This is a genomic window from Streptomyces sp. NPDC059994, assembly GCF_042737755.1.
Taxonomy (GTDB): domain Bacteria; phylum Actinomycetota; class Actinomycetes; order Streptomycetales; family Streptomycetaceae; genus Streptomyces.
Genome location: NZ_JBHWUR010000028.1, coordinates 1 through 56277 on the forward strand (window position 1 = coordinate 1; position 56277 = coordinate 56277).

51 protein-coding genes, 1 rRNA gene and 2 pseudogenes (1 of these 54 only partly in view) are annotated in these 56277 nt (G+C 71.9%); 30 read left to right on the forward strand and 24 right to left on the reverse strand.

The window, feature by feature from the left end; translation table 11 throughout:
• From rrf to ACFWA7_RS16610, 9 genes are all read left to right on the forward strand, one after another.
• A 5S ribosomal RNA gene (gene rrf / locus ACFWA7_RS16570) occupies positions 1 to 93 on the forward strand; the annotation flags it as partial.
• A 74-nt stretch (positions 94 to 167) separates the two neighbouring features.
• Entirely contained in the window at positions 168 to 812 is a 645-nt protein-coding gene (locus ACFWA7_RS16575; RefSeq protein ID WP_385548202.1) for an HAD family hydrolase, read from the forward strand.
• 43 nt (positions 813 to 855) lie between these two features.
• Positions 856 to 2085 carry an MFS transporter gene (locus ACFWA7_RS16580; RefSeq protein WP_385823551.1) on the forward strand — a complete coding sequence of 410 codons (1230 nt, stop codon included), beginning with the start codon at positions 856 to 858 and terminating at the stop codon, positions 2083 to 2085.
• Positions 2054 to 3217 carry an acetoin utilization protein AcuC gene (locus tag ACFWA7_RS16585; RefSeq protein ID WP_385548208.1) on the forward strand — a complete coding sequence of 388 codons (1164 nt, stop codon included), beginning with the start codon at positions 2054 to 2056 and terminating at the stop codon, positions 3215 to 3217. The genes ACFWA7_RS16580 and ACFWA7_RS16585 overlap by 32 nt, the downstream gene beginning before the upstream one ends.
• A gap of 137 nt (positions 3218 to 3354) precedes the next feature.
• Positions 3355 to 4170: a phosphatase gene (locus tag ACFWA7_RS16590; protein WP_385548211.1), complete on the forward strand. Its 816-nt coding sequence runs from the start codon at positions 3355 to 3357 to the stop codon at positions 4168 to 4170.
• Positions 4171 to 4298: 128 nt separating this feature from the next.
• Complete coding sequence (locus ACFWA7_RS16595; protein ID WP_159047648.1) at positions 4299 to 4508, forward strand: helix-turn-helix domain-containing protein; 210 nt, start codon at positions 4299 to 4301, stop codon at positions 4506 to 4508.
• A 109-nt stretch (positions 4509 to 4617) separates the two neighbouring features.
• On the forward strand, positions 4618 to 4716 hold the full coding sequence (locus tag ACFWA7_RS16600; protein WP_003948845.1) for a 30S ribosomal protein bS22: 99 nt from the start codon (positions 4618 to 4620) through the stop codon (positions 4714 to 4716).
• 240 nt (positions 4717 to 4956) lie between these two features.
• Positions 4957 to 6039: an NAD-dependent epimerase/dehydratase family protein gene (locus ACFWA7_RS16605; RefSeq protein ID WP_385548215.1), complete on the forward strand. Its 1083-nt coding sequence runs from the start codon at positions 4957 to 4959 to the stop codon at positions 6037 to 6039.
• Positions 6040 to 6053: 14 nt separating this feature from the next.
• Entirely contained in the window at positions 6054 to 7172 is a 1119-nt protein-coding gene (locus ACFWA7_RS16610; RefSeq protein WP_385823553.1) for a lysophospholipid acyltransferase family protein, read from the forward strand.
• A 98-nt stretch (positions 7173 to 7270) separates the two neighbouring features.
• Here ACFWA7_RS16610 and ACFWA7_RS16615 read toward each other — a convergent pair whose 3' ends face one another.
• From ACFWA7_RS16615 to ACFWA7_RS16625, 3 genes are all read right to left on the reverse strand, one after another.
• On the reverse strand, positions 7271 to 8449 hold the full coding sequence (locus ACFWA7_RS16615) for a DUF5667 domain-containing protein (protein WP_385548221.1): 1179 nt from the start codon (positions 8447 to 8449) through the stop codon (positions 7271 to 7273).
• 291 nt (positions 8450 to 8740) lie between these two features.
• Entirely contained in the window at positions 8741 to 9529 is a 789-nt protein-coding gene (locus ACFWA7_RS16620) for an ECF subfamily RNA polymerase sigma factor, BldN family (protein WP_371654038.1), read from the reverse strand.
• A gap of 969 nt (positions 9530 to 10498) precedes the next feature.
• Entirely contained in the window at positions 10499 to 11461 is a 963-nt protein-coding gene (locus ACFWA7_RS16625) for an HAD family hydrolase (RefSeq protein WP_385548226.1), read from the reverse strand.
• A gap of 160 nt (positions 11462 to 11621) precedes the next feature.
• Here ACFWA7_RS16625 and ACFWA7_RS16630 point away from each other — a divergent pair, with 160 nt between their 5' ends.
• From ACFWA7_RS16630 to ACFWA7_RS16660, 7 genes are all read left to right on the forward strand, one after another.
• Positions 11622 to 11912 carry a glutaredoxin family protein gene (locus ACFWA7_RS16630; RefSeq protein WP_385548229.1) on the forward strand — a complete coding sequence of 97 codons (291 nt, stop codon included), beginning with the start codon at positions 11622 to 11624 and terminating at the stop codon, positions 11910 to 11912.
• Between the two features lie 342 nt (positions 11913 to 12254).
• On the forward strand, positions 12255 to 13025 hold the full coding sequence (locus ACFWA7_RS16635; RefSeq protein WP_385823556.1) for a redox-sensing transcriptional repressor Rex: 771 nt from the start codon (positions 12255 to 12257) through the stop codon (positions 13023 to 13025).
• Positions 13022 to 14629, forward strand: coding sequence for a glutamyl-tRNA reductase (locus ACFWA7_RS16640; protein ID WP_385823558.1), 1608 nt, complete (start codon positions 13022 to 13024; stop codon positions 14627 to 14629). The genes ACFWA7_RS16635 and ACFWA7_RS16640 overlap by 4 nt, the downstream gene beginning before the upstream one ends.
• A complete protein-coding gene (gene hemC / locus ACFWA7_RS16645; protein ID WP_385548238.1) occupies positions 14626 to 15600 on the forward strand; it encodes a hydroxymethylbilane synthase in 975 nt (324 codons plus the stop codon). The genes ACFWA7_RS16640 and hemC overlap by 4 nt, the downstream gene beginning before the upstream one ends.
• Positions 15597 to 17261, forward strand: coding sequence for a uroporphyrinogen-III synthase (locus tag ACFWA7_RS16650; protein WP_385548241.1), 1665 nt, complete (start codon positions 15597 to 15599; stop codon positions 17259 to 17261). The genes hemC and ACFWA7_RS16650 overlap by 4 nt, the downstream gene beginning before the upstream one ends.
• A 444-nt stretch (positions 17262 to 17705) precedes the next feature.
• A complete protein-coding gene (gene hemB / locus ACFWA7_RS16655; RefSeq protein ID WP_385546687.1) occupies positions 17706 to 18692 on the forward strand; it encodes a porphobilinogen synthase in 987 nt (328 codons plus the stop codon).
• 21 nt (positions 18693 to 18713) lie between these two features.
• Positions 18714 to 19691 carry a molybdopterin-dependent oxidoreductase gene (locus tag ACFWA7_RS16660; protein ID WP_385823560.1) on the forward strand — a complete coding sequence of 326 codons (978 nt, stop codon included), beginning with the start codon at positions 18714 to 18716 and terminating at the stop codon, positions 19689 to 19691.
• On the opposite strand, the gene ACFWA7_RS16665 is transcribed toward ACFWA7_RS16660, so the two are convergent.
• Entirely contained in the window at positions 19666 to 20583 is a 918-nt protein-coding gene (locus ACFWA7_RS16665; protein WP_385823562.1) for a hypothetical protein, read from the reverse strand. The genes ACFWA7_RS16660 and ACFWA7_RS16665 overlap by 26 nt on opposite strands.
• A gap of 214 nt (positions 20584 to 20797) precedes the next feature.
• On the opposite strand from ACFWA7_RS16665, the gene ACFWA7_RS16670 reads away from it, so the two are divergent.
• Positions 20798 to 22006, forward strand: a complete 1209-nt coding sequence (locus ACFWA7_RS16670; protein ID WP_385546696.1) for a PLP-dependent aminotransferase family protein — start codon at positions 20798 to 20800, stop codon at positions 22004 to 22006.
• Positions 22007 to 22015: 9 nt separating this feature from the next.
• On the opposite strand, the gene ACFWA7_RS16675 is transcribed toward ACFWA7_RS16670, so the two are convergent.
• The gene (locus ACFWA7_RS16675; RefSeq protein ID WP_385823564.1) at positions 22016 to 22759 is read right to left on the reverse strand and encodes a DUF4232 domain-containing protein; all 744 of its coding nucleotides are present in this window, start codon (positions 22757 to 22759) and stop codon (positions 22016 to 22018) included.
• A 340-nt stretch (positions 22760 to 23099) separates the two neighbouring features.
• Here ACFWA7_RS16675 and ACFWA7_RS16680 point away from each other — a divergent pair, with 340 nt between their 5' ends.
• Positions 23100 to 24509: a helix-turn-helix domain-containing protein gene (locus ACFWA7_RS16680; RefSeq protein WP_385823566.1), complete on the forward strand. Its 1410-nt coding sequence runs from the start codon at positions 23100 to 23102 to the stop codon at positions 24507 to 24509.
• 22 nt (positions 24510 to 24531) lie between these two features.
• Here the strand turns inward: ACFWA7_RS16680 and argS are convergent, their stop codons facing one another.
• Positions 24532 to 26295 (reverse strand): arginine--tRNA ligase, encoded by a 1764-nt coding sequence (gene argS, locus ACFWA7_RS16685; protein WP_385823568.1) that lies wholly within the window; start codon positions 26293 to 26295, stop codon positions 24532 to 24534.
• A 191-nt stretch (positions 26296 to 26486) separates the two neighbouring features.
• On the opposite strand from argS, the gene lysS reads away from it, so the two are divergent.
• Positions 26487 to 28223 (forward strand): lysine--tRNA ligase, encoded by a 1737-nt coding sequence (gene lysS / locus ACFWA7_RS16690; protein WP_385823570.1) that lies wholly within the window; start codon positions 26487 to 26489, stop codon positions 28221 to 28223.
• Between the two features lie 119 nt (positions 28224 to 28342).
• Here lysS and ACFWA7_RS16695 read toward each other — a convergent pair whose 3' ends face one another.
• The 3 genes from ACFWA7_RS16695 to ACFWA7_RS16705 form a co-directional block, all read right to left on the reverse strand.
• Positions 28343 to 29635, reverse strand: coding sequence for a DUF2637 domain-containing protein (locus tag ACFWA7_RS16695; RefSeq protein ID WP_385823572.1), 1293 nt, complete (start codon positions 29633 to 29635; stop codon positions 28343 to 28345).
• Positions 29636 to 29768: 133 nt separating this feature from the next.
• Positions 29769 to 30521 (reverse strand): DUF3558 family protein, encoded by a 753-nt coding sequence (locus ACFWA7_RS16700; protein ID WP_385823574.1) that lies wholly within the window; start codon positions 30519 to 30521, stop codon positions 29769 to 29771.
• Positions 30522 to 30592: 71 nt separating this feature from the next.
• On the reverse strand, positions 30593 to 31573 hold the full coding sequence (locus tag ACFWA7_RS16705) for a DUF3558 domain-containing protein (protein ID WP_385823576.1): 981 nt from the start codon (positions 31571 to 31573) through the stop codon (positions 30593 to 30595).
• A 235-nt stretch (positions 31574 to 31808) separates the two neighbouring features.
• On the opposite strand from ACFWA7_RS16705, the gene ACFWA7_RS16710 reads away from it, so the two are divergent.
• Positions 31809 to 33002 carry an RtcB family protein gene (locus ACFWA7_RS16710; RefSeq protein ID WP_385823578.1) on the forward strand — a complete coding sequence of 398 codons (1194 nt, stop codon included), beginning with the start codon at positions 31809 to 31811 and terminating at the stop codon, positions 33000 to 33002.
• Positions 33003 to 33054: 52 nt separating this feature from the next.
• Here the strand turns inward: ACFWA7_RS16710 and ACFWA7_RS16715 are convergent, their stop codons facing one another.
• Both ACFWA7_RS16715 and ACFWA7_RS16720 read right to left on the reverse strand, forming a co-directional pair.
• A complete protein-coding gene (locus ACFWA7_RS16715) occupies positions 33055 to 33819 on the reverse strand; it encodes an SDR family NAD(P)-dependent oxidoreductase (RefSeq protein WP_385546722.1) in 765 nt (254 codons plus the stop codon).
• A gap of 128 nt (positions 33820 to 33947) precedes the next feature.
• Complete coding sequence (locus tag ACFWA7_RS16720) at positions 33948 to 34283, reverse strand: YnfA family protein (protein WP_385823580.1); 336 nt, start codon at positions 34281 to 34283, stop codon at positions 33948 to 33950.
• 160 nt (positions 34284 to 34443) lie between these two features.
• Between ACFWA7_RS16720 and ACFWA7_RS16725 the strand changes: the two genes are divergently transcribed.
• Complete coding sequence (locus ACFWA7_RS16725; RefSeq protein WP_385823582.1) at positions 34444 to 35115, forward strand: hypothetical protein; 672 nt, start codon at positions 34444 to 34446, stop codon at positions 35113 to 35115.
• 72 nt (positions 35116 to 35187) lie between these two features.
• On the opposite strand, the gene ACFWA7_RS16730 is transcribed toward ACFWA7_RS16725, so the two are convergent.
• On the reverse strand, positions 35188 to 36708 hold the full coding sequence (locus tag ACFWA7_RS16730) for an FAD-dependent monooxygenase (RefSeq protein ID WP_385823584.1): 1521 nt from the start codon (positions 36706 to 36708) through the stop codon (positions 35188 to 35190).
• A gap of 101 nt (positions 36709 to 36809) precedes the next feature.
• Between ACFWA7_RS16730 and ACFWA7_RS16735 the strand changes: the two genes are divergently transcribed.
• Both ACFWA7_RS16735 and ACFWA7_RS16740 read left to right on the forward strand, forming a co-directional pair.
• Complete coding sequence (locus tag ACFWA7_RS16735) at positions 36810 to 37388, forward strand: TetR family transcriptional regulator (protein WP_385546735.1); 579 nt, start codon at positions 36810 to 36812, stop codon at positions 37386 to 37388.
• Positions 37389 to 37484: 96 nt separating this feature from the next.
• Complete coding sequence (locus ACFWA7_RS16740; protein ID WP_385546737.1) at positions 37485 to 37964, forward strand: MarR family winged helix-turn-helix transcriptional regulator; 480 nt, start codon at positions 37485 to 37487, stop codon at positions 37962 to 37964.
• Positions 37965 to 38092: 128 nt separating this feature from the next.
• Here ACFWA7_RS16740 and ACFWA7_RS16745 read toward each other — a convergent pair whose 3' ends face one another.
• The 3 genes from ACFWA7_RS16745 to ACFWA7_RS16755 form a co-directional block, all read right to left on the reverse strand.
• The gene (locus tag ACFWA7_RS16745) at positions 38093 to 38836 is read right to left on the reverse strand and encodes a Mut7-C RNAse domain-containing protein (RefSeq protein ID WP_385546739.1); all 744 of its coding nucleotides are present in this window, start codon (positions 38834 to 38836) and stop codon (positions 38093 to 38095) included.
• A 72-nt stretch (positions 38837 to 38908) separates the two neighbouring features.
• On the reverse strand, positions 38909 to 39748 hold the full coding sequence (locus ACFWA7_RS16750; protein WP_385546742.1) for an NAD(P)H-binding protein: 840 nt from the start codon (positions 39746 to 39748) through the stop codon (positions 38909 to 38911).
• A gap of 210 nt (positions 39749 to 39958) precedes the next feature.
• Positions 39959 to 40747: a phosphodiesterase gene (locus tag ACFWA7_RS16755; protein WP_385546745.1), complete on the reverse strand. Its 789-nt coding sequence runs from the start codon at positions 40745 to 40747 to the stop codon at positions 39959 to 39961.
• Positions 40748 to 40920: 173 nt separating this feature from the next.
• On the opposite strand from ACFWA7_RS16755, the gene ACFWA7_RS16760 reads away from it, so the two are divergent.
• Positions 40921 to 41352 (forward strand): GNAT family N-acetyltransferase, encoded by a 432-nt coding sequence (locus tag ACFWA7_RS16760; protein WP_385546748.1) that lies wholly within the window; start codon positions 40921 to 40923, stop codon positions 41350 to 41352.
• Between the two features lie 15 nt (positions 41353 to 41367).
• Here the strand turns inward: ACFWA7_RS16760 and ACFWA7_RS16765 are convergent, their stop codons facing one another.
• The 9 genes and pseudogenes from ACFWA7_RS16765 to ACFWA7_RS16805 all read right to left on the reverse strand — a co-directional run bounded on the left by ACFWA7_RS16765 (position 41368) and on the right by ACFWA7_RS16805 (position 49885).
• Entirely contained in the window at positions 41368 to 41907 is a 540-nt protein-coding gene (locus tag ACFWA7_RS16765) for a GNAT family N-acetyltransferase (protein ID WP_385546751.1), read from the reverse strand.
• A 408-nt stretch (positions 41908 to 42315) separates the two neighbouring features.
• On the reverse strand, positions 42316 to 44091 hold the full coding sequence (locus tag ACFWA7_RS16770) for an HAD-IC family P-type ATPase (RefSeq protein WP_385823610.1): 1776 nt from the start codon (positions 44089 to 44091) through the stop codon (positions 42316 to 42318).
• Between the two features lie 130 nt (positions 44092 to 44221).
• Positions 44222 to 44395 (reverse strand): annotated as a pseudogene (locus tag ACFWA7_RS16775) (hypothetical protein); the annotation flags it as partial.
• A pseudogene (locus tag ACFWA7_RS16780) lies at positions 44377 to 44991 on the reverse strand (cation-transporting P-type ATPase); the annotation flags it as partial. The pseudogenes ACFWA7_RS16780 and ACFWA7_RS16775, both read right to left, overlap by 19 nt.
• Positions 44975 to 45361, reverse strand: a complete 387-nt coding sequence (locus tag ACFWA7_RS16785; RefSeq protein WP_385823612.1) for an ArsR/SmtB family transcription factor — start codon at positions 45359 to 45361, stop codon at positions 44975 to 44977. The pseudogene ACFWA7_RS16780 and the gene ACFWA7_RS16785, both read right to left, overlap by 17 nt.
• Positions 45362 to 45562: 201 nt before the next feature.
• Entirely contained in the window at positions 45563 to 47560 is a 1998-nt protein-coding gene (locus ACFWA7_RS16790) for an ABC transporter permease (RefSeq protein ID WP_385823586.1), read from the reverse strand.
• A gap of 108 nt (positions 47561 to 47668) precedes the next feature.
• Positions 47669 to 48481, reverse strand: a complete 813-nt coding sequence (gene modA, locus ACFWA7_RS16795) for a molybdate ABC transporter substrate-binding protein (RefSeq protein ID WP_385823588.1) — start codon at positions 48479 to 48481, stop codon at positions 47669 to 47671.
• A gap of 120 nt (positions 48482 to 48601) precedes the next feature.
• On the reverse strand, positions 48602 to 48997 hold the full coding sequence (locus ACFWA7_RS16800) for a molybdopterin-binding protein (RefSeq protein ID WP_385823590.1): 396 nt from the start codon (positions 48995 to 48997) through the stop codon (positions 48602 to 48604).
• Between the two features lie 306 nt (positions 48998 to 49303).
• Positions 49304 to 49885: a hypothetical protein gene (locus ACFWA7_RS16805; protein ID WP_079125728.1), complete on the reverse strand. Its 582-nt coding sequence runs from the start codon at positions 49883 to 49885 to the stop codon at positions 49304 to 49306.
• Positions 49886 to 50027: 142 nt separating this feature from the next.
• Here ACFWA7_RS16805 and hemL point away from each other — a divergent pair, with 142 nt between their 5' ends.
• The 6 genes from hemL to ACFWA7_RS16835 all read left to right on the forward strand — a co-directional run.
• A complete protein-coding gene (gene hemL / locus ACFWA7_RS16810) occupies positions 50028 to 51350 on the forward strand; it encodes a glutamate-1-semialdehyde 2,1-aminomutase (protein WP_385823592.1) in 1323 nt (440 codons plus the stop codon).
• Positions 51347 to 52033, forward strand: coding sequence for a histidine phosphatase family protein (locus ACFWA7_RS16815; protein WP_385537926.1), 687 nt, complete (start codon positions 51347 to 51349; stop codon positions 52031 to 52033). Before hemL ends, ACFWA7_RS16815 begins: the two co-directional genes overlap by 4 nt.
• A gap of 316 nt (positions 52034 to 52349) precedes the next feature.
• Positions 52350 to 53588, forward strand: a complete 1239-nt coding sequence (locus ACFWA7_RS16820; RefSeq protein ID WP_385537928.1) for a hypothetical protein — start codon at positions 52350 to 52352, stop codon at positions 53586 to 53588.
• Between the two features lie 101 nt (positions 53589 to 53689).
• On the forward strand, positions 53690 to 54298 hold the full coding sequence (locus tag ACFWA7_RS16825) for a TlpA family protein disulfide reductase (RefSeq protein ID WP_385537931.1): 609 nt from the start codon (positions 53690 to 53692) through the stop codon (positions 54296 to 54298).
• Positions 54299 to 54302: 4 nt separating this feature from the next.
• Complete coding sequence (locus tag ACFWA7_RS16830) at positions 54303 to 55103, forward strand: cytochrome c biogenesis CcdA family protein (RefSeq protein ID WP_385537933.1); 801 nt, start codon at positions 54303 to 54305, stop codon at positions 55101 to 55103.
• Positions 55104 to 55105: 2 nt separating this feature from the next.
• Positions 55106 to 56277, forward strand: partial view of a cytochrome c biogenesis protein ResB gene (locus ACFWA7_RS16835; RefSeq protein ID WP_385537936.1) — the 5' portion only. 613 nt of this gene lie beyond the right edge of the window; the window shows 1172 of its 1785 coding nt (coding positions 1-1172); it begins with the start codon at positions 55106 to 55108; the stop codon falls past the right edge of the window.

Genomic DNA, 56277 nt, shown 5'->3' on the forward strand with positions numbered 1-56277 from the left:
ACGCCCGGTTACATTCCGAACCCGGAAGCTAAGCCTTTCAGCGCCGATGGTACTGCAGGGGGGACCCTGTGGGAGAGTAGGACACCGCCGAACAAATTTTGAGAAAAGCCCCGTACCGGGATCCGGTACGGGGCTTTTCTGCGTTTACCGGCGTTTAGGGTCTAGCCATGCGCTATGACCTCATCATCTTCGACAACGACGGCGTGCTCGTCGACAGCGAACCGATCTCGAACACCATCCTCGCGGAGCACCTCACGGAGCTGGGCTTCCCCACCTCGTACGAGGAATCCATTCGCGACTACATGGGCTCCGCCATGCACCGCATCCACGAGCTGATCCAGGAGCGGACCGGGCAGGCGCTGCCCGCCGACTTCGACGACGCGTTCCACGCCCGCGTCTTCACCGCCTTCGAGCGGGAGCTCCAGCCGATGGCCGGGGCCACCGACGTACTCGCGAAGCTGGTGGCGGACGGGGTGCCGTACTGCGTCGCCTCGTCCGGGAGCCATGAGCGGATCCGGGTGGGGCACCGCAAGACCGGGCTGGACGAGTGGTTCGAGGAGGAGTGGGTGTTCTCCTCGCAGGACGTCGGGCGCGGGAAGCCGGCGCCGGATCTGTTCCTGTACGCCGCCGAGCGCATGGGCGTCGCGCCGGAGCGGTGTGCCGTCGTCGAGGACAGCCCGCTCGGGGTGGAGGCCGCGCGGGCCGCCGGGATGGACGTCTACGGGTTCACCGCCATGACGCCCGAGGAGCGGCTCCAGGGCTGCACGGCTCTCTTCTCCGACATGGCACAACTGCGCGAATTGCTGGGGTGATCCGTCTACCCAGGAGTAGCTTGCGGGCCTAAGCTCTGCGGCCATGACAGACGTACGCCTGCGGCGGGGCCGGGCGTCCCTGGCGCTCAGCTTCTGTGCGCAGGGCATCGCCTTCGCCCTCCTGGTGACCCGCATCCCCGCGCTCCAGGACCAGTACGGGATATCCGACGGCCTGTTGCCGGCGTTCCTCGCGGGCGTGCCGATCCTGGCCGGGGCCGGCAGCGTCACCACCGAGCACCTGGTGAAGCGGGTGGCGCCCAGTGTGGTGCTGCGGTGGGTGCAGCCGCTCGTGCTGCTCGCGCTGGTCGGCGTCGCGGCCGGGGACCGGATGTGGCAGGCGGCCGTCTCGCTCGGGGCGTTCGGGCTGGCCGTCGGCGGGCTCGACGCATGCATGAACATGCTGGGGATCAGTCTTCAGCGCGCGTACGGGCGCAGCATCATCCTGGGTTTCCACGCCGCGTTCAGCCTCGGCGGGATCGTGGGCGCCTCGCTCGCGTGGGTGGGGGCGCACTGGGACCTGTCGCTGCTCGCCTCGTATCTGCCGGTCGTCCTCGTGCTGCTGCCGCTGTGTCTGGCCGGGAGCCGGTGGTACGTGGACGGGGAGCCGGCCGTCGCCTCGGAAGTCGCTTCCGAAGGCTCCGAAGCTTCCGAAGGCGGCGCCGCGAGCGGCAAGTCCGTTGCCTTCCGGCTGCTGCTGCCGCTCTGCCTGGTGATGGCCTTCGCGTACATCGGCGACTCGACCGTCTCCAACTGGAGCGCGAAGTACCTCCAGGACGTGCTCGGCAGCTCCGAGCAGCTGTCGACCGTCCCGTACAACGTCTACATGGTCACCACCCTGCTGGGGCGGGCGGCCGGGGACCACGGTGTGCGGCGGTTCGGGGCCGTGGCCGTGGTGCGGGGCGGGGCCGTGCTCGCGAGCGCCGGGTTCGCGGTGGTCGCGGTGGCGCCGGGGCCGTGGATCGGGATGCTCGGGTTCACCATGCTGGGGTTCGGGCTGTGTGTGATCGTGCCGCAGACGTACGCGGCGGCGGGGCGGCTGTTCCCGCACGCCTCGGACGCGGCGATCGCGCGGCTCAACGTCTTCAACTACGTGGGCTACCTCTTCGGGTCGCCGCTGGTCGGCGGGATCGGCGGTGCGTGGAGCTATCGCGGCGCCATGCTCATACCGATGGTGCTGGTTCTGCTGACGCTCGTGTACGCCCGGTCGTTCGGCGCGGAGGGCGCCCGATACGGTGGCGGGCATGAGCGGCCGCGCACTGTTGATGTGGGATGACGCTGTCACGGCGTACGACTTCGGACCGAGCCATCCGATGGATCCGGTACGGCTCTCGCTGACCATGGGGTTGGTGCGGGCGTACGGGCTGGACAAGGTGCTCGACGTGGTGGCCGCGCCCGCGGCCGGGGACTCGACGCTGCGGCTCGTCCACCGCGAGGACTACGTGGCGGCCGTACGGGACGCCTCGGCGGATCCGGGCGCCGCGGACCAGGCGTACGGCCTGGGGACCGTGGACGACCCCGCGTTCGCCGGGATGCACGAGGCGGCAGCGCTGATCGCCGGGCAGTCCGTGGGGGCCGCCGAGGCGGTGTGGCGCGGGGACGCGGCGCACGCGGTGAACTTCGCGGGCGGCCTGCACCACGCGATGCCGGGCGGGGCCGCGGGGTTCTGCATCTACAACGACGCGGCGCTCGCGATCGCCCGGCTCCTTGAGCTGGGGGCGGAGCGGGTCGCGTACGTGGATGTGGACGTGCACCACGGGGACGGGGTGCAGACGGCGTTCTGGGACGACCCCAGGGTGCTGACGATCTCGCTCCACGAGCATCCCCGGCTGCTGTTCCCCGGGACGGGGTGGCCGGAGGAGACGGATGCCGACGGGACGGCCGTGAACGTGGCGCTGCCGGCCGGGACCGGGGACGAGGGGTGGCTGCGGGCGTTCCACTCCGTGGTGCCGGACCTGCTGGCCGAGTTCCGCCCCCAGGTGCTGGTGACGCAGCACGGCGCCGACACGCACTTCGAGGATCCGCTGGCGCATCTGGCGGTCTCGCTGGACGCCCAGCGGGCGGTCCAGGAGGCGTGCCACGCGCTGGCGCACGAGCATGTGGCGGGCGGGAAGTGGGTGGCCCTCGGGGGCGGGGGATACGCGGTGGTGGACGTGGTGCCGCGCTCGTGGACGCATCTGGTGGGGGTGGCGGGGCACGCGCCGGTGGATCCGGAGTCGGTGATCCCGGCGTCGTGGCGGGACGAAGTGTTCGCCCGTACACGTCAGTTGGGGCCGGGGCGGATGACGGACGGGCGTACGGTGCTGTGGCGTGACTGGGAGTCGGGCTACGACCCGGCGGACCGCCTGGACCAGGCGGTCCTGGCGACTCGGCGGGCGGTGTATCCGCTGCGGGGGCTGCTGGCGTAGCGAAGCCCGCGGCTCTGTGCGGGGCTTCGCCGCCCCCTGTACCCCACTGCACCCCGCTGCTTCGATCCGTTACGCCAACTGTGCGTACTCTGTCCGGTTTCGGCCCCCGGGGCGCCCTACTGCGGGAGCATCGGGGGGTGTTGAGCACCGGGGCGCTGCGGGCGCATCTGTTGGCTGCGCGGCTGGCCGGGCCTGTGGCCACCTCGCGGGAGGAGAGCCTGCGCAGCTATCGGCTGTTCGCGGCCCGGGACCCTCGGGTCACGCTCGGTCTCGACCCCGAATGGGGATGGGGCGAGCGGGACTTACTGCGGCTCATGGCCGACAAGTGCGGGGTGAGTCCGGATCCGGCGCATGTGACGGGGCCGGATGTCATCGATCCGGAGCGGACGCTCGCCGGGCTCGACGCGCTGGCCGCGAGGATCCGCGACGTGGCCGCGCGGCGCGGCGCCGTACTCTTCGGAACCGGGCATCCGCACCGGCTGCTCGCCTTCTACGCCGCCCTCGCGGACGCTTTGTCGGCGGCCGGATGTGATGTTCTCACCCCCGCGCAGGGGCGATGTGTCGACATAACGACCCGGTTCGGGGTACGCACGTACAACCTTGACTACGTACGAGGAGTCGCGCTGGTGCGTGAACCCGGCGCGCGGGGTCCCGCCAGTGAAACCGGCGCACATACCCATTCGCCGCTGCCGGTTCGGGTCGCCCTGGGGGTCGCGGCGAGCCTTCGCGGGCGGCTTCCGGACCTGGTCGTCGGAGATCACGGATGGGTCTGCGGGGCAGGTCAGCTGGGTATCGAGGCGGTCGGTCTGGCCGATACGGATGATCCCGCGCTGTTCGTCGGAGAGGCCGAGGGGCGGGTGTCCGTGGCCGTTCCGCTTGATGACGCTGTGCGGTCTGATTACTACCGGCCGCTTACACGCTATGTACTCAATCGAGCGTGTCTGTCACGGTAGGCGGCCATCAGCAGCTCCTCTTCCCCACTCGCACCACCCGCCCCTAGTCTGGGGAGTGAGCGCACAGCGACGAAGAGTCACCGGAGGGGAAGCCGGTGCGCGTCGGGTGCGGAAGGTACAGGTGGGTCATGGCTGCTGATCAGAGGCCTCTGAACGAGGTCGTGTTCCTGACCGTGGCGGAAGTCGCCTCGGTGATGCGAGTGTCGAAGATGACCGTGTACCGCTTGGTGCACAGCGGTCATCTGCCGGCGATCCGGGTGGGCAGGTCCTTCAGGGTCCCGGAGCAGGCGGTTCAGGAGTACCTCCGAGAGTCCTTCGTGGGGGTGGAGACAGCCTGACGGCGCCCTCGGTTACGACCTCTGCGCTCAGGCGGGTAGGCTAGCCCCTCGTAGGTCGTGTGGGCCCAGACGCCCCGCACCGAGTGAAGAGAAGTGAGCGAGGGTAGTCGTGGGCTCTGTTATCAAGAAGCGGCGCAAGCGGATGGCTAAGAAGAAGCACCGCAAGCTGCTCAAGCGCACCCGCGTTCAGCGTCGCAACAAGAAGTAAGCGACAGCTGTACGTGAACTCGCAGCCCTTCCGCCGTCCTGGTGGGAGGGCTGCGGTGCGTTTACCGGCCGCATATCCCGCACGCCCTTCCGGTATCCCGGAAGCCGTGCCGCGTGCTTTCCGGCGGGCCCTTCGGCGCCGGTTTATCGGCCACGCGCGACCACGCGGTCATCACCGGGCGACATCCAGCCGCTACGGTGGCGCCAAGAGTGCACCTCAGGCCAAAGGAAGGCGCTGATCTTGGGGAAGGTCGTGCTCGTCACCGGAGTGGCCCGGCAGCTCGGAGGCCGTCTCGTACGGCGCATCCAGCGTGATCCGGAAGTGGACCGGGTGATCGGCGTGGACGCCGTGCCGCCCGGCCACCATCTGGGCGGAGCCGATTTCGTACGGGCGGACATACGGCAGCCCGCCATCGCCCGCGTGCTGGCCGAGCACGCCGTGGACACCGTCGTGCACATGGACGTGACCGGCACGCCGCTGGGCGCAGGCGGGCGGACGTCCGTGAAGGAAACGAACGTCATCGGCACCATGCAGCTGCTCGGCGCGTGCCAGAAGTCGCCTTCGGTGCGGCGCCTGGTGGTGAAGTCGAGCACCAGCGTGTACGGGTCGGCGCCGCGCGATCCGGCCGTTTTCACCGAGACGACCCCGCCCAAGTCGCTGCCGAGCGGCGGCTTCGCCAAGGACGCCGTCGAGGTCGAGGGGTACGTACGCGGCTTCGCGCGGCGCCGGCCCGATGTGGCGGTGTGTGTGCTGCGGTTCGCGAACATCCTGGGGCCGGGCGCGGACTCGCCGCTCGCCGAGTACTTCTCGCTGCCGGTGCTGCCGACCGTGTTCGGCTACGACCCCCGGCTGCAGTTCGTCCACGAGGACGACGTCATCGACGTGCTGCGCATCGCCTCGCACGAGCCCCGTCGCGGGACGCTCAACAGCGGCACCTTCAACGTGGCCGGGGAGGGCGTACTGCTGCTGTCGCAGTGCTCGCGGCGGCTGGGCAGGCCGACCGTGCCGGTGCTGCTGCCGGCGGTCCGCTGGGTGGGCTCGGCGCTGCGCTCGGTCGGCGTGAGCGACTTCTCGCCCGAGCAGATCAGACTGCTCACCCACGGCAGGGTGGTGAGCACCGCGCAGATGCGGGAGACGCTGGGGTTCGAGCCGAAGTACACGACGGCGGAGGCTTTCGCCGACTTCGCGCGCAGCCGGGGCCCCGGGCTGCTGCCGCCGGACGCCCTGGCGAGGGCCGTGGACGGGGTGGCGGCGCTGCCCTTCCGGCCGTTCGCCGGGGGTGCTCCGGCCACTTCCACCTTGTCCACTCCCGGCGCGGAATGAGGAGCTCAACCACGATGGCGGACGCCAAGGTCATTCCGTTCGACGACGACCGCTCGCGCGGCGGTGCGCAGCGCCCGGGGCGCCGCCGCTCCGGCGGGCGGCGGGGTACGGCCCCGGAGGCGGCTCCCGCCCCGGTGAGCGCCCTGCCGGGCCAGCAGACCGTCTCCCAGGGCCCGGAGGGCCGCCAGGGGCCGCAGGGGGCCGCTGACGCCGCCGTCCCGCAGCAGGACGCCTCGCGGGACGGTTCCCCGAGGGATGCCGGGCAGCCGGGCGAGGAGGTGGGGGAGCCGGGTGGCGGCTGGGACCGGCGGGTCGCGGGCGGGCTCGCGTTCCTGCGGCGGCGGATCACCGGCGAGTACGAGGTCGACGAGTTCGGCTACGACCAGGAGCTCACCGACCAGGTCCTGATGTCCCTGATCCGCCCCTTCTACGAGAAGTACTTCCGGGTGGAGGTGAAGGGCGTCGAGAACATCCCGGCCGAGGGCGGGGCGCTGGTCGTCGCCAACCACTCCGGGACGCTGCCGCTGGACGGGCTGATGATGCAGGTGGCGGTGCACGACCACCATCCGGCGGGGCGGCACCTGCGGCTGCTCGCTGCGGACCTGGTGTTCATGCTGCCGGTCGTCAACGAGCTGGCCCGCAAGGCCGGGCACACCCTGGCCTGCGCGGAGGACGCCCAGGCGCTCCTGGAGCGGGGCGAGGTCGTCGGGGTGATGCCGGAGGGCTTCAAGGGCATCGGGAAGCCGTTCAGCGAGCGGTACAAGCTCCAGCGGTTCGGGCGGGGCGGGTTCGTGTCGACCGCGCTGCGGGCGGGGACGCCGATCGTGCCGTGCTCGATCGTCGGGGCAGAGGAGATCTACCCGATGATCGGCAACTCCAAGACGCTGGCCCGCCTTCTGGGCTTTCCGTACTTCCCGATCACGCCCACGTTCCCGTGGCTGGGGCCGGCCGGGCTCGTGCCGCTGCCGACGAAGTGGACGATCCAGTTCGGCGAGCCGATCCCGACCGACGGGTATCCGCCGGAGGCGGCGGAGGACCCGATGCTGATGTTCAACCTGACGGATCAGGTGCGGGAGCAGATCCAGCACACGCTCTACAAGCTGCTGGTGCAGCGGCGGTCGGTGTTCTTCTGAGTTCTTCTGCTGAGTACTTCCGACCTGTTTTCTGACAGGGGTACGTGTGTGGGGCGCGCCTGGTGAAACGGCGCGCCCCACACACGTGACCGGTCGAGCTACCTCGCGTCCTCGCCATCGATGCCCAGGCCCGGGAGCAGGCCGGGGAGGAGCGGGGGCAGGGTGACGTCCGGGACCGGCGGCTTGACCGGGGTGGTGCCGGACGTCGGCGGGGCGCTCTTCGACGGGGGGGCGAAGGGGCCGCCGGTGTTGCCGCCGAGCAGGCCCTCGTTCGGCTTGGTGCCCGGGGTGGAGGGCTGCGGCTTGGTGCCGCCGCCCACCGTTCCGTGCGCCGGGGCCGAGGAGGCCGGGGCAGGGCGGGCCGTGTGGCTCGCCTCGCCCTGGTGCGTCGTGTCCGTACGGCCATGGGTCTTCGTCCTGGCCGGGGGGAGCATCGAACGCAGCGGCTCGACCTCTTGGTCTATGGCCACGAAGACGGAGGTGACCTGGTCGGCGACGTCGGTGAGCTGCGTGGGCAGTCTGCCTCGCAGCTTGCTCCAGCTGTCGCGGTGCGCCGAGGCGAACGACGACAGCGCGGCGATGGGGCTGAGCGAGCCGTCCTTGGCGTACGCGGCGTGGAGCAGTCGGTGGCCTTCGCTCACGTCGTGCTGCATACCGCTCAGCGTGCGGCGGACCTCGCTCAGCTGCTCGTGGTCGAGGTCGCCGGCGCGGCCGCGCTCCATCAGGCGGCGGGCCTCGCTGAGCCGGGTGGAGGCCTGATCGAGGTAGATCTTGCCCCGGTCGGCGTCGTCGTCCGCCAGGTTGAGCTTGAGGTCCTCCATGCCGCGCTTCAGCCCGTACAGCGAGTCACCGGGGAGGGCGTGGGAGCTGGCAGCGGCTACGCCGCTGAACGCGCCCGCGGCCACACCGATGCTCAGGCCGCCCGCAGCGATGCCCTTCGACCAGCGGGAGCGGGGGCGCAATGTGCGGAGCGGGGCCGCCCGGTGGGCGCCCCGGCCGGCCCGCTGTTCGGGCATCAGGGGGTCGGTGGCGCCACCTGAAGCAAACATCTGCTCCATGGCGGCCACGAGCAGCGCCCGCTGCTCCACCTTCACCTGTGGGTCCATCTCTGGTTTCGGCAGTTCGCCGAGGACGGTCGCCAGGGTCAACAGGTCGGCTTCCGCCGCCTGTTCGGCCGCGACGGCCGGATTGGCGGGTGGCTGCTGGGCCGCCGAGGCTTCTTCCAGGGCCTGGGCGAAGGCGTTCGCCCGCCGGTGCGCCGATACGTTCGCGATCACTGGCGGCACCTCCTCTCGTCATCACGGTCGACTCCCCAAGGGGCCTGGAAGGTTGCACGCCTTGAGCACATCCACACGATCGGGTGAGCGGCGGGGGACATGGCGTGACCACAGGGAGCCTGCACCCGGCACAACGACGGACGCGGCACTTGGGTTACGGACGAAGGATGATCGGACCACAGTGTGACCGGGGCAGCACTGAGCACTCACCGAAGGTGAGTTGGGCCGGCCCGTCCGGAGGCCTGTGCGGCCTCCGGGGTCAGCGGACATCAGCGGGCGTCTGGCGGGCGTCTAGCGGGCGTCTTCGGGGAGGAGCCGGGCGAGAGTGCGCACGGCGCGGTACTGGAGGGTCTTGATGGCGCCCTCGTTCTTGCCCATGACGCGGGCGGTCTCGGCGACCGATAGGCCCTGGAGGAAGCGCAGGGTGACGCACTCCTGCTGCTGTGGATTGAGTTTCCGTACGGCTTCGAGGAGCGCGGCGTTGGAGAGGGACTCCAGGACGGAGTCCTCGGGCGAGCGCTCCACTTCATTGGCGTCGAGCATTTCGCCGGTGGTCACTTCCAGGCGGAAACGGCTCGACTTGAAGTGGTCCGCGACCAGGTTGCGCGCGATCGTGACCAGCCAGGCGCCGAAATCGCGGCCCTGCCAGGTGAAGGTCGAGATCCTGCGCAGGGCGCGCAGAAAGGTCTCGCTGGTGAGGTCCTCGGCGGTGGCCTTGCCGCCTACGCGGTAGTAGATGTACCGGTACACGGTGTCGCTGTACTGGTCGTACAACCGTCCGAAGGCGTCGGCCTCGCCCGCCTGGGCGCGCTCGACGAGGTCCATCATGCGGGCGCTGTCGCTGTCGGCGCTGGGGCGGCGGGCGGTCGGCGTCGCGGACGTGCCCGTGCTGCGGCCGCCGCTCCGTCTTCCGACCGCGGCGCCACCGTCTGCCAGCGCGTAGCAGGCACCGAGGGGTGAGGCGGTGGCGAAGGCGGGGGCGGTGACGTACGCGGTGGGGACGAAGACGCGCAGACGGTCGACGACCGCTGCGCGCAGCGTAGCCAGGCCCGAGGCGTCAACCCCGACGTGTGGGTACACGGGACTCCCAGAGGCAGAGCTTCCATCACGTGCAGTGCGGGACCGTTCACCCGCCGTGGCGATGTGTGGGTTCCGGTATGCGTCTGAGGAGAATAACGCTTCGTGCAGGGAGCACTACACCCAGTTGCTCAAATCGTCGATTCCGTCGCTTCTGTTACGTCTATGCGGCGGATTGGGTTGCGGAGTGTGAGCGGGTGGTGGCGTTGTGGTGATCGATATTGATCGGTTGAGGGGTGGGATGTGGCCGAGTGGGGGGTGGGGGACTGGTGGGGGACTGGTGGGGGGGTTCCTGCGGGTAAGTGGTCCCGGATTGGGCCCCCCACCAGTCCCGTTCCCGCTGTGACATGTGCGGCTCCGCCGCGTGGCCCCCGGGGGTGGGTGTGTGGTTGAGGCGGGTTTCCCGGGGCCGCGCCCCGGGCCCCCGTTGCGGGGCTTGCGGCCCCCGAACCCCGCTTTTGGGACTCCGCCCCGGACCCCGGGGCCACCCCGGATGCCGGGGCCACCCCGGATGCCGGGCGCGGGGTGGGTGGGTTACCTGGGCTCCGCCCCGGACCCCGGGTGGGGCTGCGCCCCTGCACTCGCTTGCGGAGGCTCCGCCCCCTGCACCCCGCGTCGGGCTTCGCCCGGATCCCGGCACGCGGTGGGTGGGTTACCTGGGCTTCGCCCCCGGGCCCCGTTCGTCTGCAGGTTGTCTGTGGTTGGGCGCGCAGTTCCCCGCGCCCCTAAAGGCAAAAGGGAGCACGGCCACATGTCAGCCCTCCGGCGTGCGAGGAGCGCGCCCCTTCAGGGGCGCGGGGAACTGCGCGACCAGCCCCCACCGGCCCGCAGGTGAAGCGCGGCCACGGAGCGCGGCCACGGAGCGCGGCCACGGAGCGCGGCCACGGAGCGCGGCCACGGAGCGCGGCCACGGAGCGCGGCCACGGAGCGCGGCCACGGAACGCCGCCCCGGAACGCCGCCCCGGAACCGTCTCAGCGCCTGCGGCGATGCAGGGCGACCGCCGCCACCGTGCCGCCTGCCAGTGCGCCTACCCCCGCCGCCGCCGGGATCCCCACCTTCGCCGCCTTCCGGCCCGTCCGGTAGTCGCGCAGGCGCCACTCCCTCGCCCGGGCGTGCTTGCGGAGTTTCGCGTCGGGGTTGATGGCGTAGGGGTGGCCCACCAGGGACAGCATGGGGATGTCGTTGTGGGAGTCGCTGTACGCCGCGCAGCGCGTGAGGTCCAGGCCCTCCGCCGCCGCCAGGGCGCGTACCGCCTCCGCCTTGGCGGGGCCGTGCAGGGGCTCGCCCACCAGGCGGCCGGTGTAGACGCCGTTCACGGACTCCGCGACCGTGCCGAGCGCGCCCGTCAGGCCGAGGCGGCGCGCGATGATCGTCGCGGTCTCCACCGGCGCGGCCGTCACCAGCCACACCTTCTGGCCCGCGTCCAGGTGCGCCTGGGCCAGCGCGCGCGTGCCGGGCCAGATGCGGTCCGCCATGTACTCGTCGTAGATCTCCTCGCCGATGGTCATCAGCTCGGAGACGCGGTGGCCCTTGACAATGGACAGGGCACTCTCGCGCGCGTCCTGCATGTGCTCGGGGTCCTCGACCCCGGCGAGCCGGAACCACGCCTGCTGCCAGGCGAACCGGGCCAGGTCGCGGCGCTGGAAGAACTTCCGCTTGTACAGGCCCCGCCCGAAGTGGAAGATCGCCGCGCCCTGCATCACCGTGTTGTCGAGGTCGAAGAAGGCGGCGGCCAGGTCGTCCCCGACGACGGGGAACTCCGGAGCCGAGGGGGATGCGGAATCCGGCTCGGCCTTTCTCCTGGCTTCCGCTTCCGCGAGTTCCGCCAGCTCCTGTTCGGATTTGCGGGCTGCCTCGGCTGCGGCCTCGCCGGCCAGCACGCTGCGGGCTGTCGCCGAGCGCCTACGAGGGGTGAGCCATCCCAGTACGGCCATGCCGTGAGCATAGCCAGTCTGTTCGGTCCCGCCCGACACGCCGGGATGCGGTGGCGTGAACTCTGCGAGGCGGGACTGTTGGCGGGACTGTTGAACGGGTCGGATGGGACTGATCCCGCCTATGGGCGGGCCCGCTTCGCCGCGGGCGGAGAATGGACTCATGAGTCCTCTCTTTCGGCGGGGGAAGTCCCCGCAGAGCCCCGACCGGTCCGCCCCGCCGCTCGTCACGCTCATCGGCAAGCCCGGCTGTCATCTCTGCGACGACGCCCGCGCCGTCGTGGAGCGGGTGTGCGCCGAGACCGGTGCGGTGTGGGAGGAGAAGGACATCACTCAGGACGAGGCGCTGCACCGTGAGTACTGGGAGCAGATTCCGGTGGTCCTCGTCGACGGCGCGCAGCACACCTTCTGGCGCGTGGACCCCGCGCGCCTCAGGAGTGCACTGAGCCTGTGAGGTGTGTGAGGTGGGTGGGGCGACTGTGTGCGCGTCCGGGCTCCACCTGCCCGTGATCGAGTGGGTGATCAGCGGTAGTTGTGGTTACCATCGAGGTCGTTTTGTCGCGTTCGGGGGTGACATCGTGGAGAGGTGTGTACGGTTTTGCCCCCTTCGGGTTCTCAACGGGTCGACTTCGCTGTCGGTTCCCGGAAATCGGCGCCGGTTCGCGTGAGCCCGGTCACTTTGCTCGGACAAAGCGGACACCATCTTTGTGCACGCGTTCACAAAGACATAGCCTGCATTCGACGGGGCGGTCCTGGGACACATGGCCGCCTGCCTCGCTCATCCCGCAGGAGCACCGTGGCAACTGGCCGAACTCACCGACCGGCGACCCGTAGCCGAGGAATCCCCGAGGCCACCGTCGCCAGGCTTCCGCTGTATCTGCGTGCACTGACCGGACTGTCGGAGCGCTCCGTACCCACGGTCTCCTCCGAGGAGCTGGCCGCGGCCGCGGGGGTCAACTCCGCGAAGCTGCGCAAGGACTTCTCGTACCTCGGCTCCTACGGGACCAGGGGCGTCGGCTACGACGTCGAGTACCTCGTCTACCAGATCTCCCGCGAGCTCGGCCTGACCCAGGACTGGCCCGTCGTCATCGTCGGCATCGGAAACCTGGGCGCGGCCCTCGCCAACTACGGCGGGTTCGCCTCCCGTGGCTTCCGGGTCGCCGCGCTGATCGACGCGGACCCCGCGATGGCGGGCAAGCCCGTCGCCGGGATCCCGGTGCAGCACTCCGACGAGCTGGAGAAGATCATCAGCGACAACGGTGTCTCCATCGGCGTCATCGCGACGCCGGCGGGCGCCGCGCAGCCGGTCTGCGACCGCCTGGTCGCCGCCGGGGTCACCTCCATCCTGAACTTCGCGCCGACGGTCCTGTCGGTGCCCGAGGGCGTCGACGTACGCAAGGTCGACCTCTCCATCGAGCTGCAGATCCTCGCCTTCCACGAGCAGCGCAAGGCCGGTGAGGACGCGGCCGCGGCCGAGGCCGCCGACGTCGCGCCCGTGGTGCGCGGCGGCGCGGCCGTGGACCGGAAGGGACCCGACGGGGACATGCCCGCCGTGATGCCGGCATGAGCCTCCTGGTCGTCGGCCTCAGCCACCGCAGCGCACCCGTCAGCATCCTGGAGCGGGCCTCGCTGTCCTCGGACACGCAGGTCAAGCTGCTGCAGGACACCCTGGCCGCGGAGCCCGCCGCCGAGGCGGCGGTCCTGGCCACCTGCAACCGGATCGAGCTGTACGCGGACGTGGACAAGTTCCACGCGGGCGTCGCCGAGCTCTCCACGCTGCTCGCCCAGCACAGCGGCGTCGGTCTGGAGGAGCTCACTCCGTATCTCTATGTGCACTACGAGGACCGGGCCGTCCACCACCTCTTCTCGGTGGCGTGCGGGCTGGACTCGATGGTCGTGGGCGAGGGGCAGATCCTCGGCCAGATCAAGGACACGCTCGCGCTGGGGCAGGAGCTCCACACCGCCGGGCGGCTCCTCAACGACCTGTTCCAGCAGGCCCTGCGGGTCGGCAAGCGCGCCCACAGCGAGACCGGCATCGACCGGGCCGGACAGTCCCTGGTCACCTTCGGCCTGGAGCAGCTGGCCGTCGGCATGCCGGTGGAGACCTGGGCCAAGGACAAGCGCGCCCTGGTGATCGGCGCGGGCTCGATGTCCTCGCTGGCCGCGGCGACGCTGGCGCGCGCCGGAGTGCGCGAGGTGATCGTCGCCAACCGCACGCCCGGCCGCGCCGAGCGCCTGGTCGAGATCCTCGCGGAGTCGGGCACGGCGGCCCGCGCCGTGCCGATGGGCGATGTCGCGCGCGAGCTGACACGAGTCGACGTGGCGGTCTCCTGTACGGGCGCGACCGGTCTGGTCCTGACGGCTCAGGCCGTCGGCGAGGCGCTCGGCGCCCCGGTCGCCGCCGCTCCCGCGAGCCACGCGCCCGCCGCCGCCCCCGAGGGCTGCCCCGTCGACTTCGCCGCCACGGCCGCCGCCGGCGCCGGACTCGCCGCGTACACGGCGGTCGCCGAGGCCGCCGACGCCGTACGCGAACAGGGCGAGCCGGTCGACGCCGACTCCCTTGAGCTGCACGGCAGTTGGGCCGACAACGCCACCGGCGCCCGGCCCGCCGCGCGCCGCCGCATCCCCGCGCAGAGCGGCTCGGTCCGGCTCGCGCTGCTCGACCTCGCCATGCCGCGCGACATCGACGCCGCCGTCCACCGCATCCCGGGCGTGCGCCTCGTCGACATCGAGTCGCTCGCCGAGGCCTCGGCCGACGCGCCGATGGCCGCCGACGTCGACCAGGTCCGCTCGATCGTCTCCGACGAGGTCGCGGCCTTCGGCGCCGCCCAGCGCGCCGCGCACATCACGCCGACCGTGGTCGCGCTGCGCGCGATGGCCGCCGATGTGGTGGCCGGCGAAGTGGCGCGCCTGGAGGGGCGGCTGCCCGACCTGGACGAGAGGCAGCGCGCGGAGGTCACCCAGACCGTGCGCCGCGTCGTCGACAAGCTCCTGCACGCGCCGACCGTGCGGATCAAGCAGCTGGCGGCGGAGCCCGGCGGTGCCGGGTACGCGGACGCGCTGCGCACTCTCTTCGACCTCGACCCGGAGACGGTCGCCGCCGTGTCGCGGGCCGATCTGAACGACGTCGACGTCAAGAACCGAGACGCGAAGAACCGAGGGCGGTCATGACCCAGAAAGCACTGAGGCTGGGGACCAGGCGCAGCATGCTCGCCATGGCCCAGTCCGGCCAGGTGGCCGACGCCGTACGGCAGTTGACCGGGCGTCCGGTCGAGCTGGTGGAGATCACCACGTACGGCGACACCTCGCGCGAGCACCTGGCGCAGATCGGCGGCACGGGCGTCTTCGTGACCGCGCTGCGCGAGGCGCTGCTGCGCGGTGACGTCGACTTCGCCGTGCACTCGCTCAAGGACCTGCCGACCGCGCAGCCCGACGACCTCGTGCTCGCCGCCGTGCCGGTCCGCGAGGACCCGCGCGACGTGCTCGTGGCGCGCGACGGGCTGACCCTGACCGAGCTGGCCGCCTCCGCCGAGGGCCGTACGGTCCGCATAGGCACCGGCTCGCCCCGGCGCATGTCGCAGCTGAACGCGTACGCGCGCAGCCACGGCCTCGCCGTCGAAACCGTGCCGATCCGGGGGAACATCGACACCCGGATCGGATTCGCGCACAGTGGTGAACTCGACGCGGTGGTACTCGCCGCGGCCGGGCTCAACCGCATCGGCAGGATCGGTGAGGTGACCGATTTCCTTCCGGTCGACACCATGCTGCCCGCCCCCGGCCAGGGGGCACTGGCGATCGAGTGCACGGCAGCCGATGCCGACCTCGCCGCCGCGCTCGCCGAGCTCGACGACCCGTACACCCGGGTCGCCGTGACCGCCGAGCGGTCCCTGCTCGCCGCCCTGGAGGCCGGCTGTTCCGCACCTGTGGGTGCCTACGCCGACCTTCTGGCCGACGGGCAGATTGTTCATGAGATGCGCCTGCGCGGCGTCGTCGGTACCACCGACGGCTCGACGCTGGTGCAGCTGTCCATCACCGGTCCTGTACCTGCGTCGCACGACGAAGCCGTGGCGCTCGGTCGCGAACTCGCGGTCGAGATGCTTGCCAAGGGTGCGGCCGGTCTTATGGGGGAGCGAGCACTTTGAGCCCCACCAACTCCTCGAACCTTCCCGCCGTCTCCGCGCACGGGTGCGTCACCTTCCTCGGTGCCGGCCCAGGGGACCCGGGACTGCTGACGCTGCGCGCCGTGGAAGCGCTGGCGTCGGCAGATGTCCTGATCGCCGAGCCGGCTGTGCTCGACGTGGTTCGCGCGCATGCGCGGGCAGGTGTGGACACACCTCAGCTGACGGTAGTTGACGAGACGTCAGCAACCGTTGGTGTCCCCGTGTTGCGGGACGCCGCCAATCTTGTCATGGAGGCCGCACGCTCCGGCAGGCGGGTGGTACGTGCGGTCGCGGGCGACCCGGGCCTGGACGGCAGGGCGGGCGACGAGATGCTCGCCTGCGCCTCGGAGGGCATCCCCTTCGAGGTCGTGCCCGGTGTCGCGACGGCGGTGGGCGTACCCGCGTACGCCGGTGTTCCGCTCAGCGACACCTCGGGCGGCGCCGATGTGCGCTTCGTCGACGCGCGCAGCGCGGGCGAGCGCTGCTGGACCGAGGTCGGCGCGAGCGACGGCACGGTCGTCGTCTCCGCGACCCTGGAGACGGTGGCCGCGGCGGCGGGCGAACTCGTCGCGGCGGGCCGCAAGCCCGACACCCCGATGACGGTGACGGTCGCCGGTACGACCACGCGCCAGCGCACCTGGAACGCAACGCTCGGCTCGGTCGCCCAGATCCTCAAGCAGGCGAAGGTGCTGCCGTCGCCGGACGGGCACCAGCCGGTCATAGCCGTGGTCGGTGAGCGCACCGCCGCGGCCCAGCGCGACCGGCTGTCGTGGTTCGAGTCCAAGCCGCTCTTCGGGTGGCGGGTCCTCGTACCGCGTACGAAGGAGCAGGCGGCGTCGCTCTCCGACCAACTGCGTTCCTACGGCGCGGTGCCGCACGAGGTGCCGACGATCGCCGTCGAGCCGCCGCGCACACCGCAGCAGATGGAGCGCGCGGTCAAGGGCCTGGTGACGGGCCGCTACGAGTGGATCGCCTTCACCTCGGTGAACGCGGTCAAGGCGGTGCGCGAGAAGTTCGAGGAGTACGGGCTGGACGCGCGCGCCTTCGCGGGCATCAAGGTCGCGGCGGTGGGCGAGCAGACGGCGGCGGCCCTGGTCGAGTTCGGCGTCAAGCCGGACCTGGTGCCCAGCGGCGAGCAGTCGGCGGCGGGCCTCCTTGAGGACTGGCCCCCGTACGACCCGGTCTTCGACCCGATCGACCGCGTGTTCCTGCCCCGGGCGGACATCGCCACCGAGACGCTGGTGGCCGGTCTGATCGAGCTGGGCTGGGAGGTGGACGACGTCACGGCCTACCGGACCGTGCGCGCGTCGCCGCCGCCGGCCGACACCCGTGAGGCGATCAAGGGCGGCGGCTTCGACGCGGTGCTCTTCACGTCGTCGTCGACGGTCCGCAACCTCGTCGGCATCGCGGGCAAGCCGCACAACGTGACCGTGATCGCGTGCATCGGCCCGGCCACGGCCAAGACGGCCGAGGAGCACGGGCTGCGGGTGGACGTGATGGCGCCCGAGCCGTCGGTGCTGAAGCTGGCGGAGGCGCTGGCGGAGTTCGGGGCGGCGCGGCGGGACGCGGCCGTGGAGGCCGGGGAGCACGTGACTCGGCCGAGCGAGCGCCGGCCTGGGGCGCGGCGCCGTCGTACCACCTGAGCCCGTGGGCGTCCCGGGGGCTGCGCCCCCGGGCCCCCGGGCGGGGCTGCGTCCCGGCCCCCCGGGTTCGTCTGCGGGTTTGGTGGGCGCTGGTCGCGCAGTTCCCCGCGCCCCTTTTCGGCCCGGTGTATGTCTGCGGGCCGGCTGTGGCTGCTCGCGCAGTTCCCCGCGCCCCTAAGGGCAGAAGGGGCGCGGCCGAATTCAGCCCCGGCGGCGGGAAATTCAGCCCCTGGGGGTCCCCCTGGACGAAGTCCTTGGGGGAGTTTGAGGAGCGGGGTCCGGGGCGGAGCCCCGAAAGCGGGGTGCAGGGGCCGCAGGCCCCGCGACGGGGTCCGGGGGCGTAGCCCCCGGGAAACGAGCCCCACCACCCACCCACCCCCGGAGGGTTTCGGGAAGGGGCGGGGTGGGGCATAACCCCCCGGCCCACCGGCGTAGCGTAGGCGCATGACCTACGGATCCTTCCCCGGCGCCCGCCCCCGGCGGCTCCGCACCACGCCCGCCATGCGCCGCATGGTCGCCGAGACCCGGCTGCACCCCGCCGACCTGATCCTCCCCGCCTTCGTGCGCGAGGGCATCACGGAACCCGTCCCCATCCTGGCCATGCCCGGCGTCGTCCAGCACACGCTCGACACCCTGCGCAAGGCCGCCGTGGAGGCCGTGGAGGCCGGGGTCGCCGGGATCATGCTCTTCGGTGTGCCGGTGGACGAGAAGAAGGACGCCGCCGGGACCGCCGGCACCGACCCGGACGGGATCCTCCAGGTCGCCATCCGGGCCGTGAAGGCGGAGGTCGGGGACGACCTCGTCGTCATGTCCGACCTCTGCCTCGACGAGTACACCGACCACGGCCACTGCGGTGTCCTCGACGCCGACGGGCGCGTCGACAACGACGCCACCCTGGAGCGGTACGCCGAGATGGCCCAGGTCCAGGCCGACGCGGGCGTCCACGTCGTCGGCCCCAGCGGCATGATGGACGGTCAGGTCGGCGTCGTCCGTGATGCCTTGGACCAGACCGGCCACGAGGACGTCTCCATCCTCGCCTACACCGCGAAGTACTCCTCCGCCTTCTACGGGCCCTTCCGCGAGGCCGTCGGCTCCTCCCTCCGGGGGGACCGGAAGACGTATCAGCAGGACCCCGCCAACGTCCGCGAGTCCCTGCGCGAGCTCGCGCTCGACCTCGACGAGGGCGCCGACATGGTCATGGTGAAGCCCGCGGGCCCCTACCTCGACGTCCTCGCCAAGGTCGCCGAGTCCGTGGACGTACCCGTCGCCGCGTACCAGATCAGCGGTGAGTACGCGATGGTCGAGGCCGCCGCCGAGAAGGGCTGGATCGACCGCGACAAGGCGATCCTGGAGACTCTGACGGGAATCAAGCGGGCCGGTGCCAACTTGATCCTCACGTACTGGGCGACGGAGGTCGCCCGCGGACTGTAGGCATACGCGACGGGGCGGGCAATGGCGGAACAGGCGTTGGACGTACGGGACTTCGACGACGTCCCCGACTTCATCACTCCCGTCGGGAACGTTTTCGTACGGGCCCATCTCGGGGTCCCGGAGGTCGACACCGACTCCTGGACCCTGTCCGTCGAAGGGCTTGTCGAGCGGCCGTTCCGGCTGCGGCTCGACGAAGTCCTCGCCCTGCCCGCCCGCCGGTTCACCGCCTTCCACGAGTGCTTCGGCAACCCCTTCAAGCCGGACGTGCCGACCCGGGCCGTGGCCAATCTGGTGTGGACCGGGTTCGACCTCTCCGCCCTCCTCGACCGGGCCGTGCCGCTCGCCTCCGCGCGGCACGTCTGGTTCGAGGGCGCGGACACCGGCTCGTTCGACGGCGAGGACGGGCTCTCGTACGTGAAGGACCTGCCCCTGGAGACCGCCCGGCGGGACGTCTTCCTCGCGTACGAGATGAACGGCGAGCCCCTCACCGCCCGGCACGGGCACCCGCTGCGGGCCGTCGTGCCCCGGATGTTCGGAACGAACTCGGTGAAGTGGCTGACCCGGATCATCCTGGCCGACGAACGGCCGGACCACATGTTCACCACGCGCTTCTACACCCGCGTCCACCCCGGCGAGCAGACCGCCCGCCCCGTCCGCTCCGTGGACGTCGGCAGCAAGATCCTGAGCCCTCAGGAAGGCGATCAACTGCCCGGTGGGTACGTGGAGTTGGCCGGGCGGGCCTGGAGTGTCGGCGAAGTCGTCTCCGTCGAGGTCAGTGTCGACGACGGGGCCTGGCGGCCCGCCGTCCTCGAACCCCTCGGGGCCGACCCCGCCTGGCAGCCCTTCACTCTCGCCCTGCGGCTCCCGCCCGGCCGCCACCGCATCCGCGCCCGCGCCACCGACCGCGACGGGCGCGTCCAGCCGCCGCCCGGTGTCCGCAACTCGGTCCACGAGGTCACGGTCACCGTCACGGTCAGCGGCGGGGGAGGGGGAGCGTGACCGGCCGTCCGGACGGGTGGCCGGTGCGCGGGCTCAGCTCCGTCACCGCGAGCGTGATCGTGGTGGACGCGTAGAGGTACGTGCCCCCCGGGTGCACCGCGACCCCGGTGCAGTGCGGGACCGTGAAGCCCGCCAGTCGCTCGGGCGCGGTGTCCGGGGCGAGGAGGCCGTCGGGGGAGAGGGCGGTCCGGTAGAGCGCTCCCGTCTCCCGTTCGGCGAAGTAGACGCAGCCGGCCTCCGGGTGGACCGCGAGCGGGCCCGGGCCCGGCAGCACCTGCCGGGTCAGCGACGGCCCGTCGGAGTCCGCCCGGCCGTCCGCGCGCAGCGCGAAGACGTTCAGGGCGTGCCCCCGGGGATCGCTGACGTAGAGGTGGGTGCCGGCTGGGTGGACGGCCAGGCCCTTGTGGAGGGGGGCCGTGCCGCGTACCCAGAGCGTCGTCGTGGCGCCGTCGTCCGGTCTGCCGTCCGGGCCCAGCGGTACGCACGAGACGGCCGCCTTCTCGTCCCGGTTGGCGACGTAGAGGAGCGGCAGGGACGGGTGCGCCGCCACCGTGCCGTCGGGGCTTGCCCCGGTCGGCGTGAACACCTGCCAGCCGACGCCGCGCGAGGGCCGGCCGGTCGCGTCCAGGACGTGCCACAGCAGGCGTTCGCCCGCCGGGTCGGTGACGTACAGGCGGGCTCCCGCGCCGTCCGCCGCCAGCCCGTACGGCCGCACCCCCGGGGTCCACTCGGCCGGGGCCTCCGGGCGCCCGTCCTCGCCCAGCGGGACGCGCAGGATGCCGTGCGGCTCACCCACGTACAGCCATGTCCCCTCGGGGTGGACGTGGAGCACCGCCCGGACGGGGCCGTCCCCGTCCTCCCCCGCGCCCCACTGGTCCTGGTCCCGGCCCACTGGCACTCCCGCCGTCGTCGTCTCGCCGCGCCTGTCGTCACAGAGCTAACGAGCCCGGCGACCGGCCGGGGTGCAGCCGCGCGGCCGGGTCACCCGGGCGGGCTCAGGGCGCGGCGGCCGGACCAATGGACGGACAGGCATATGTAGGCGGCACCGATATGCGTACGCTGCCGGTTAGTTGGACGTCCTATGAAACGACTGGGGGGCCAGAACCATGTCCGTCGCCGCTGCTGTTCCCGCCGCCGCACCACCCGCCCTCGCCGCGCGCGCCGCGTCCGTGGGCTCCTCGCCCGTACGGGAGATCCTGGCGCTCACCGCGCGGCCCGAGGTCATCTCGTTCGCGGGAGGGCTGCCCGCGCCGGAGCTGTTCGACGTGGCGGGCATGCGCGCGGCGTTCGACGCCGTGCTCGCGGACGAGGGCCGGGCGGCGCTGCAGTACTCGACGACCGAGGGCGACCCGGGGCTGCGGGCGGCCACCGCCGCGCGGCTCACCGGGCGCGGACTGGACACCGGGGCCGGGCAGTTGCTCGTCACCACCGGATCGCAGCAGGGCCTCACCCTGCTCGCGGCGGCGCTCGTCGAGCCCGGGGACACCGTCCTGGTCGAGGATCCGTGCTACCTCGCCGCGCTGCAGGTCTTCGGGTTCGCGGGCGCCCGGATCGTCGCCGTGCCCTCGGACGAGGACGGCCCCGACCCCGTGGCCCTCGACGAACTCGTCGCCCGGGAGCGGCCGAAGCTCTTCTACTCGGTGCCCACCTTCCAGAACCCGACCGGGCGCACCATGACCGCCGAGCGGCGCCGCGCCGTCGCCGAGGTCGCCGTCCGGCGCGGGCTCTGGGTGGTCGAGGACGACCCGTACGGGGATCTGCGCTACGAGGGCGAGAGCGTGCCGTGGATCTCGTCGTACGAGGGCGCCGCCGACCGGACCGTCCTGCTCGGCAGCTACTCGAAGATCATGGCGCCGGGGCTGCGGCTCGGCTGGCTGCGGGCGCCCGAGGCGCTGCTGCGGGCCTGCGCCGTCGCCAAGCAGGCCGCCGATCTGCACACCCCGACCGTCAACCAGCTGGCCGCCGCCCGCTATCTGGCCGACCGGGACCTGGACGCGCACGTCGCCAAGGTCCGGGCGGCCTACGGCGAGCGCCGGGACGCCATGCTCGCCGGGCTCGCGGACGCGCTGCCCGAGGGCTCCTCGTGGAACCGGCCCGAGGGCGGCATGTTCCTGTGGGCCACGCTGCCGCCGGGCAGCGACGCGACCGCCTCCCTGAAGGAGGCGGTCGCTCATGACGTGGCGTACGTTCCCGGCGCGCCCTTCTTCGCCGGCCCACCCGACCCGGCCGCGCTGCGGCTGTGCTTCGTCACCTCGGCGCCGGACGAGATCGCGGAGGGGCTGCGGCGGCTGGGACGGGCGCTGCGGCGGGGCTGACCGGGCCGGCTACCAGGCGCTGATCGCGCTCATGTCCGACTGCCAGTAGGTGGCCATGGCCTGGGCGTCGACGACGCCGACCGGCTTGGGCAGCGAGGCGTAGGCCGAGCGGCCGACGGACTCCATGCCGACCGCACCGCGGAAGTACACGACGACCTGGCTGGTCATGTACGGGTCGGTGCCGTCGGACTCGCCCTGGGTGCGCACCATCGCGTACGTGGACTGGCCCGGGGCGAGCGTGACCACCGCCTGCGGGATGGTGTCCTTGTCGACCGGGATCGGCGACTGGGCGTTGGAGAACTTGATCGCCGGGGCGTCGTAGGCGTTGCAGGTCGTCTTGCCGGTGTTGGTCGCGGTCAGCAGGATGTGGTTGATCGGGCGGGAGATCGGGGTCGCGGTCAGCTTCATGTTGGAGCCGGTGCAGGTGACGCGCTTGGACGAGCCCGACCCCGACTGGCCGCCCGACTGCTTGCCGTTCGACTTGGCGGGCTTGGCCGTGCTGTGGCCGCCGGTGGTCGAACCGGACCCGCCGGAGGTGCCGCCCGTGCCGCCCGTCGTGCCGGCCGAGTCGCCGCCGGTCGAGGAGCCCTGGGCGCCGCCGTCCGTGCCGGAGGAGGCGGGCGCCGAGGCGGACGGCTGCGACGCCGCCTTGTCCGACGCCTTCGAACCGGAGTCGCTGCCGCAGGCGCTGAGGGACAGCGCGGCGATGAGGGCGGTGGTCGCGGCGGCGGTGATGCGGAGGTTGGTACGCATGGTGGATCGAACTCCCCGTTGGTCGGTGCGTGAGTGGTACGTGAGTGGGTGGGTCAGGTGTGAAGGCTGAGGACCAGCGCGATGACCGTGACCACCGAGGTGGCCAGCATCGCGGCGGCCATCGAGTCCGCCAGGTTGACCCGGATGCGGAATCGCATTGCCTGCTCCCCGGTGGTGCCGGTGTGGCTGGTTGCTGCACCTACCTTGCGGGCCGGTCGGCGGCGATCGCAATCAGCAGGGGACAATGGGGGAAGCTGGAACGCGGGAACATGCTCTGACCTGGGGAAACTGCCTTCCCCTGGAACGCGTTCCCGGGACGGACAGGGGAGGGAAACGGCTCGTGGCTACGGCTGAGTCCGAGGATTTCGCGGCGCTGCTCAGGGAGTTGAAGGACCGTTCGGGACGGAGTTACGGCGTCCTGGCGGGCAAGCTCCATGTGAGTACGTCGACGCTCCACCGGTACTGCAACGGTGACGCCGTGCCCAATGAGTACGCCCCCGTCGACCGGCTGGCCCGGCTCTGCGGGGCGACCCGGGAGGAGTCGGTCGAGCTCCACCGCCGCTGGATCCTGGCGGACGAGGCACGCAGGCGCGCGCGGGCGGGGAACGGGACGGCGACGACTTCGGGTTCGGGTTCGGGTTCGAGTGAGGTGCCCCCGGCGGCTGCGCCCGCCCCGGTCGCCGAAGCGCGTACGGACACGGTCCCGGCGGCCGCCACGGAGCCCGCCGCCGAGGCGGCCCCCGAACCGGACCCCGCGCCCGAGCCCGGTCCCGCCCCCGGCTCCGCCCACGAACCCGAAGTCGTCGCCGTGCGGGCCGACCCGGGCGCCCCGCGCCGTACCGGCCGTATGAGCAGGCGCACCCGGCTCGGCCTCATCGCCGCCGGGGTCGTCGTCGCGCTCGGCGTGCCCGCCGTGGCCGTCGCGACCCTGAACGGCGGGGCGGGGGACGGCAAGGGCGCCAAGAGCGAGACCGTCGCCGACGACAAGGCGAGCGGGGACACCGCGCCGAAGGCCACGCCTCCCAAGTCGCCCTCGCCGGACGCCTCCTCGCCGAGCCCGTCAGGATCCGCGTCCGCGTCCGGCACTCCGTCCTCGGAGCCGCCGTCGCCCTCGCGCACGCCCGTCACCGGCACGCCCGTGAGCGTCGGCGTCAGCTCGTACCAGTGGGACGGGCCGTGCGGGAAGTTCTATCTGCTCGACCAGAAGCCGGAAGCGGTGCCGCCGTCCACCCCGCTGGACAGCCGCACCTGGGCGCGGACGCTGGGCGCGGTCGACGGCGGGCACCTCATGCTGCAGCTCACCGCGACCGGAAAGTCGCAGGAGTCGGTCGTCATCAACGCCCTTCACGTACGGGTCGTCGAGCGCAGGGCACCGCTCGACTGGAACGCGTACTCGATGGGATCGGGGTGCGGGGGCGCGATCGTCCCGCAGTCCTTCGACATCGACCTGGACAAGTCCCAGCCGCTCGCCAAGCCCGTCGCCGGCCAGCAGGGCGACGCGAAGGTGCCCGCCGGGGACTTCCCGTACAAGGTGTCCACGACGGACCCGCAGGTGCTCAACCTCGATGTGCACACCGACGCGCACGACGTGACCTGGTACCTGGAGGTGGAGTGGAGCAGCGGCGACCGCTCCGGCAAGCTCAAGGTCTACGACACCGGCGGCAAGCCGTTCCACAGCAGCGCCATCAAGGGCCGCCCGGCGTACGAGTACCGGACGGACACCGACGTGTGGGAGCGGCTCATCACCTGAGCCGCTCCCCGCACGGGGTTGATCAGAGGCGCTCGGGCGTCCGGATGCCGAGCAGGGCCATGCCCTGGTGGAGCGTCCGGGCGGTCAGGTCGCAGAGGAGCAGCCGGTTCTCCACGACATCCTGCGCCGGGCGCGGCTTGATGACCGGGCACTGGTCGTAGAACGTCGTGAACAGCGAAGCCAGCTGGTACAGGTACGCGGCCAGCTTGTGCGGCGCGTACTCCGCCGTCGCCTCCGCGAGCAGCTCGCCGAACGCGTCCAGGTGCAGACCGAGGGCCCGCTCCGCCGGGGCGAGTCCGAGCTCCGGGTGGGCGGCGGGCCGCGCGTCGCCGGCCTTGCGCAGGATCGACTTGATACGGGCGTACGCGTACTGGAGGTAGACGGACGTGTCGCCGTTCAGCGACACCATCTGGTCCAGGTCGAACTTGTAGTCCCGGTTCGCCGACGTCGACAGGTCCGCGTACTTCACGGCGCCGATCCCGACGTACCGCCCGTTCTCGACGATCTCCTCCTCGGTCAGGCCCACCTTCTCGGCCTTCTCGCGCACGACCGCCGTGGCCCGCTCGACGGCCTCGTCGAGGAGGTCCTCCAGCTTGACCGTGGCGCCCTCACGCGTCTTGAACGGCTTGCCGTCCGCGCCGAGCACCGTGCCGTAGCCCATGTTGTGCGCGGTGACGTCGTCGCCGAGCCAGCCCGCCCGGCGGGCAGCCTCGAAGACCATCTTGAAGTGCAGCGACTGGCGGACGTCCACGACGTAGATCAGCGTCGTGGCCTCCAGGTCGGTGACGCGGTTGCGGATCGCGGAGAGGTCGCTCGCCGCGTAGCCGAAGCCGCCGTCCGCCTTCTGCACGATCAGCGGCACCGGCTGGTCGTCCTTGCCGCGGATCTCGTCGAAGAAGACCACGAGCGCGCCCTCGGAGCGCACGGCGACCCCGGACTCCTCCAGGAGCCGCGCCGTCTCCGGCATCAGGTCGTTGTACGCGGACTCGCCGACGATCTCCTCGTCCCGGACGGCCATGTCCAGCTTCTCGAAGACCGAGTAGAAGTAGACCTTCGACTCGTCCACGAACTGCTGCCACAGCTCCAGGGTCTCCTTGTCGCCCGACTGGAGGGCGACGACCCGCTTGCGGGCCCGCTCCTTGAACTCCTCGTCGGAGTCGAAGACCGCACGCGACGCCTTGTACACCCGGTTCAGATTGCTCATCGCCTGCTCGCCGTCGACGTCGGCCGCGGGGGCCAGCTCGCCGGGGTTCTCGATCAGGTACTGGATGAGCATGCCGAACTGGGTGCCCCAGTCGCCGATGTGGTGCCGGCCGATCGTCTTCTCGCCGGTGAAGTCGAGCATGCCGCGCAGCGCGTCGCCGATGACCGCCGAGCGCAGATGGCCGACGTGCATCTCCTTCGCCACGTTCGGCTGGGCGTAGTCGACGATCGTGACGCCCGGGTTCTCCTTCAGCGGCACGCCGAGCCGGTCGTCGGCGGCGCGCGCGGCCAGCGTCCGCGTGATCGCCTCGTCGGTGAGCGTGATGTTGAGGAAGCCGGGGCCCGAGACCTCGACGTCCTTCAGGAGGTCACCGGCGTCGAGCACACCGGTGACCTTCGTCGCCAGCTCGCGCGGGTTGCCCTTGAGCTTCTTGGCGAGCGCCAGGATGCCGTTGGCCTGGAAGTCGGCCCGGTCGCTTCGTCGCAGCAGCGGGTCGGTGGAGCCGGCCTCCGGCAGGGCTGCCGAGAGGGCGTCCGCCAGGCGCTGCTGGACAGTGGAAGCGAGGGAAGGGACCGAAGCCATGGGTTCCGTTTCCTGTCGGTTGGCCGCTCATATCCGGATCTGCTCCGGGATGCGGGCGGGATGCGTTCAAGCCGATTCTCCCACGCGGGCGTCTTCCGTTTCTCCGGGAAAACCGCGCAACCCCGGAGGTGGTGGTTCCGTCTGGGACAATGGGCGGGCCAGCCCCTTCAAGGCGTACGAGAAAGAAGGACGTGCCGACCGTGGCTCAGAGCAGCACCGAGACCGACTGGGTCTCCCGTTTCGCGGACGAGGTCATTGCCGACTCGGAGCGTCGTGCGCCTGGCAAACCGGTCGTCGTCGCGTCCGGTCTCTCCCCCTCCGGGCCCATTCACCTGGGCAACCTCCGCGAGGTCATGACCCCGCACCTGGTCGCCGACGAGGTCCGCCGGCGCGGGTACGAGGTCCGCCACCTGATCTCCTGGGACGACTACGACCGGTACCGCAAGGTGCCGAACGGCATCCCCGGCATCGACGACTCGTGGGCCGAGCACATCGGCCGCCCGCTCACCTCGGTCCCGGCCCCGGCCGGCTCGGCGTACCCGAACTGGGCCGAGCACTTCAAGGCCGCGATGACCGAGGCCCTGGCCGAGCTCGGCGTCGAGTACGACGGGATCAGCCAGACCGAGCAGTACACCTCCGGCGCCTACCGCGAGCAGGTCCTGCACGCGATGAGGCACCGCGGCGACATCGACGCGATCCTGGAGCAGTACCGCACCAAGAAGGCCCCCGCCAAGAAGGGCCAGAAGCCGGTCGACGAGGCCGAGCTGGAGGCAGCCGAGGGCTCCGGCGCCGCAGCCGAGGACGACGGCACGGGCAGCGCGGGCTACTTCCCGTACAAGCCCTACTGCGGCGGCTGCAACAAGGACCTCACCACGGTGAGCGCCTACGACGACGAGAGCACCGAGCTCACCTACACCTGCTCGGCGTGCGGCTTCTCCGAGACCGTCCGGCTCAACGAGTTCAACCGCGGCAAGCTGGTCTGGAAGGTCGACTGGCCGATGCGCTGGGCGTACGAGGGCGTGATCTTCGAGCCGTCCGGCGTCGACCACTCGTCCCCGGGCTCCTCGTTCCAGGTCGGCGGCCAGATCGTGTCGATCTTCGGCGGCGAGCAGCCGATCGGTCCGATGTACGCGTTCGTCGGCATCAGCGGCATGGCCAAGATGTCCTCCTCCAAGGGCGGCGTGCCGACCCCGGCCGACGCGCTGAAGATCATGGAGCCGCAGCTGCTGCGCTGGCTGTACGCGCGCCGCAAGCCCAACCAGTCGTTCAAGATCGCCTTCGACCAGGAGATCCAGCGGCTCTACGACGAGTGGGACAAGCTGGAGGCCAAGGTCGCCGACGGCACGGTCCTGCCCGCCGACGCCGCCGCCTACGCGCGCGCCGCCCGCACCGCCGCCGGTGAGCTGCCGCGCACCCCGCGCCCCATGGCGTACCGCACGCTCGCCTCGGTCGTCGACATCACCGCCGGCCACGACGAGCAGACCATCCGCATCCTCAGCGACCTGGACCCGGCGAACCCGCTGTCCTCCCTCGACGAGGTGCGGCCGCGGCTCGACAGGGCCGAGGCGTGGATCAACACGCAGGTCCCCGCCGACCAGCGGACCGTGGTGCGCGAGGAGCCCGACACCGAGCTGCTCGGCTCGCTCGACGACCAGGCCCGCGAGTCGCTGCGGCTGCTCGTGGACGGCCTCGACGACCACCGGTCGCTCGACGGCCTGACCCACCTGGTCTACGGCGTGCCGAAGGTCCAGGCCGGGTTCTCCCCGGACGCCACCCCCAAGGAGCTGCCGCCGGAGATCAAGACCGCCCAGCGGACGTTCTTCGCGCTCCTGTACCACCTGCTGGTCGGCCGTGACACCGGCCCGCGCCTGCCCACGCTGCTGCTCGCCGTGGGCGCGGACCGGGTGCGCAAGCTGCTGGCGGCGTAGCCGTCACACGTGAGAGGGGCCCGGGGCTTTCGCCCGGGGCCCCTCTTGCCATAAGGGGCGCGGGGAACTGCGCGAGCAAGCCGGCACGGCCCGCAGACAAAGCCCCCACAGCCCCGCGGCTACGCGATGTGGTCCGCCTCCAGCTCCGCGTGGTAGCGCTGCTTGAACTCCGGCATGAGGCGGCGCAGCAGGGCCGCGCCGCGCGGATGCGTCGCGCCGTGCCCGTCCGCGAGGTGTATCTCCAGAGCCTCGACGGTCGGATAGTCGTTGAGCTCGTTCACGTAGTCGACGAAGACCTTGTACGCCATGTCCGCGAACGCCATGTCCTCCGGCGCCGGCTCCTCGGCGTGCGCCACCGGCCCCGTGTTCGGCGCATGCTGCATCTGCCGCATCTGCTGCTCGGGCGCGTTGCCCAGCGGGCGGGTGCGGCCCGGGCCCGCCGGGACCATCACCGGGGTGGGCTCCAGACCCTCGACGTACTGGGGGTCGTACGTGCCCTCGTACGCCTCCTGGGACAGCTGCTGCGCCGCGAACCAGGGGCTCTCGTCGGGGACGGCCGCCTGCGGCCCCGGCTGGGGCTGCGGGGCCTGCTGCTCCTGGGCGTACTCCGGCCGGGGCGCGGGCACCGGCTGGGGCTGGGGTGCGGGTGCCGCCGGGAGCTCGACCGGCTGCGGGGTCGCGCTCACCACGGGGGTCACCGGCGGGGCCGTGGGCAGCAGCGTCGGCTCGATGCCGGCCGCGGCGAGGCCCGCGGGGCCGGTGTCGGCCAGCGGCACGCCGAACTTGGCCAGGCGCAGCGGCATCAGCGACTCGACGGGGGCCTTGCGGCGCCAGGCGCGGCCGTAGCGGGCCTGGAGGCGGGCGCGGTAGACGAGGCGGTCCTGTTCGAGCTTGATGACCTGCTCGTAGGAGCGCAGTTCCCACAGCTTCATGCGGCGCCAGAGGCGGAAGGTGGGGATGGGGGAGAGGAGCCAGCGGGTGAGGCGGACGCCTTCCATGTGTTTGTCGGCGGTGATGTCGGCGATGCGGCCCACGGCGTGGCGGGCGGCTTCGACGGCGACGACGAACAGGACCGGGATCACCGCGTGCATACCGACGCCGAGCGGGTCGGGCCAGGCGGCCGCGCCGTTGAAGGCGATCGTGGCGGCCGTCAGCAGCCAGGCGGTCTGGCGCAGGAGCGGGAAGGGGATGCGGATCCAGGTCAGCAGCAGGTCGAGCGCGAGGAGCACACAGATACCCGCGTCGATGCCGATCGGGAAGACGACGGAGAAGTTCCCGAAACCTTTCTTCTCCGCGAGCGCGCGCACCGCCGCGTAAGAACCCGCGAACCCGATCCCGGCAATGACCACCGCACCCGCGACCACCACCCCGATGAGTATGCGATGCGTGCGCGTCAGCTGCGTCGCGGCCACCCGCGATCCCCCTCCGTCGTGTACAACCGGCGCGCAAAGCCTGGCACATGGATACGGAGTCCTGCCCACAGGGGAGGGCAGGACTCCGTATCGAGCCCGGCTCGTTACCGGTTGCTGCTGTAACCGGCTGCCGCTACTGCTTGCCGCCGTTGGCGGCGACGACCGAGGCCACCGCCTCCTTGGCCGCGCTCTGCGCGTCCTTCATCAGATCACCGGCGTCCGGCGCGTCCGCGCCCTGGTAGCCCGCACCGTTGTGGTCGAGCACCACCACCGCGTTCGCCGTCCGGGCCACGATCACCGCGTACTTGAAGTCCTCGTCCGTCTTGTGCAGGTCGTAGCTGACCGCCGTCGCCTCGTCGCCGATGCCGCTGACCGGCGCCGTCTTCACGTTCTTGGCGCCGTCCGCCGCCTTCGTCGAGGCGAGCAGGCGGGCGTACTCCTTCGCCGCGCGCTGGTCGCCGCCGCCGATCGCCGCGTCCGAGCCGTACCGCTTGAACGAGACGTCCAGCCAGCGGTACTGCGAGCCCTTCACACCCTTGTCGTCCAGACCGTTCCACGAGCAGGTGCCCTGCGCGGCCACGTCCGTCGACTTGCCCGCCGTACCCGACTTCGACTTCGCCTTCGGCACCAGATCGTCGATCGTCTTCTCCGACAGCGCCTTGCACGGGTCGGGCAGCTTGGCGTACTTGGCCGGGGCGACGGACGGCGACGAGGACTGCTTGCCGCTCGGCGTGGCGGCCGACGACGACGACCCCGAGTCCTTCTTCTTCTCGCCGCCGGAGTCCGACGAGCAGCCCACGGCGACGAGCATCACGGGGACGGCGGCGCAGGCGAGCACACGGGCGAGCCGCGTGCGCGGGGCGGTGGCGGGGGCGGGTCGGTGCATGGTTCTACGCGTTCCTTCGCTGGTCGCTGCTGGCTGGTCGCTCATGGGGTCGCTCAGATGGCCCGGCGCGCTCACTCGCCGAAGAGCTCGGCGAGCTTGGCGGCCAGGGCCTGGGTCTTCTCCTGGAGTTCCTGGCTGTCGGGGGCGGAGTCGTTCGGGGAGCTGGGCTGCTCCGTGTACTCGACGGTCACGATCACATTGGACGTACGGAAGACGACGGTGACGGTACGGCGCTGGGCGGCCGATCCGCTCGCCGTCAGCGTGTCGTCCAGATACGCGGCGTCGCCGAGCCCGGTGAGGATACGCGGCCGGAGCTCGTCGGGGGCGGTGGCGGGCGGGCCGGAGGAGACCGGGGGGGAGGGGGTCGGCGTGGCAGAGGTCGGCGTGGCCGGGGAGGCGGCCTGGTTCTGGACGCGCAGCCCGGCGGAGGGCTTGCCGGAGGGCGTCGCGGAGGGCTTTGTGGAGGGCTTTGTGGAGGGGGCCCCGCTGGGGGTCCCCGGCCTGCCGCTGCCGCCGCTGCCGCCGCTGCCGCTGCCGCCGCTGCCGCTGCCGCTGCCGCCGCTGCCGCTGCCGCTGCCGCCGGTCCGGGGGGCGTCCTTGCCGCCGTCCTTCGGGGCGGGCAGCTTGGCGGCCGACTCCTTCTTCCCATAGACGGCCTTCGCCCGGTCGTCGTCGCTGATGGCGGGGTCGTACGACACGACCCGCTCGAAGTCGACGAACAGCCGGCGCGCCCCGTCCGGCGCCTCGTCCTTCCAGCGGCAGCCCACCCGCCGGTCCGTGTCGTACGTGAGCTCGGCGGACCCCGCGTACGCCTTGGCCTTCTGGTCGTCCGGCAGCTCGGCGGCGCCCGGCAGCACGTCCTTGAGGACGCCCTTGTTCACGGCCCGGCACGGCTCGGGCAGTGTGCGGTACCGGCCGGGCGGCGCGGCGGCCGCCTTGGGCACGCCCGCCTTGGAGTCCGTGGCGGTGCCGTCGGTGCCGGAGCCCGAGGAGCAGCCCGCGACGAGCGCCACGAGGAGCGCCACACCGGGCACGTACGCCTTTCGCTGCACGGTTCCCAGGCTCCCTTCAGAGGAAATGCGGTTGCCGCCGGAAGGCGGCGGCTGGACACAATGTCTATCGCACGCGCTGCCGTGAACGCCGGTCCACTGTCCCGTTTGTGGTCTTTGGCGACGGTTTTTGCGCACCAGGCGCATGATGGCGCAAAGGAATGTTTCGGGAAAACCAGTCAAATCACCCAACTGGGGTGACTGTGGAGACTCGGGAGACTCGGGGGAACGAGGAATTATGTCGTACGTAGAGGTACCGGGCGCGCAGGTCCCCATCCGGATGTGGGCGGACCCGGCGACGGTCGAGGACGGCGCGATGCAGCAGCTGCGCAACGTCGCCACCCTGCCGTGGATCAAGGGCCTGGCCGTGATGCCGGACGTCCACTACGGCAAGGGCGCGACGGTGGGCTCGGTCATCGCCATGCATGGCGCGGTCTGCCCGGCGGCGGTCGGCGTCGACATCGGCTGCGGCATGTCCGCGGTCAGGACGTCCCTGACCGCGAACGACCTCCCGGGCGACCTCTCCCGCCTCCGCTCCAAGATCGAACAGGCCATCCCGGTGGGGCGGGGGATGCACGACTCCGCAGTGGACCCGTCCCGCTTCTTCGGCTTCGCCACGGCGGGCTGGGAGGACTTCTGGGGGCGGTTCGAGGGGGTGGCGGATGCGGTCAAGTTCCGCCAGGAGCGGGCGGTCAGGCAAATGGGGACGCTTGGCGCGGGAAATCATTTTTGGGAAATGTGCCTCGATTCGGACAATTCGGTCTGGATCATGCTGCACTCCGGATCCCGGAACATCGGCAAGGAGCTGGCCGACTTCCACATCGGCGAGGCACAGAAGCTCCCGCACAACCAGGGTCTCGTTGACCGCGACCTGGCGGTGTTCATCGCGGACACCCCGCAGATGGCGGCGTACCGGAACGATCTCTTCTGGGCGCAGGAGTACGCGAAGTACAACCGTGCGATCATGATGGCGCTCTCGCAGGACGTGGTCCGCCGTGAGTTCCAGAAGGCCAAGGTGACCTTCGGCGAGGTCATTTCCTGCCACCACAACTACGTGGCGGAGGAGCGGTACGACGGCATGGACCTGCTGGTCACCCGGAAGGGCGCGATCCGTGCCGGATCCGGGGACTACGGGATCATCCCGGGCTCGATGGGCACCGGCTCGTACATCGTGAAGGGCCTCGGCAACGCGGCGTCCTTCAACTCCGCCTCGCACGGCGCCGGCCGCAAGATGAGCCGGAACGCGGCGAAGCGGAAGTTCACGACCCGCGACCTGGAGGAGCAGACGCGGGGTGTGGAGTGCCGCAAGGACTCCGGCGTCGTGGACGAGATCCCGGGCGCGTACAAGCCGATCGAGAAGGTCATCGACCAGCAGCGGGACCTGGTGGAGGTCGTGGCCAAGCTGAAGCAGGTCGTGTGCGTGAAGGGCTGAACGGGTCGTCGGGCAGTGGCCCGACGACCCTCTCCGCCGTGGTGCCCGCGGGCTACAGCTCGCGGTGGACCTTGGTGTTGGAGGCCTGGGCTCGGGGGCGGACCACCAGGAGGTCGATGTTGACGTGCGGGGGGCGGGTGACCGCCCAGGTGATCGTTTCCGCCACGTCGTCGGCCGTCAGGGGCTCCGCCACGCCCGCGTAGACCTTCGCGGCCTTCTCGTCGTCGCCGCGGAAGCGGGTCGTGGCGAACTCCTCCGTCCTCACCATGCCGGGCGCGATCTCGATCACGCGGACCGGGCGGCCCACGATCTCCAGGCGCAGGGTCTCGGCGATGACCCGGGCGCCGTTCTTCGCGGCGACATAGCCCGCGCCGCCCTCGTACGTGGCGTGGCCCGCCGTCGACGAGAGGACGACCACCGTGCCGTCGCCGGACGCGTCGAGCGCGGGGAGCAGGGCCTGGGTGACGTTGAGCGTGCCGATGACGTTCGTCTCGTACATCTGGCGCCAGTCGGCCGGGTCGCCGGTGGCGACGGGGTCGGCGCCGAGCGCGCCGCCCGCGTTGTTGACGAGGACGCCGATGGTGCGGAAGGCGCCCGCGAAGGCGTCCACGGCCGCGCGGTCGGTGACGTCGAGGGCGTACGCCGTGGCCTGGTGGCCCGCCTCGTTGATCTCGGCGGCCAGCGCCTCGATGCGGTCCTTGCGGCGCGCGGTGAGCACCACGCGGTAGCCGGCGGCGGCCAGTTGCCGCGCGGTGGCGGCGCCGATACCGCTGCTCGCGCCCGTGACGACGGCGATGGGGGTCCCGGTGGCGGTCATGGCGTACTCCTCGCGCGAATGATCGGAATGCGGTCAGGATAGGCCGGGCGTGGTGAGGGGCTGGGGGGCGGGGCGGGCGTCGGGGTCCCCGGTTGGCAGGGTGGTCGCCGGGCGCGGGCGTGCTGTCCTCAGTGGCCGCGCGGGGCGTACACGATGACCGCCATCCCGGCCAGGCAGACCAGCGCGCCGGTGATGTCCCAGCGGTCCGGGCGATAGCCGTCGGCGACCATGCCCCAGGCCAGCGAGCCCGCGACGAACACCCCGCCGTACGCGGCCAGGATCCGGCCGAACTCGGCGTCCGGCTGGAGGGTCGCCACGAATCCGTACACGCCGAGCGCGATCACCCCCGCGCCGATCCAGATCCAGCCCCGGTGCTCCCTGACGCCCTGCCAGACGAGCCAGGCCCCGCCGATCTCGAAGACGGCGGCGAGGAGGAACAGGAGCACGGAGCGGGCGACGAGCATGGGGACAGAGTCGCACGCACCGGGGTGGCAACCCGGGAATATAAGCCGCTAAAGGTATCTTTCGGGCATGGTTGGAATGCGTGTGTTGCGTGTGTTGCGTGGGATGAGTGGGGTGAGTGGGATGAGTCGGATTCGTGGGGGGTTGAAGCGGTTCACGGGGGTGTCTGGGCTCGCCGTGGGGGCCGCCGCCGTGCTGGTGGCGGTTTGCGGGCCGTCGGCCGGGGTGGCCCATGGCGGCGCCGCGCACAGTGGTGTGGGCGATCCCCTGGGGCGCGCGGGTGTCGGGGGCCGGCCCGCGCCCGCGCCCGGTGCGGCGCTGGGTGGTACGGATGCGGCCGACGGCCTCGGTGGTCGCGGTGCCAGTGGAGTCCCGGAGGCTTCGGACCCGGGTGCCGTCGCACCGGCCGCACCGGCCGCGGCTTCGGACCCGGGTGCCGTCGCACCTGCCGCCGAGGCCGATCTCGCCTACCACGGGCACGTCTCCCTCTGGGGCGGGCGCGTCGGTGTGTGGGTCGAGCCGTCGAACCACGGGCCCGCCGCCGTCCCGGACGCCACCGTGCGGCTGCGGTTCTCCGCGCCGCTCTCCGGTGCCGAGCAGCTGCCGCCGGGGTGCCTGCGAGGCAGTCCGGAGACCGTGCTCTGCTCCACGGGTGCGATGCGGGCCGCCGGGGCGGGGCGGGAGATCGCGCTGGACCTGCGTGTCGCGGGCAGCCCGGCCGAGGTCGTCGTGAACATCAACACCTCCTGGAGCGGTGGCGCGGGCGACCGCAACCCGGACAACAACACGCACCGGGTGCTGGCGCCTGCCACGGGGGACAAGTACGCGTACTGACTGAGCGACTTTCTCGGGGCTGCCGGGCGGGCACCTGGGCGAGCCCCTGAGGCCGCTCCCGCGAGTGGATCTTTACGCCTGCCCCGCCGCGACGGCTCCCCGCTCGCCCGCCCAGTGGCGCAGGGCCTCTTCGAGGGCGGCGTCGTCCGGGGTCTCGCTCGCCCATGCCACATGGCCGTCGGGGCGGACCAGGAGCGTGGTGCGACGGGCGCCGTTCCAGTGGGCCCGTATGAGCCGCCGCGCGGACGCCTCGGCCGCGGGTGTCGCCGCCGCGTGTCCGTCCTCGGGCGTCACCAGTACGAACTGGCCCTCACGCAGCAGCTCGTACAGGCGGCCCTCCGACAGCGCCAGGTCCGGGACGCGCGTCCCCGTGAGGCGGTGGGCGCCGCGCCGTGCCGGGTAGGCGATCCCGATGCCGCTGATCCGGCCCATCGTCTTGTCCCGCGCGGGGCGCACCCCGTTCAGGAGGCGGGCCACGAGGGAACGGGCCGTGCGTTGCACGGGGTTGTGCGCCATGGCGAGCCGGACGATCGCGCCGCTGGTGCGCAGCACCGCCGCGCCGACGGGGTGCCGCTCCGCGTGGTAGCTGTCGAGCAGCGCCTCGGGGTCGGCGGTATCGCCGCGCAGTACGGCGGCGAGCTTCCAGGACAGGTTGGCGGCGTCCTGGATGCCGGTGTTGAGGCCCTGTCCCCCTGCGGGGGAGTGACAGTGTGCGGCGTCGCCAGCGAGGAAGACGCGGCCCGTCCGGTACCGGGGGACCTGGCGCTCGTCGCTGTGGAAGCGCGAGAGCCAGCGGGCGTCGTGCATTCCGTAGTCCGTGCCCAGGGCCTGGCGGGTGATCTCGCGGACGTCGTCGAGGTCGATCGGGGCGCTGTCGGGGACCTGGTGTTTCCTGTTCCACCCCATCACCCGGTAGTAGCCGTCGCCGAAGGGGACGACGAAGGCGAACGCCTCGTCCGAGCCCGCCACGCTGAGCGATCCGCCGGGCTCCTCGGCGAGCTTCACATCCGCCAGCACGATGGACCGGATCACCGAGGTGCCGGGGAACGGCAGGTCCAGGGCGTGGCGCACGGCGCTGCGCAGGCCGTCGGCGCCGACGAGGTAGCGGGCGCGGAGGCGGGAGTCGGCGTCGCCGCCGCCCTCCTCGGCTCCCCTCACCTCGGCGGTCACCCCGTCGCCGTCCTGCCGCAGTCCCAGCAGCTCCGTCTCGTGGCGGAACTCCACCCCCGCCTCGCGCGCCCGGCGTTCGAGGAGGTGCTCCACCTCGTACTGCGGTGTCACCAGTAGATACGGGAAGCGCGAACGCAGGCGGTTCAGGTCGAGGGAGAGGCGGCGGAACAGGCTCATCCGGTCGACCGTCGTGCCGGTGTCGACCAGCTCGTCCGCCAGGCCCCGGGCGTCGAGCAGCTCCAGCGTGCGGGCGTGGACACCGAAGGCCCGCGTCATCGTGCTGGTGCCGCGCGGGCGGCGCTCTATGAGCGTGACGCTCAGGCCCGCCGCCGCGAGGTCCCCCGCGAGCAGCAGGCCGGTCGGGCCCGCGCCCGCGACGAGAACATCGGCGGTGCCGGCAGGGGCGGCGGTGGTGCCGTTCATAACGACCTCCTCGGTGCCAACGCTTGTTGGTCAACGCTTGTTGGCAAATGTAGAGCCGCCTGGTCTGGCGTGTCAACACCTGTTGGCCTACATTTGTTGGCATGATGACCGACGCCCCCACCGCCGGGCCCCGCCGCTCCGACGCCACCAAGGCCGCGATCCTCGAAGCCGCCCGCGAGCGCTTCGCGGCCGACGGGTACGAGCGTGCGACCATCCGGGCCATAGCGCGTGACGCGGGCATCGACCCGTCGATGGTGATGCGCTATTACGGGAACAAGGAGGGCCTGTTCGCCGCCGCCTCCGAACTCGACCTGCGCTTCCCGGACCTGGGCGCACTGCCGGACAAGCACATCGGAGCCGCCCTCGTCACCCACTTCCTCGACCGGTGGGAGGGCGACGACGTGCTGACCGCGATGCTGCGCGTCGGCGTCACCAACGCGGCCGGGGCCGAGCGGATGCGGGCCGTCCTCGGCGACCAGCTGGGGCCGGTCGCGGCCGGGATCTGCCCCGACCCCGCCGACGCGCCGCGCCGCGCGGCCCTGGCCGCCTCGCAGATCCTCGGGATGGCGCTCGCGCGGTATGTGCTGAAGTTCCCGCCCGTCGTGGAGATGACCCGCGAGGAGGTGATCGCCTGGCTCGCGCCGACCGTGCAGCGCTATCTCACGGCAGAGGCACCCTGACCCGTAGCGTCAGGACGGACGGTAGGCGCCGCGCCCCGGCTCGGGCGTACACGCACCATCGCCCCCTGGGCAGTCCCTGCGTCGTACACTTTCTGCATGCCGCAGAAGAAGGACGGCCGTGTCCGTCTCATGACCGAGCTCGGCGTCGAGTCGCGCCGCTACATGGCCTCGTACGCCCTGTTCAACCAGGCGCTCGCGGACCATATGCGGCTGCACCCCACCGACCTCCAGTGCCTCAACCTGCTGGGACTTGAGCCCGGGCCCGTCACCACGGGGCGGATCGCGGAGCTGACCGGGCTCACCACCGGGTCGGCCACCCGACTCGTCGACCGCCTGGAGAAGGCCGGATACGTCACGCGCAGGCGCGACACCGAGGACCGGCGCAAGGTCCTGGTCGAGGCGGTGCCCGAGCGGATGGCCGAGTTGGGCGCGGTGTGGGGGAAGCTGAACGGGGCGTGGTTCACCATGTTCGACGCGTACGACGACGGCGAGATCGCGCTGCTCATCGCCCATATGCGGCGGACGGTGGAGCTCTCCGGGACGCAGATCGAGCGGCTCAGGGGCGGGCAGTTCTGAACCGCCGGACGGCTCAGGGCCTCTGAACCGCCGGACGGCTCAGGGCCTCTGAACCACCGGACGGCTCAGGGCTTCTGGCGAGTCGTCTGCCCCCGTCTGCCCCCGTCTGTCCTTGCCTGCCCCCGTCGTCAGTGCCCGCCCGTCGCCGCCCCGCCGAACTCCGCCATCGCGTCCTCGACGATCGCCTCCAGGCGGGCGTGGTGGGCGCCGCGCCAGTACACGCGCTCGCACGCCGTGCACTGGGCGAAGACGTCGTACGCGCTGCGCGTCCCGTGCTCCAGGAGCTCGCGGACGGAGTCCTTGTCGGCCTCCCGGAGCGGCGCGTTGCAGGCGGTGCAGCGGGTCCACGGGGCGAGCGCCGGCGCGAACCGCTCCAGTACGTCCCGGAGTTGCTCCTCGGGGCGGTGGCTGTAGACGTACGCGCCCGCCCAGATCTCGCGGCGCCGCAGCAGTCCCCGGTCGCGCGAGAGCAGCACGCGCTGTTCGGCCGCCGAGAGCGTGGCGAGGGCGGGGTCTCCGATGTCCTCGCTCTCGTACGCCGCGTCGACGCCGAGGAGCCGCAACCGGCGGGCCAGCGTGCCCAGATGGACGTCCAGGAGGAAGCGGAGCGGGGCGCCGGGGACCTGCTGGGGGCGGTCGACGGCGTACACCTCGACGCTCTCGTCCGCGCGCGGGATGTGCGAGACGGGCACCTCGTGGCCGTCGACGAGCAGCCGGCCGACCTCGGTCAGCGGGACGCCGAGCGACTCGACGACATGGCCGAGCGTGGACGAGCCGTCCGTGACCACGGCTGTACGTCCCGCGCGGCGCTCGGCCGGGACGAACAGGTGCAGCTCGGGGGCGAATCGACAGTGGATCTCGGGTCCGTTCACGACGTCAGGATGCCATCGGACGGCGGGCGGGAGCCATGTATTTGGGGCGGGCCCGGGGCGCGCCCCGGCGGGCTACGGGAGGAACGCCTCGGCGTTCTCCGCCGCCCAGGCCGCGAACGTACGGGACGGGCGGGCCGTCAGTTCCTCGACGCCGCGTGTGACCGCGTCGGGGCGCCCGTCGCATGAGGCGAAGTAGGTGAGCAGCGCGTCGGCGACGGTGGCGTCCATGTACGCGGCCATCGACTCCTTCCATGCCTCGGGGCTGACCGTCTCGACGGCGATCTCGCGGCCGGTCGCGGCGGCGAGCGCGGCGATCTGCTCGGTGGCGGTGAGGGATTCGGGCCCGGTCAGGTGGTATGCGGCGCCGCGCAGCCGGGGCTCGGCGAGCACCGCGTGGGCGGCGTCGGCGATGTCCGCCTCGTGGATGGGGCTGGCCTGGGCGGCGGGGTAGGGGAGGGCGACCGTGCCGGTGGACTTGATCGACCAGGCCCAGCCGGCCGCGTTGCCGGCGAAGGCGCCGGGCCGCAGGAACGTGGCGTCGATGTCCGAGGCCTTCAGGGCCTGTTCGACGGCGAGGTGCCGGCGCGCGATCGGGTTGTCCTCGGCGCCCGCGTACAGGACGGAGCTGGAGGAGAGCAGCACGATGTGCTCGACTCCGGCCGCCTTCGCGTCGGTGAGGAAGGCGTCGATGTGTGCGGGGTCGGCGTACAGGAAGACCTGGCGGACTCCGGTGAGCGCGGCCGGGAAGGTCGCCGGATCGTCGAGGCTGAGCCGTACGGTCGCGACGTCCGGGGGCAGGTCGAGCTTTTCGGGGGCGGCGGAGGCGGCGCGCACGGGGGTTTTGGCGGTGCGGAGCAGCGAGATGAGGGTGGAGCCGACGGTGCCGCGGCTGCCGGTGACGAGGACGGTCATGGGGTTCGCCTTCGGGTGAGGTTGCGGGTCGGGTGGTGAGTGGAGGTCGTTCCGGGGGGCTCGGATACTCGGAACGCCCAGATGCGCTCCGCAGGAACTGTGTTCCGCAAAATCTGCGTCACGCAGATAAATATCCGTGAAGAAGGCCCGCCGGTCAAGTGGATTCCGGCGGGCCTTCGGAAGTGGGAGCGGCAGGGGTTGCCCGGCGGGTTACGCGATGGGCCGCTCGTCGGGGCGCTCGACGACCCGGAAGTGGCTCATGATCCGCTGGTTCTCGTCGAGGACGTGGAAGGCCACCCCGGGCGGCGAGACGATGTTGACCAGGCCTTCTCCGGTCTCCCACGGCATCCTCAGCGTCGATGTCACGCCCGGCGCGATCAGCAGCGGCAGCCCGGCGAAGGTGGTCGCTGCGGAGGTGTGGGCGTGCCCGACGAGCACGGCGGACACATGGGCGCGCCCCGCCAGGAGTCCGGCCAGCCGGTCGGCGTTGGAGAGGTTGATCGAGTCCAGGTACTCGTGGTGGATCACGGTCGGCGGGTGGTGGAAGGCGATCAGTGCCGGGGTGTCGTCGAGCGCGTCGAGCGTACGGGCCAGCCACTCCAGGGTGGTGTCCTCCAGGACGCCGCCGTCCTCGCCGGGGATGGTCGAGTCGCACATCAGGATCGCGTAATCGCCCACCCGGTGCAGGCGGTTGACCGGTGCGTACGGGTCCGGAGCCGCACCGCCCGGCTCGCCCGGCAGATCGAGCAGGCCCTTGCGGTACGCGGCGCGGTCGTCGTGGTTGCCGGGGCAGGTCAGGACCGGCGCGTCGATGCGGGCGAGCAGGTCGGCCGCCTCGGCGTACTCGGCCGGGGTGCCGTGGTCCGCGATGTCACCGGTGACCAGGACGGCGTCCGGGCGGCGGGACATCGCGTTGATGTACGTGACGACCCGCGCGGCGCGTTCCGCGGCTCGCGCGCCCCCGTCGAGATGCAGATCGCTGATATGGGCAAGCAGCACGGAATCCCCCTGAATGACCTGACCGCAAGCTAATGGTTGACTCGCTTGATTCCATTAGGACCCTAGGACTCTAGGGGGTGCCGGGCGGTACGTACAAGAGCCGATCACGTCCCGGTGGCCCGGCTCTGGGGCGGCACTGGCCTCCTGGGGCGCGGCGTGCCTACAGTGCCCGGATGAAGATCATCGACCTTGAGCCGGGCGACCCGCGCCTGGCGGACGACCTGCTGCCCGTCCTGCGCGAGCTGCGCCCGCACCTCACCGAGGACCTGTTCCGCGAGATCTACGCCGAGGGGTACGGGCAGGGGCTGCGCTTCTCCGCCGCGTACGGCGAGGACGGGGTGTGCGTGGGCGCGGCCGGGTGGCGGATCGTCGCCACCACGGTCGCGGTGCGCAAGCTGTACGTGGACGACCTCGTGACGGCCGAGACGGCGCGGTCGCGGGGCGTCGGCCACGCGCTCCTCGCCCATGTCGAGGGGATCGCGCGCGCCGCCGGGTGCACGTCCCTGAACCTGGACTCCGGCACGCACCGCACGGACGCGCACCGCTTCTACTTCCGTGAGCGGATGGCGGTCACGGCGTTCAACTTCGACAAGAAGCTGGGCTGAGGGGCGCGCGGTGTCCTAGCCGAGCGGCTGCTCCGCGGGGTCCTCGGGGCCGAGGTCAAGGCACCAGTCGTGGGACTTGAGCAGGTGGCCCGGCGGGTACTCGAACTCGGCCTCGCCCAGGAGGCGGAACCCGGCCTTGCGGAGCACGGCGTTCGAGGCGGCGTTGTCGACGGACGGGTAGGCGTGCAACTCCCGCGGCCCGCCCGCCTCCCGCGCGGCCTGCGCGACCGCCACGATCGCGGCGACGGCGAGCCCGCGGCCCTGGAACTCCGGCAGGATCCCGTACCCCGTCTCGTACACCTCCCTGCCCTGCCACTCGCGCGGCCAGTACCCGACCGACCCGACGGCCTCGTCCGTCCCGGCGAGCGAAACCCGGAACATCCGGCCCTCGGCGGGCTCGCGCTGATTCAGCGCGACGTACCGCTGCTGCCGGGCCAGCAGCTTCTCCTCGTCCTCCGGGCCGCCGGTGTGGGCGGTCATGGCGGGGGAGTTGGAGTGGTGGAGGAGGGGGAGGTCGTCGATGGACCACGGGGTGAGGTCGATGAGGGTGTCCATGGGGGGACTGTAGGCGGGCGGTCTGACAGGAGGGATCCCCCACCCACAGGAGGGATCCCCCACCCCGCCCGTTCCCTCAAGCCCTCAGCCGGGCGGCTGGTTCTTCGTCTGCGGGTCCGGTGGGGGGCGGGTCGCGCAGTTCCCCGCGTCCCTGAAGGCAGAAGGGGGGGCCGGCCACATTTCAGTCCTCCGGCGTTTGGGGGGGGAGGGACAGGGGCCGTAGGCCCCTCCCCTTCAGGGGCGCGGGGCTGTGACATGTGCGGCTCCGCCGCGTGGGCGCGACCAGCCACAGACGGCCCGCGGACGAACGGGGCCCGGGGCGCAGCGCCCGGGAAACCCACCTCACCCCCGGAGGGCACGCGGCGGAGCCGCACATGTCACAGCGGGAACGGGCGGGGTGGGGAAAGATCACCGATGACCCCGCCCGCACCACCCCAGTCCCCCCGCGTACAACGCCAACACCACCCCCACCAACGGGTAATACACCACCGGCAGCGAAGCCATCCCCAGCGCCGCGCCCACCGGGGTGAGCGGCAGGAGCAGCCCGGCCGCGGCGAGGGCGGACGCCGCCAGAGGGACCGGGCCGCGGCGGCCACGGCCCGTGCGGAGCAGGAGCATCACCAGCGCCTGGGTGAGCAGGTTCTCCGTGAACCAGCCGGTGTGGAACGACGCCTGGCCCTCCGCGTCGCTGCCCGCGCGCACCGCCCACGCCAGCACCGCGAACGTCGCGAGGTCGGCGGCGGCGTTGAGCAGACCGAAGCCGGTGACGAAGCGCAGCACCTCGCGCGGGCGCAGCCGCAGCGGTCGGCGCAGGGCCGCCGGGTCCTGGCGGTCGTACGCGAACGCCAGCTGCGCCGCGTCGAAGCACAGGTTCTGGACCAGGACCTGCGCCGGGAGCATGGGCAGGAACGGCAGGAGCAGCCCCGCCGTCAGCATGGCTATGACGTTGCCGAAGTTGGAGGAGAGGGTGATCCGCAGATAGCCCGCTATCGTGCCGCCGCTGCGGCGGCCCGCCGCGATCGCGTGGTCCAGGGACGTGAGGTCCTTCGCCGCGAGCACGACGTCCGCCGTCTCGCGCGCCACGTCCACCGCGTCGCGCGGGCAGATCCCGACGTCCGAGGCGCGCAGCGCGGGCAGGTCGTTGACGCCGTCGCCCAGGAAGCCGGTGACATGGCCGCGCTCGCGCAGTACGCGGACGATCCGGGCCTTCTGCTCGGGCGTGCAGCGGGCGAACACCGTGGTGCGGGCGGCCAGTTCGGCCAGGTCGGCGTCGGTCAGCCCCTCGGTACGGTCGGCCGTGACCACCTCCCCGGGCGGCAGGCCCAGCTCGCGGCAGGCCCGGGCGGCCGTTCCGGGGTGGTCGCCGGTGAGGACCTTGACCTCGACGCCGCTGCGGGCCAGCGCGGTCAGCGCGGCGGCGGCCGTCTCGGCGGTCGCGTCGCGCAGCCCCACCAGGCCGACGAAGGTGAGCCCGCGCTCGTCGGCCGTCGTGTACGCGCGCGTCCGTGCGGGCCGTTCGCCGAGCGCCACGGCGAGCACCCGCAGCCCGTCGTCGGCGCGGGCGGCGGCGAGCGCGGTGATACGGGAGCGCTCCCCGGCGCCGAGCGCGCACCGCTCCAGGACCTCCTCGACCGCGCCCTTGACGATCAGGGTGTGGCTGCCGAGGCGGTCCGGGGTCCGTATGACGGCGGTGGACAGCCGGCGCACCGGGTCGAAGGGGAGGGCCGCGACGGGGTCGTGCTCCAGCGCGTCGAGCCCGTCCGGCAGCCGCTGCTCGGCGGCGTCGAGGAGAGCCTCGTCGAGGGCGTCGGCGGCCGGCACCTCGGCGAGCTGGATTGTCCACATGCTGTTGGCGGCCGCCCAGCGCAGGACGTCCGGGTCCTCGGCGCCGGACGCGTCCAGGGCGCAGTCGAGGACCGGGCGGTCCTGGGTGAGCGTGCCGGTCTTGTCGACGCAGACGACGTCGACGGCGCCCAGGTCGTGCAGCGCGGGCAGCCGTTTGACGATCACCTCGTGCGTACGGGCCAGGGTGGCCGCCCCCCGGGCCAGCGCCGTGGTGACGATCACGGGCAGCATCTCGGGGGTCAGCCCGACGGCCACCGCCACGGCGAACGGCAGGGTCTCCAGGCCGCGCCCGCGCAGCGCCGCGTTCGCCATCAGGACGAGCGGCGGCGTGAGCAGCATGAATCTGATCAGGATCCAGGAGATGCCGTACACGGAACGGTCGAAGGCGGTCGTACGGCGATCGCCTCCGCGCACCTTGCCGTAAGCCCGCTTGCCGTAAGCCCGCGTTCCGAAGGTCCGCTTGCCGTAAGCACGCGTTCCGAAGGTCCGCGCTCCGAAGGTCCGCTTTCCGAGGGCCGCCCCACTGTCGGCCGCCCCACCGTAGGCCGGCTCCCCATGCGCCGCCGCGAACCGCGTGTCCGCGCCGGTCGCGACGACCACTCCCGTACCGCTGCCGGAGGCCACGCTGCTGCCCTGGAAGCACAGCTCCGGGCGGTCGAAGCCGCTCCCGCCCGGGGAGGGCTCGTCGGCCGGATGCTTGCGCACCGGGGCCGACTCGCCGGTCAGCGCCGCCTGATGCATCGTCAGCCCGGTCGCGCGCAGCAGCCGCAGATCCGCCGGCACCAGGTCGCCCGGGCCGAGCCGGACCACATCGCCCACCACCACCTGGTCCACCGGGATTTCGCGCGGCGCAGGGTCCGCGTCCGGGCCCGCCCGGCGCACCACGGTCGCCGTGGTCGCCACCAGCTCGCGCAGCCCGGCCGCGGAGCGGTCCGCCCGGTACTCGCCCGCCGCCCGCAGTACGCAGCTCACCGCCACCAGGACCGCGATGACGGCCGCCGTGCCCCACGCCGCGACCAGCGCCGACACCACGGCGAGCGACGCGAGCACCGCCGTGAACGGGTCCCGCAGACTCCGTACGAGCCGGAGGGGCCAGGACGGGGTACGCCGGGTGGGCAGTACGTTCTCACCGTCGCGCGCGAGGCGGGCGTCGGCCTCGGACTCCAGCAGTCCGCGCGGCCCGGAGTCGAGCGCGCGCAACACCTGTAGCGGGGTACGCCGCTCAGGCGCCCAGGTCACGGACGAGTCCCGGAGTCGCGCCCGCCCCGAGCCGGTCGTCCAGCCGCGCCACGAGCCAGCGCACCAGCTCGGCCACCTCGGGGTCGTCCACCAGGTAGACCACCCGGCGGCCCTCGCGGCGGGAGCGGACGAGCCCGGCGAGCTTCAGCTTCGCCAGGTGCTGGCTGACGGCGGGCAGCGCCCCGCCGACGCGCTCGGCGAGCCCGGTCACGTCCGACTCGCCGTGGCTGAGCGCCCAGACGATGTGCAGCCGCGCGGGCGAGGCGAGCAGCCCGAAGACCCCGGCGGCCTCGCCGAGCACCTTGGCGGAGGGGTCGGCGGACCGATCGGCGGACGGGTCGGCGGGCGCGTCGCCCGACGAACCGGTCAGCTTCTTCACCGGCGCCTCCTGCCTGTGTCCCTACGCGATTACGTACGCGATTACGTACGCGATTCCGTATGCGATGAAGTCAGGCGGCCAGTCTAGGCGGGGCCACTGACACCGGGCCCTGCCCTCGGCCGGCCGCCCCGCACCGCCCCCGCCCCGCACCGCCCCCGCCCCGCACCGCCCCCGCTCTACACCGCCCCCGCTCTACAGCGGTACGAGCGTGACCTCCGTCGCCTTCACGCTCGACCAGACCGCCACGCCCTCCGCCAGCCGCAGCTCGGCCGCCGCCTCCGGGGTGATCTCCGCGACCAGGTCAGGGGCGTCCGGCGAGCCGATCAGGACGCGCAGCCGACTGCCGGTCGCGGTGATCTCGCGGACCGTACCGGGCCAGGTGTTGCGGGGGCTGCCGCCGGGGCGTTCGCGGTGGACCGCGACCGACTCCGGCGCGATGATCGCCAACGCGCTGCTGCCGGCGGGCAGTTGCTCGGCCGCGACGATCCGGCCCCCACCGGGCAGCGCGAGCCCGTCCGCGTCGGCCTCGCCCGGCCAGGCGTTGCGGCCCAGCATCCGGGCCACCCACGGGGAGCGCGGGTGGCGGGTCACCTCGGCGGGCGGGGCGTCCTGGAGGGCCCGGCCGCCGTCGAGCACGAGGACGCGGTCCGCCAGCGACACCGCCTCGACCGGGTCGTGCGTGACGATCAGGCAGACCCCGCCGAAGCCGTCGAGGTGGGTGCGCAGGGTGTGGCGGACGCGGGCGCGGGTCGTCTGGTCGAGGGCCGCCAGCGGCTCGTCGAGCAGGAGCAGCCGGGGCCGGGCCGCGAGCGCCCGGGCCAGCGCGACCCGCTGGGCCTGGCCGCCGGAGAGCTGGCCGGGCCTGCGGTGGGCGAGGCGGCCCACGCCGAGCCGGTCCAGCCACGCCTGCGCCTCCCGCCGGGCCTCGGCGCGCGCGACACCCTGGGCGCGCAGCCCGTACGCCGTGTTGGCGAGCGCCGTCATGTGCGGGAACAGCGCGCCGTCCTGCGGCACCCAGGCGACCCCGCGCCGGTGCGGCGGGAGGCCGGTGACGTCCAGGTCGCCCAGGCGCAGTCCGGCACGCGCGCGTGGGGTGAGGCCGAGCAGGGCGCGCAGGAGCGTGGTCTTGCCCGCGCCGTTCTCGCCGACGACGGCGATGGTGGTGCCGGGCGCGGCGTCCAGGGTCAGCTCGGTGAACCCGCTGACCTCGGCGTGGAGCGCCCAGCGCCCGGCGGGGGAGGGGGATTTCGGGGCGTCGGTGGGCTTGGGCTGGTCGGACTCGTACGCGCGGCTCTCCTCCGTACCGAAGCTCTCCTCCGTACCGAGGCTCTCCTGCGTACGCAGTACGGATACGGAACGCGTCCCGCCCCCCGTCCAGCGGCCGCGCAGGGCGACCAGGACCGCCATCGCGATGGCGAGCAGCAGCAGGGAGACGGAGGTGGCGGCCTCGGGGGAGTTCTGGAGCAGCAGATAGACCTGGAGGGGGAGGGTCTGGGTGGTACCCGGGAGGTTGCCCGCGAAGGTGATCGTGGCGCCGAACTCGCCCAGCGCGCGCGCCCACGTCAGCGCGGCCCCGGCGGCGAGGCCGGGTGCGACCATCGGCAGCGTGACGGTCAGGAACACCCGGAACGGGGAGGCGCCGAGCGAGGCCGCGGTCTCCTCGTAGCGGGGGCGCAGCCCGCCGAGCGCGCCCTCCAGGCTGATCACCAGGAACGGCATGGCCACGAAGGTGGCGGCGACGACCGCGCCGGAGGTGTGGAAGGGCAGCGTGATGCCGAAGGTGTCCTCCAGCCACGGCCCGAGCAGCCCGCGCCGCCCGAAGCCGAGCAGCAGCGCCACACCGCCGACGGTCGGCGGCAGCACCATCGGCAGCAGCACGAGCGAGCGCACCAGCGCCTTGCCGGGGAAGTCCACGCGCGCGAGGAGCCACGCCAGCGGCACTCCCAGCACGAGGGACAGGCCGAGCGCCCAGAACGAGACGAGGAGGGACAGTTTCAGCGCCTCGGTGACGCCCGGGCTGGTCAGATGCGTACCGAGGTCGCCCCAGGAGGTGCGGGCCAGGATGCCGACGAGCGGCATCAGCAGGAACGCCACGGCGAGCAGCGCGGGCACCAGCAGGGTGACGGGGGCGCGCAGGCCGCTGGAGCGGGCGCCCCTGCTCCAGCGGTGCGATCGGCTGCTGTTCATCATCGCGGCTTCCTGCGGCTTCCTGCGGCTTCCTGCGGCTTCTTGGGGCGGTGCGGGGCCGGGGCCGCCCGTTTCGCCCCCTGTACGGAAGGGGCGGCTCCGGCATGAGAGTTACGGCTTCTGGAAGCCCGCGTCCTGGAGGATCTTCTGCGCCTCGGGGCTGCTGAGCCACTGTACGAACGCGGCCGCCGCGTCGGCGTTCTTGGAGGCCTTCAGGGTGGCGGCCGGGTACTGGGCCACCGCGTTCTGCGCGTCCGGGATCTCCACGGCGTCGACCTTGCCGGTGGCGGTGGCGGCGTCGGTCTTGTAGACGATGCCCGCGTCCGCCTCGCCGAGCTCGACCTTGGTGAGGACGGCCCGTACGTTCGGCTCCTGCGAGACCGGCCTGACCGTGATCTTCTGCGCGTCCAGGACCTTCTTGCTGTAGCGGCCGACCGGCACCTCGGGCGCGGCGAGCACGACCTTCAGCTTGGTGTCGGCCAGGTCCTTGAGCGCGCCGATCTTCTTCGGGTTGCCCTTGCCGGTCGCGATGACGAGCCGGTTCCCGGCGATGACGGTCGCGGCGCCGGTGTCCGACTTGAGGCCGTCCATGGTCTTGGTATCGGCGGTGACCAGGGCGTCGGCGGGGGCCCCCTGCTTGACCTGGGCGGCGAGCTCCTGTGACCCGGCGAAGGAGAACGTCACCCTGGTGCCCGGGTGCTCCTTCTCGTACGCGGCGCCCGCCGTCTTGAAGACATCCGTGAGCGAGGCGGCGGCGAGAACCGTGAGCTTCGCCGCAGGCGCGGCGGTGGAGCTCCTGTCGGAGCCCGCGTCGCTCTTCTTGCCGCCGTCGTCGTCGTCCTTGCCGCAGGCGGCGAGGGGGACGAGCAGGGCGGCGGTGACGACGGCGGCCGCGGCGCGGCGCCGGGTGAGGAAGGGGGCCATGGGGACGGTGCTCCTTGGGTGCTGAGCCGCGCCGGTGACGGCGACGCCGCTGGAACGAGGACGTACTACGGGGACGTACGGGATGTCCTGAGCGGGCGTGTCCAAGCGCGGTCGACGTGTCTAAGCGCGGTCGATGTGCACGCTGGTCGCCTTCACGCGGGCGGTGGCCTGCATGCCGACTTCGAGCCCCAGCTCCTCGACGGCCTCCCGGGTGAGCAGCGAGACCAGCCGGTGAGGACCGGCCTGGATCTCGACCTGGGCGGCGACATCGCCGAGCTTCACGGCGGTGACGATGCCCGGGAAGGCGTTACGGGCGGAGGTGTACGAGACGTCGTCCTCGCCGGTGCCGCTCTGGGCGACCTCCACGGAGAACGCGGCCAGGTCGCGGCCGTCGATGAGCCGGCGGCCGCTGTCGTCGCGGTGCGTGGCGACGCGACCCGCGTCCGCCCAGCGGCGGGCGGTGTCGGGACTGACTCCGAGCAGACGGGCGGCCTGGCCGATCGTGTAGGACTGCATGTGCCACAAGATATGCCAGATCAGGCCGCACATACAGATGTTTTGGGCGTATCTACGTCGCAGGTGCGATGCCGACGGAGGAAGCTCCAGGGGAGTGCGGGGCTGGTTACCGGGGATCCACTCCTTGTGGGCCGCGACCGCGCGCGTACCCTTCGGGCCGCCTCTTCCCGCGCGGCGAAGCCGCCCACCACCGCGGGCACGCCCTGAGCCTGGGCGTCCCCGGACCAGGCGAGGGGCAGGCTTCGACAGCCGCATCGGCAGCACCTGAGCGCCCCGCGCCCGGGCCCGGCCTGTCGGCTTACCGGCTTACGGCCACACCAAGCAATAAGGCTGATGCCCAGCCTCATGCAGCCGCACGGAGAAGTCCTGCCACTCGTGCAGCAGCTGGTAGACGTTGAACGCGTCGCGCGGGCCGCCGCGGTCGGGGACCGTGGACCAGATGAAGGCCGCCGCGCCCACCGTCTCCTCGCCGACGCCGCGCAGCGGGTCCACGACCGTCATCGGGAGCTTCACCACCGCGTAGTCGGGGTGGAGGACGACCAGCTCCAGCGGGGGGACCTTGTGCAGCGGTATGCCCTGGATGCCGGTGAGGACCATCGCGGCCACCGTCTCCGGCTTGATCTTGGTGAACATGCCGCCCATGCCCAGCTCGTCGCCGCCGAGCTCCTCGGGGCGCATCGAGATCGGCACCCGGGCCGCGGTGGCTCCATCGGGCGCGCCGAAGTACTTGTAGGTCACCCCCACTCGGCCACTCCCGTTTCCCGGACCCGTGACGCGGTCGATCCGTTCGATCCGTTCTTCCGCGTCGCGCCGGTGCCGTCCCCGCCGACGGGCGCGTTCGGGACCCCGGTCATCGGTCCCCTCGCCCAGTCCGCCACCGCGATGCATATCTTTCACCCGATTGCTTGTAGCCCGACTGCTTTGTAGACGGCGCGACCCCCGCCGCGCAACCCGATCATCGTGTCAGTGACCTCCCCCACCGGGGTGCGGTGAAACACCTGTCCGCAAGAACGTCCGGGCCTCTGCCACCATGGCCTGTGTGAGCTATCCGTACGAATACGACGCCCCAGTTTCGCAGACGCTATTCGACCGCGCGTCCCTCGTGACGCCCGGCGGCGTGAACTCCCCCGTCCGTGCCTTCCGCGCCGTGGGCGGTACGCCCCGGTTCATGGTGTCCGGTGCGGGGCCCTATCTGACCGACGCCGACGGGCGCGAGTACGTCGACCTGGTGTGTTCCTGGGGTCCGATGATCCTCGGGCACTCGCACCCGGACGTGATCGCCGCCGTGCAGGAGGCCGTCGCGCGCGGCACCTCCTTCGGTACGCCCGGTGAGGGCGAGGTGGCGCTCGCCGAGGAGATCGTCGCCCGGATCGAGCCCGTCGAGCAGGTCCGTCTGGTGTCCTCCGGCACCGAGGCGACCATGTCCGCGATCCGGCTCGCCCGCGGCTTCACCGGCCGCGCCAAGGTGATCAAGTTCGCCGGTTGCTACCACGGTCATGTCGACGCGCTGCTCGCCGCCGCCGGTTCCGGCGTGGCCACGTTCGGGCTGCCGGACACCCCGGGTGTCACCGGCGCCCAGGCCGGCGACACGATCGTGCTCCCGTACAACGATCTGGACGCGGTCCACGCGGCCTTCCACGCCCACCCGGGCGAGATCGCCTGTGTGATCACCGAGGCCTCGCCCGGCAACATGGGCGTCGTGCCACCGGCGGACGGCTTCAACGCCGGTCTGAAGGCGGCCTGTGCCAAGAACGGCGCGCTGTTCATCTCCGACGAGGTCATGACGGGCTTCCGGACGTCGAAGGCCGGCTGGTACGGCGTCGACGGGGTCAAGCCCGATCTCATGACCTTCGGCAAGGTCATGGGCGGCGGCTTCCCGGCCGCGGCCTTCGGTGGCCGCGCCGACGTGATGGCCCACCTCGCCCCGGCCGGACCCGTCTACCAGGCGGGCACCCTCTCCGGGAACCCGGTCGCCACCGCCGCGGGCCTGGCCCAGCTGCGGCTGCTCGACGACGCCGCGTACGCCAAGGTCGACGCGGTGTCGAGCGAGATCCAGTCGCTCGTGACGGCCGCGCTCACCAAGGAGGGCGTCGCCCACCGGCTCCAGACGGCGAGCAACATGTTCTCCGTCTTCTTCACCCCCGACGAGGTGCGCGACTACGAGGACGCGAAGAAGCAGGAAGCATTCCGCTTCACCGCCTTCTTCCACGCGATGCTGGCGAACGGCGTCTACCTGCCGCCGTCCGCCTTCGAGTCCTGGTTCGTCTCGACCGCCCACGACGAGCGCGCGATCGAGCGCGTCGCGGCCGCGCTGCCCGCCGCCGCCCGTGCCGCAGTGGAGGCCACCGCATGAGCCACAACCCCGAAGACCTCACCGTCGTCCATCTGATGCGGCACGGCGAGGTCCACAACCCGGACGGCGTGCTCTACGGGCGCCGCTCCGGCTACCACCTCTCCGAGCTCGGCCGGCAGATGGCCGACCGGGTCGCCGAGCACCTGGCGGGCCGCGACATCACGCATGTGGTGGCGTCCCCGCTGGAGCGCGCCCAGGAGACGGCCACCCCGATCGCCAAGGCGCTCGGGCTTGACCTCGGCACCGACGCGCGGCTGATCGAGGCGGGCAACGTCTTCGAGGGCAAGACGTTCGGCGTCGGCGACGGCGCCCTGCGCAAGCCCGCCAACTGGAAGCACCTCACCAACCCGTTCCGCCCGTCCTGGGGCGAGCCGTACGTCGAGCAGGTCGTACGGATGATGGGCGCCCTCGACGCGGCGCGCGACGCGGCCCGCGGCCACGAGGCGGTCCTGGTCAGCCACCAGCTGCCGATCTGGACCGTGCGCTCCTTCGTGGAGCGGCGGCGGCTGTGGCACGACCCGCGCAAGCGGCAGTGCACGCTCGCCTCGCTGACGTCGTTCACGTACCGGGGCGACAAGATCGTCTCGGTGGGCTACAGCGAGCCGGCCCGCGATCTGGTCCCGTCGCACCTGCTGGCCGGGGCCAAGCCGGTGAAGGGGAAGACGAAGGCCTTCGGCGCGTGAGCGCTTCGCTTTGAGCGGAGTGCGCTGTCCGCGGACCGGTGGGGGCTGGTCGCTCCCCCACGTTCTCGGCCTCGCTCGAACAGGGGGCCCCCATCGCGGCGGAGCCGCACGGTGTCGCAGCCCCGCGCCCCGTCGGGCGCGGGGAACGGCGACTGGCTCGTCGCCCTGCGTACAACAAGACTGACGACCCGTACGATTTGCGAAGATTTGTGCGACTGTAGGGAACCATCGCGGGCGCATAGGCATCTCATCTGATGTCCACAGGGCTGTGGCCGGTGTGGACACCGGGGACGACGATGCGATGGGGACGAACGGTATGCGTGGGATCAGTCGAAGGGGAATGCTCGGACTGGGACTCGGGGCCGCCGCGGCGGTCGGTGTGGCCGGATGCGGCGGCGACGACTCGGGCGGCGGCAAGGCCGGTACCGGCGACGGCAACGGCAAGGGCGCCCAGGGCTCCGGCAAGAAGGCGGACGCCAAGCTCATCGGCGACGGCTCCACCGCCGACACCGGCAAGCAGCCGCACCAGCCCCCCAAGCCCGTCCCCCTCGAACCCGGCCAGACCCCGCCGCAGTTCGTGGTCTTCTCCTGGGACGGCGCCGGTGAGGTCGGCAACGGCCTCTTCCCGCGCTTCCTGGACCTCGCCAAGAACCACGGCGCCTCGATGACCTTCTTCCTCTCCGGGCTGTATCTGCTGCCCGAGTCGAAGAAGCGGCTCTACCACCCGCCGAACAACAAGGTCGGCGCCTCCGACATCGACTACCTCACCGACGACCACGTCAAGGCGACCCTCACCAATGTGCGCCGGGCCTGGAACGAGGGCCACGAGATAGGCACGCACTTCAACGGGCACTTCTGCTCCGGCCACGGCGACGTCGCCAAGTGGACCCCGGCCCAGTGGCAGAGCGAGATCGACCAGGCGATGTCGTTCGTGACCAACTGGAAGACCAACACCGGCTGGACCGACGAGGACCCGCTCCCGTTCGACTACAAGCGCGAGCTGGTGGGCGCCCGCACCCCGTGTCTGCGCGGCCAGGACAACCTGCTGCCGACCGCGAAGAAGCTCGGCTGGCGCTACGACGCCTCCTCGCCCGGCGGCACCCAGGTCTGGCCGGTCAAGCGCCACGGCCTGTGGGACCTCCCGCTCCAGGCGATCCCCTTCCCCGGGCACTCCTTCGAGGTCCTCTCGATGGACTACAACATCCTCGCCAACCAGTCGAAGAATTCGACCAAGGCGCCGCCGGCGAACTACCCGGGCTGGCGCAAGCAGGCCACCCAGGCGTATCTCAAGGGATTCTCGCGTGCGTACGAGTCGAATCGCGCGCCGTTCTACATAGGCAACCACTTCGAGCAGTGGAACGGCGGCATCTACATGGACGCCGTCGAGGAGGCACTGAAGGGGATGGCGGGCAAGAAGGACGTCCGCCTGGTCTCCTTCCGGCAGTACTGCGACTGGCTCGACGTCCAGGACCCGAAGGTGCTGGCGAAGCTGCGTACGCTGGGGGTCGGCCAGAAGCCCGCCGGTGGCTGGAACGCGTTCCTCCAGCAGGCGTGAGCAGCGGGCGGCGCGGCTCTTTAGGCGGTCTTGACAAGGGTCTTTACGGGCACTCAGGGGGGTGCCCAAGATCCCCCAAACGGTCATGCGAAACTTTTCACATGTCCGTGAGCCCTGCCCTTCCCCGTCGCCGCGCCTTCCTGCTGGTCACGGCAGTCGCGGCCGCCGGTGCGCTGACCCTCACGTCGTGCGGCTCCGGTGGCACGTCCGGCGGCTCGGGCGACACCAAGTTCGTCACCGGCACCGGCGGCATCTCCACCGTCGCCAAGAGCGGCCGGCACGCCGCGCCCAAGCTCTCCGGCGAGACCGTCGACGGCAAGCAGTTCGACGTCGCCGATCTCAAGGGCAAGGTCGTCGTGCTGAATGTGTGGGGCTCGTGGTGCGCGCCCTGCCGGGCCGAGGCGCCCTATCTCAGCAAGGTCGCCAAGGAAACCCGCTCGAAGGGCGTCGAGTTCGTGGGAATCAACACCCGCGACACCGACAAGGGCCCGGCCGTCGCGTTCGAGAAGCAATTCGACGCGGACTATCCGAGTCTGTACGACCCGATCGGCAAGCTCATTCTCCGCTTCCCGAAGGGAAGCCTGAATCCGCAGGCCATTCCGTCGACGATCGTGCTCGACAAGGACGGAAAGATCGCGGCCCGGGCGCTGATGGCGCTCGACGACAAGAAGCTCCACGAGATGATCGACCCGCTGATCGCGGAGAAGTGATTTCGTGGACGCGTCCCTGACCGTACTCGCCGCCCAGTCCACACTCGCCGCCCAGGCGACGCCCGGAGTGAACGACACGGTCCTGAGCGGGGCCCTGCTCGTCGCCCTGCCGGTGGCCGTGCTCGGCGGGCTGATCTCGTTCTTCTCGCCCTGCGTCCTGCCGCTGGTGCCCGGCTACCTCAGTTACGTGACGGGGGTCACCGGCACCGATCTCGCCGAGGCCAAGCGTGGCCGGATGGTCGCCGGGGCGAGTCTGTTCGTCCTCGGGTTCACCGCCGTCTTCGTCTCCGGCGGGGCCCTCTTCGGCTTCTTCGGCCAGACGCTCCAGGACCACAACGGCACGCTCTCCAAGATCCTCGGCGTGCTGATGATCCTGATGGGCGTCTTCTTCATGGGCCTGATGCCCTGGCTCACACAGCGCGAGTTCCGGTTCCACAAGCGGCCGGTGACCGGGCTCGCGGGGGCGCCGATACTGGGCGCCCTCTTCGGCGTCGGCTGGACGCCGTGCCTGGGGCCGACGCTCACCTCGGTGAACGTGCTGGCCATGGACCAGGCGAGCGCCGGCCGCGGAGCCATACTGACGGTCGCCTACTGCGTCGGTCTCGGACTGCCGTTCGTGCTGGCGGCGGTCGCCTTCCGCAAGGCCCTCGGCGCCTTCGGCTGGGTGAAGCGGCACTATGCGTGGGTGATGCGCACCGGAGGCGTGATGATGATCGCGACCGGTCTGCTGCTGCTCACCGGGGCCTGGGCGGAGCTCATCCAGCAGGTGCAGGTGTGGTCCAACGGCTTCCAGGTGGGTGTCTGAACATGAGCAAGACCGAAGCGGCCCCGGAAGAGGCGCCGCGCAAGGCGACGGAGTCACCGGCGGGGGAACCGGCCGAGGCAGGTGCCCAGCAGCGGGCCGCCGACGAGCGGGACCTCGGCGCGGCCGGGTCGCAGCTCTCCACGGCCCCGGCCGAGGACCTGTCGAACGGACCCGTCGGCATCGGCGTGCTCGGCTGGGTGCGCTGGTTCTGGCGCCAGCTGACCTCGATGCGGGTCGCCCTCGTCCTGCTGCTGCTGCTCTCCCTCGGCTCGATCCCCGGCTCGCTGATCCCGCAGACCAATGTGGACGAGCTGAAGGTCGCCGACTTCCAGAAGCGGCACGACACGATCTCGCCGCTCTACGAGAAGCTCGGCATGTTCCACGTGTACAGCTCGGTGTGGTTCTCCGCGATCTACATCCTGCTGTTCGTCTCGCTCATCGGCTGCATCGTCCCGCGCACCTGGCAGTTCGTCGGACAGCTGCGCGGCCGTCCGCCGGGCGCGCCCCGGATGCTGACCCGGCTGCCCGCGTACACCACGTGGCGCACCGAGGCCGAGCCCGAGCAGGTGCGCGCGGCCGCCGCGGCGATGCTGAAGAAGCGCCGCTTCCGTACGCATGTCGTCGGGGACGCGGTCGCCGCGGAGAAGGGCTACCTCCGCGAGGCCGGGAACCTGATCTTCCATGTCTCGCTGATCCTGATCCTGGTGGCGTTCGCCGTCGGCCAGCTCTTCAAGTCCGAGGGCGGCAAGCTGATCGTCCAGGGCGACGGGTTCTCCAACACCCTCACCCAGTACGACGACTTCAAGTCCGGCTCGATGTTCAAGACGGACGACCTCGCGCCGTTCAGCTTCACTCTGGACCGCTTCGACGCCACGTACGAGCGCAGCGGGCCCAACCTCGGCACCGCCCGCGAGTTCGTGGCGCACGTCACCTACTCCGAGGGCGCCGACGGCAAGCCGCATAAGAAGGCCATCGAGGTCAACAAGCCGCTCGTGGTCGACGGCTCCAAGGTCTACCTCCTGGCCCACGGCTATGCGCCGACCGTCACCGTCAAGGACGGCCGCGGCAAGGTCGTCTTCCACGGCGCGGTGCCGCTGCTGCCCATCGACAACAACATCTCCTCCAGCGGCGCGATCAAGGTGTACGACGGCTACACCGACGCCAAGGGCAAGTG

What these genes read in the sequence shown, in the direction of transcription:
- ACFWA7_RS16660 (WP_385823560.1), top strand. Translation starts at nt 18,714, where the DNA reads ATGGCGGAACAGGCGTTGGACGTACGGGACTTCGACGACGTCCCCGAC.
- ACFWA7_RS16800 (WP_385823590.1), bottom strand. Translation starts at nt 48,997, where the DNA reads ATGCAGTCCTACACGATCGGCCAGGCCGCCCGTCTGCTCGGAGTCAGT.
- ACFWA7_RS16640 (WP_385823558.1), top strand. Translation starts at nt 13,022, where the DNA reads ATGAGCCTCCTGGTCGTCGGCCTCAGCCACCGCAGCGCACCCGTCAGC.
- ACFWA7_RS16805 (WP_079125728.1), bottom strand. Translation starts at nt 49,885, where the DNA reads ATGCATCGCGGTGGCGGACTGGGCGAGGGGACCGATGACCGGGGTCCC.
- ACFWA7_RS16715 (WP_385546722.1), bottom strand. Translation starts at nt 33,819, where the DNA reads ATGACCGCCACCGGGACCCCCATCGCCGTCGTCACGGGCGCGAGCAGC.
- argS (WP_385823568.1), bottom strand. Translation starts at nt 26,295, where the DNA reads ATGGCTTCGGTCCCTTCCCTCGCTTCCACTGTCCAGCAGCGCCTGGCG.
- modA (WP_385823588.1), bottom strand. Translation starts at nt 48,481, where the DNA reads ATGGCCCCCTTCCTCACCCGGCGCCGCGCCGCGGCCGCCGTCGTCACC.
- ACFWA7_RS16740 (WP_385546737.1), top strand. Translation starts at nt 37,485, where the DNA reads ATGCCGCAGAAGAAGGACGGCCGTGTCCGTCTCATGACCGAGCTCGGC.
- ACFWA7_RS16580 (WP_385823551.1), top strand. Translation starts at nt 856, where the DNA reads ATGACAGACGTACGCCTGCGGCGGGGCCGGGCGTCCCTGGCGCTCAGC.
- ACFWA7_RS16720 (WP_385823580.1), bottom strand. Translation starts at nt 34,283, where the DNA reads ATGCTCGTCGCCCGCTCCGTGCTCCTGTTCCTCCTCGCCGCCGTCTTC.
- ACFWA7_RS16710 (WP_385823578.1), top strand. Translation starts at nt 31,809, where the DNA reads ATGTCGTACGTAGAGGTACCGGGCGCGCAGGTCCCCATCCGGATGTGG.
- ACFWA7_RS16625 (WP_385548226.1), bottom strand. Translation starts at nt 11,461, where the DNA reads ATGGCCGTACTGGGATGGCTCACCCCTCGTAGGCGCTCGGCGACAGCC.
- ACFWA7_RS16670 (WP_385546696.1), top strand. Translation starts at nt 20,798, where the DNA reads ATGTCCGTCGCCGCTGCTGTTCCCGCCGCCGCACCACCCGCCCTCGCC.
- hemL (WP_385823592.1), top strand. Translation starts at nt 50,028, where the DNA reads ATGGCCTGTGTGAGCTATCCGTACGAATACGACGCCCCAGTTTCGCAG.
- ACFWA7_RS16630 (WP_385548229.1), top strand. Translation starts at nt 11,622, where the DNA reads ATGAGTCCTCTCTTTCGGCGGGGGAAGTCCCCGCAGAGCCCCGACCGG.
- ACFWA7_RS16735 (WP_385546735.1), top strand. Translation starts at nt 36,810, where the DNA reads ATGATGACCGACGCCCCCACCGCCGGGCCCCGCCGCTCCGACGCCACC.
- ACFWA7_RS16700 (WP_385823574.1), bottom strand. Translation starts at nt 30,521, where the DNA reads ATGCACCGACCCGCCCCCGCCACCGCCCCGCGCACGCGGCTCGCCCGT.
- ACFWA7_RS16610 (WP_385823553.1), top strand. Translation starts at nt 6,054, where the DNA reads ATGGCGGACGCCAAGGTCATTCCGTTCGACGACGACCGCTCGCGCGGC.
- ACFWA7_RS16770 (WP_385823610.1), bottom strand. Translation starts at nt 44,091, where the DNA reads ATGCTGCTCACGCCGCCGCTCGTCCTGATGGCGAACGCGGCGCTGCGC.
- hemC (WP_385548238.1), top strand. Translation starts at nt 14,626, where the DNA reads ATGACCCAGAAAGCACTGAGGCTGGGGACCAGGCGCAGCATGCTCGCC.
- ACFWA7_RS16820 (WP_385537928.1), top strand. Translation starts at nt 52,350, where the DNA reads ATGCGTGGGATCAGTCGAAGGGGAATGCTCGGACTGGGACTCGGGGCC.
- ACFWA7_RS16750 (WP_385546742.1), bottom strand. Translation starts at nt 39,748, where the DNA reads ATGACCGTCCTCGTCACCGGCAGCCGCGGCACCGTCGGCTCCACCCTC.
- ACFWA7_RS16730 (WP_385823584.1), bottom strand. Translation starts at nt 36,708, where the DNA reads ATGAACGGCACCACCGCCGCCCCTGCCGGCACCGCCGATGTTCTCGTC.
- ACFWA7_RS16790 (WP_385823586.1), bottom strand. Translation starts at nt 47,560, where the DNA reads ATGATGAACAGCAGCCGATCGCACCGCTGGAGCAGGGGCGCCCGCTCC.
- ACFWA7_RS16585 (WP_385548208.1), top strand. Translation starts at nt 2,054, where the DNA reads ATGAGCGGCCGCGCACTGTTGATGTGGGATGACGCTGTCACGGCGTAC.
- ACFWA7_RS16760 (WP_385546748.1), top strand. Translation starts at nt 40,921, where the DNA reads ATGAAGATCATCGACCTTGAGCCGGGCGACCCGCGCCTGGCGGACGAC.
- ACFWA7_RS16765 (WP_385546751.1), bottom strand. Translation starts at nt 41,907, where the DNA reads ATGGACACCCTCATCGACCTCACCCCGTGGTCCATCGACGACCTCCCC.
- ACFWA7_RS16815 (WP_385537926.1), top strand. Translation starts at nt 51,347, where the DNA reads ATGAGCCACAACCCCGAAGACCTCACCGTCGTCCATCTGATGCGGCAC.
- ACFWA7_RS16575 (WP_385548202.1), top strand. Translation starts at nt 168, where the DNA reads ATGCGCTATGACCTCATCATCTTCGACAACGACGGCGTGCTCGTCGAC.
- ACFWA7_RS16675 (WP_385823564.1), bottom strand. Translation starts at nt 22,759, where the DNA reads ATGCGTACCAACCTCCGCATCACCGCCGCCGCGACCACCGCCCTCATC.
- ACFWA7_RS16825 (WP_385537931.1), top strand. Translation starts at nt 53,690, where the DNA reads ATGTCCGTGAGCCCTGCCCTTCCCCGTCGCCGCGCCTTCCTGCTGGTC.
- ACFWA7_RS16595 (WP_159047648.1), top strand. Translation starts at nt 4,299, where the DNA reads ATGGCTGCTGATCAGAGGCCTCTGAACGAGGTCGTGTTCCTGACCGTG.
- hemB (WP_385546687.1), top strand. Translation starts at nt 17,706, where the DNA reads ATGACCTACGGATCCTTCCCCGGCGCCCGCCCCCGGCGGCTCCGCACC.